The organism is Cupriavidus nantongensis (genome assembly GCF_041726985.1).
Lineage (GTDB): Bacteria > Pseudomonadota > Gammaproteobacteria > Burkholderiales > Burkholderiaceae > Cupriavidus > Cupriavidus nantongensis_A.
In genome coordinates this window covers 2,928,678-2,984,331 of record NZ_CP168303.1, presented here as the reverse complement: position 1 = coordinate 2,984,331, position 55,654 = coordinate 2,928,678, and the positions used below count along the sequence as shown (strand labels likewise).

Annotated in this window: 52 protein-coding genes, 1 tRNA gene and 1 pseudogene (1 of these 54 running past the window's edge); 37 read left to right on the top strand and 17 right to left on the bottom strand. The window is 67.3% G+C overall.

The genetic code is table 11. From position 1 onward, the window contains the following. The first annotated feature begins 16 nt into the window (after nt 1-16). On the top strand, nt 17-667 hold the full coding sequence (locus ACEI37_RS25035; protein WP_373378595.1) for a TetR/AcrR family transcriptional regulator: 651 nt from the start codon (nt 17-19) through the stop codon (nt 665-667). A 188-nt stretch (nt 668-855) separates the two neighbouring features. Beyond that, a complete protein-coding gene (locus tag ACEI37_RS25030; protein WP_373378594.1) occupies nt 856-2,538 on the top strand; it encodes a long-chain fatty acid--CoA ligase in 1,683 nt (560 codons plus the stop codon). A gap of 76 nt (nt 2,539-2,614) precedes the next feature. On the opposite strand, the gene ACEI37_RS25025 is transcribed toward ACEI37_RS25030, so the two are convergent. The 4 genes from ACEI37_RS25025 to ACEI37_RS25010 all read right to left on the bottom strand — a co-directional run bounded on the left by ACEI37_RS25025 (nt 2,615) and on the right by ACEI37_RS25010 (nt 6,039). After that, nucleotides 2,615-3,064 carry a hypothetical protein gene (locus tag ACEI37_RS25025; protein ID WP_373378593.1) on the bottom strand — a complete coding sequence of 150 codons (450 nt, stop codon included), beginning with the start codon at nt 3,062-3,064 and terminating at the stop codon, nt 2,615-2,617. Further along, nucleotides 3,061-3,564 carry a MarR family winged helix-turn-helix transcriptional regulator gene (locus tag ACEI37_RS25020; protein ID WP_062801825.1) on the bottom strand — a complete coding sequence of 168 codons (504 nt, stop codon included), beginning with the start codon at nt 3,562-3,564 and terminating at the stop codon, nt 3,061-3,063. The genes ACEI37_RS25025 and ACEI37_RS25020 overlap by 4 nt, the downstream gene beginning before the upstream one ends. A 163-nt stretch (nt 3,565-3,727) precedes the next feature. Then, a complete protein-coding gene (locus ACEI37_RS25015; RefSeq protein WP_373378592.1) occupies nt 3,728-4,732 on the bottom strand; it encodes a Bug family tripartite tricarboxylate transporter substrate binding protein in 1,005 nt (334 codons plus the stop codon). A gap of 173 nt (nt 4,733-4,905) precedes the next feature. Continuing rightward, nucleotides 4,906-6,039 (bottom strand): porin, encoded by a 1,134-nt coding sequence (locus tag ACEI37_RS25010; RefSeq protein WP_373378591.1) that lies wholly within the window; start codon nt 6,037-6,039, stop codon nt 4,906-4,908. 336 nt (nt 6,040-6,375) lie between these two features. Here ACEI37_RS25010 and coq7 point away from each other — a divergent pair, with 336 nt between their 5' ends. The 18 genes from coq7 to lpxC all read left to right on the top strand — a co-directional run bounded on the left by coq7 (nt 6,376) and on the right by lpxC (nt 27,081). Further along, nucleotides 6,376-6,999, top strand: coding sequence for a 2-polyprenyl-3-methyl-6-methoxy-1,4-benzoquinone monooxygenase (gene coq7 / locus ACEI37_RS25005; RefSeq protein ID WP_111519086.1), 624 nt, complete (start codon nt 6,376-6,378; stop codon nt 6,997-6,999). Nucleotides 7,000-7,435: 436 nt separating this feature from the next. Beyond that, nucleotides 7,436-7,864, top strand: a complete 429-nt coding sequence (gene mraZ / locus ACEI37_RS25000; RefSeq protein WP_018006227.1) for a division/cell wall cluster transcriptional repressor MraZ — start codon at nt 7,436-7,438, stop codon at nt 7,862-7,864. 7 nt (nt 7,865-7,871) lie between these two features. Further along, nucleotides 7,872-8,873, top strand: a complete 1,002-nt coding sequence (gene rsmH, locus ACEI37_RS24995) for a 16S rRNA (cytosine(1402)-N(4))-methyltransferase RsmH (protein ID WP_373378590.1) — start codon at nt 7,872-7,874, stop codon at nt 8,871-8,873. Further along, nucleotides 8,870-9,181, top strand: a complete 312-nt coding sequence (gene ftsL, locus ACEI37_RS24990) for a cell division protein FtsL (RefSeq protein WP_373378589.1) — start codon at nt 8,870-8,872, stop codon at nt 9,179-9,181. Before rsmH ends, ftsL begins: the two co-directional genes overlap by 4 nt. After that, entirely contained in the window at nt 9,181-10,986 is a 1,806-nt protein-coding gene (locus ACEI37_RS24985; protein ID WP_373378588.1) for a peptidoglycan D,D-transpeptidase FtsI family protein, read from the top strand. Before ftsL ends, ACEI37_RS24985 begins: the two co-directional genes overlap by 1 nt. 10 nt (nt 10,987-10,996) lie before the next feature. Next, the gene (locus ACEI37_RS24980; RefSeq protein ID WP_373378587.1) at nt 10,997-12,568 is read left to right on the top strand and encodes a UDP-N-acetylmuramoyl-L-alanyl-D-glutamate--2,6-diaminopimelate ligase; all 1,572 of its coding nucleotides are present in this window, start codon (nt 10,997-10,999) and stop codon (nt 12,566-12,568) included. Continuing rightward, entirely contained in the window at nt 12,565-13,965 is a 1,401-nt protein-coding gene (gene murF, locus ACEI37_RS24975; RefSeq protein ID WP_373378586.1) for a UDP-N-acetylmuramoyl-tripeptide--D-alanyl-D-alanine ligase, read from the top strand. The genes ACEI37_RS24980 and murF overlap by 4 nt, the downstream gene beginning before the upstream one ends. Nucleotides 13,966-13,978: 13 nt before the next feature. Next, nucleotides 13,979-15,148 (top strand): phospho-N-acetylmuramoyl-pentapeptide-transferase, encoded by a 1,170-nt coding sequence (gene mraY / locus ACEI37_RS24970; protein ID WP_012353957.1) that lies wholly within the window; start codon nt 13,979-13,981, stop codon nt 15,146-15,148. A gap of 64 nt (nt 15,149-15,212) precedes the next feature. Next, on the top strand, nt 15,213-16,724 hold the full coding sequence (murD, locus tag ACEI37_RS24965) for a UDP-N-acetylmuramoyl-L-alanine--D-glutamate ligase (RefSeq protein WP_373380312.1): 1,512 nt from the start codon (nt 15,213-15,215) through the stop codon (nt 16,722-16,724). Beyond that, nucleotides 16,721-17,962, top strand: a complete 1,242-nt coding sequence (ftsW, locus tag ACEI37_RS24960) for a putative lipid II flippase FtsW (RefSeq protein ID WP_373378585.1) — start codon at nt 16,721-16,723, stop codon at nt 17,960-17,962. The genes murD and ftsW overlap by 4 nt, the downstream gene beginning before the upstream one ends. After that, the gene (gene murG / locus ACEI37_RS24955) at nt 17,959-19,029 is read left to right on the top strand and encodes an undecaprenyldiphospho-muramoylpentapeptide beta-N-acetylglucosaminyltransferase (protein WP_373378584.1); all 1,071 of its coding nucleotides are present in this window, start codon (nt 17,959-17,961) and stop codon (nt 19,027-19,029) included. The genes ftsW and murG overlap by 4 nt, the downstream gene beginning before the upstream one ends. Before the next feature lie 21 nt (nt 19,030-19,050). Then, nucleotides 19,051-20,478: a UDP-N-acetylmuramate--L-alanine ligase gene (murC, locus tag ACEI37_RS24950; RefSeq protein ID WP_111519093.1), complete on the top strand. Its 1,428-nt coding sequence runs from the start codon at nt 19,051-19,053 to the stop codon at nt 20,476-20,478. Then, complete coding sequence (locus tag ACEI37_RS24945; RefSeq protein WP_373378583.1) at nt 20,475-21,458, top strand: D-alanine--D-alanine ligase; 984 nt, start codon at nt 20,475-20,477, stop codon at nt 21,456-21,458. Before murC ends, ACEI37_RS24945 begins: the two co-directional genes overlap by 4 nt. A gap of 27 nt (nt 21,459-21,485) precedes the next feature. Next, a complete protein-coding gene (locus tag ACEI37_RS24940; RefSeq protein ID WP_062801811.1) occupies nt 21,486-22,424 on the top strand; it encodes a cell division protein FtsQ/DivIB in 939 nt (312 codons plus the stop codon). Further along, the gene (ftsA, locus tag ACEI37_RS24935) at nt 22,421-23,653 is read left to right on the top strand and encodes a cell division protein FtsA (protein WP_010814765.1); all 1,233 of its coding nucleotides are present in this window, start codon (nt 22,421-22,423) and stop codon (nt 23,651-23,653) included. The genes ACEI37_RS24940 and ftsA overlap by 4 nt, the downstream gene beginning before the upstream one ends. Before the next feature lie 180 nt (nt 23,654-23,833). Beyond that, nucleotides 23,834-25,027: a cell division protein FtsZ gene (gene ftsZ / locus ACEI37_RS24930; RefSeq protein ID WP_012353949.1), complete on the top strand. Its 1,194-nt coding sequence runs from the start codon at nt 23,834-23,836 to the stop codon at nt 25,025-25,027. A gap of 476 nt (nt 25,028-25,503) precedes the next feature. Beyond that, nucleotides 25,504-26,010 carry a peroxiredoxin gene (locus ACEI37_RS24925; RefSeq protein WP_373378582.1) on the top strand — a complete coding sequence of 169 codons (507 nt, stop codon included), beginning with the start codon at nt 25,504-25,506 and terminating at the stop codon, nt 26,008-26,010. A 153-nt stretch (nt 26,011-26,163) separates the two neighbouring features. Continuing rightward, nucleotides 26,164-27,081: a UDP-3-O-acyl-N-acetylglucosamine deacetylase gene (gene lpxC, locus ACEI37_RS24920; RefSeq protein ID WP_062801809.1), complete on the top strand. Its 918-nt coding sequence runs from the start codon at nt 26,164-26,166 to the stop codon at nt 27,079-27,081. 69 nt (nt 27,082-27,150) lie between these two features. On the opposite strand, the gene ACEI37_RS24915 is transcribed toward lpxC, so the two are convergent. Next, a complete protein-coding gene (locus ACEI37_RS24915) occupies nt 27,151-27,654 on the bottom strand; it encodes a DciA family protein (protein ID WP_115704887.1) in 504 nt (167 codons plus the stop codon). A gap of 262 nt (nt 27,655-27,916) precedes the next feature. On the opposite strand from ACEI37_RS24915, the gene secA reads away from it, so the two are divergent. The 5 genes from secA (at nt 27,917) to ACEI37_RS24890 (ending at nt 35,621) form a co-directional block, all read left to right on the top strand. Further along, nucleotides 27,917-30,694, top strand: a complete 2,778-nt coding sequence (gene secA / locus ACEI37_RS24910) for a preprotein translocase subunit SecA (RefSeq protein ID WP_373378581.1) — start codon at nt 27,917-27,919, stop codon at nt 30,692-30,694. Between the two features lie 140 nt (nt 30,695-30,834). Then, entirely contained in the window at nt 30,835-32,073 is a 1,239-nt protein-coding gene (gene argJ / locus ACEI37_RS24905; RefSeq protein ID WP_373378580.1) for a bifunctional glutamate N-acetyltransferase/amino-acid acetyltransferase ArgJ, read from the top strand. A gap of 69 nt (nt 32,074-32,142) precedes the next feature. Beyond that, a complete protein-coding gene (locus tag ACEI37_RS24900; protein ID WP_373378579.1) occupies nt 32,143-33,048 on the top strand; it encodes an ATP-binding protein in 906 nt (301 codons plus the stop codon). Next, a complete protein-coding gene (locus ACEI37_RS24895; RefSeq protein ID WP_373378578.1) occupies nt 33,045-33,491 on the top strand; it encodes an NUDIX domain-containing protein in 447 nt (148 codons plus the stop codon). Before ACEI37_RS24900 ends, ACEI37_RS24895 begins: the two co-directional genes overlap by 4 nt. Before the next feature lie 90 nt (nt 33,492-33,581). Continuing rightward, nucleotides 33,582-35,621, top strand: coding sequence for an OPT family oligopeptide transporter (locus ACEI37_RS24890; protein ID WP_373378577.1), 2,040 nt, complete (start codon nt 33,582-33,584; stop codon nt 35,619-35,621). A 25-nt stretch (nt 35,622-35,646) separates the two neighbouring features. On the opposite strand, the gene ACEI37_RS24885 is transcribed toward ACEI37_RS24890, so the two are convergent. The 6 genes from ACEI37_RS24885 to pilB form a co-directional block, all read right to left on the bottom strand. Then, nucleotides 35,647-35,835, bottom strand: coding sequence for a DNA gyrase inhibitor YacG (locus tag ACEI37_RS24885; RefSeq protein ID WP_373378576.1), 189 nt, complete (start codon nt 35,833-35,835; stop codon nt 35,647-35,649). 17 nt (nt 35,836-35,852) lie between these two features. After that, nucleotides 35,853-36,611 (bottom strand): cell division protein ZapD, encoded by a 759-nt coding sequence (gene zapD, locus ACEI37_RS24880; RefSeq protein ID WP_373378575.1) that lies wholly within the window; start codon nt 36,609-36,611, stop codon nt 35,853-35,855. A 219-nt stretch (nt 36,612-36,830) separates the two neighbouring features. Continuing rightward, entirely contained in the window at nt 36,831-37,457 is a 627-nt protein-coding gene (coaE, locus tag ACEI37_RS24875; protein WP_373378574.1) for a dephospho-CoA kinase, read from the bottom strand. Between the two features lie 83 nt (nt 37,458-37,540). Then, nucleotides 37,541-38,440, bottom strand: a complete 900-nt coding sequence (locus tag ACEI37_RS24870) for an A24 family peptidase (protein WP_373378573.1) — start codon at nt 38,438-38,440, stop codon at nt 37,541-37,543. Between the two features lie 3 nt (nt 38,441-38,443). Beyond that, a complete protein-coding gene (locus ACEI37_RS24865; protein ID WP_025583719.1) occupies nt 38,444-39,715 on the bottom strand; it encodes a type II secretion system F family protein in 1,272 nt (423 codons plus the stop codon). A gap of 65 nt (nt 39,716-39,780) precedes the next feature. Next, a complete protein-coding gene (gene pilB, locus ACEI37_RS24860; RefSeq protein WP_373378572.1) occupies nt 39,781-41,505 on the bottom strand; it encodes a type IV-A pilus assembly ATPase PilB in 1,725 nt (574 codons plus the stop codon). Between the two features lie 244 nt (nt 41,506-41,749). Here pilB and ACEI37_RS24855 point away from each other — a divergent pair, with 244 nt between their 5' ends. Next, nucleotides 41,750-42,166: a type II toxin-antitoxin system RelE/ParE family toxin gene (locus ACEI37_RS24855; RefSeq protein WP_373378571.1), complete on the top strand. Its 417-nt coding sequence runs from the start codon at nt 41,750-41,752 to the stop codon at nt 42,164-42,166. Continuing rightward, entirely contained in the window at nt 42,147-42,467 is a 321-nt protein-coding gene (locus ACEI37_RS24850; protein WP_373378570.1) for a helix-turn-helix domain-containing protein, read from the top strand. The genes ACEI37_RS24855 and ACEI37_RS24850 overlap by 20 nt, the downstream gene beginning before the upstream one ends. A 61-nt stretch (nt 42,468-42,528) precedes the next feature. Here ACEI37_RS24850 and ACEI37_RS24845 read toward each other — a convergent pair. Continuing rightward, nucleotides 42,529-42,605: transfer RNA gene (locus tag ACEI37_RS24845), tRNA-Pro, on the bottom strand. A 106-nt stretch (nt 42,606-42,711) separates the two neighbouring features. Further along, entirely contained in the window at nt 42,712-43,641 is a 930-nt protein-coding gene (gene ispB / locus ACEI37_RS24840; protein WP_092306243.1) for an octaprenyl diphosphate synthase, read from the bottom strand. Nucleotides 43,642-44,122: 481 nt separating this feature from the next. On the opposite strand from ispB, the gene rplU reads away from it, so the two are divergent. The 4 genes from rplU to proB all read left to right on the top strand — a co-directional run bounded on the left by rplU (nt 44,123) and on the right by proB (nt 47,111). Next, nucleotides 44,123-44,434 carry a 50S ribosomal protein L21 gene (gene rplU / locus ACEI37_RS24835; RefSeq protein ID WP_006576525.1) on the top strand — a complete coding sequence of 104 codons (312 nt, stop codon included), beginning with the start codon at nt 44,123-44,125 and terminating at the stop codon, nt 44,432-44,434. A 39-nt stretch (nt 44,435-44,473) separates the two neighbouring features. After that, the gene (gene rpmA / locus ACEI37_RS24830; RefSeq protein ID WP_012353931.1) at nt 44,474-44,734 is read left to right on the top strand and encodes a 50S ribosomal protein L27; all 261 of its coding nucleotides are present in this window, start codon (nt 44,474-44,476) and stop codon (nt 44,732-44,734) included. 113 nt (nt 44,735-44,847) lie between these two features. Beyond that, on the top strand, nt 44,848-45,945 hold the full coding sequence (gene obgE / locus ACEI37_RS24825) for a GTPase ObgE (protein WP_062801793.1): 1,098 nt from the start codon (nt 44,848-44,850) through the stop codon (nt 45,943-45,945). Nucleotides 45,946-45,992: 47 nt separating this feature from the next. Next, on the top strand, nt 45,993-47,111 hold the full coding sequence (gene proB / locus ACEI37_RS24820; RefSeq protein ID WP_373378569.1) for a glutamate 5-kinase: 1,119 nt from the start codon (nt 45,993-45,995) through the stop codon (nt 47,109-47,111). A gap of 80 nt (nt 47,112-47,191) precedes the next feature. Here the strand turns inward: proB and ACEI37_RS24815 are convergent, their stop codons facing one another. Continuing rightward, nucleotides 47,192-47,773 carry a CNP1-like family protein gene (locus tag ACEI37_RS24815; RefSeq protein WP_373378568.1) on the bottom strand — a complete coding sequence of 194 codons (582 nt, stop codon included), beginning with the start codon at nt 47,771-47,773 and terminating at the stop codon, nt 47,192-47,194. Further along, nucleotides 47,766-48,449: an RNA pyrophosphohydrolase gene (locus ACEI37_RS24810; protein ID WP_111519110.1), complete on the bottom strand. Its 684-nt coding sequence runs from the start codon at nt 48,447-48,449 to the stop codon at nt 47,766-47,768. The genes ACEI37_RS24815 and ACEI37_RS24810 overlap by 8 nt, the downstream gene beginning before the upstream one ends. A 193-nt stretch (nt 48,450-48,642) precedes the next feature. On the opposite strand from ACEI37_RS24810, the gene ACEI37_RS24805 reads away from it, so the two are divergent. From ACEI37_RS24805 to ACEI37_RS24780, 6 genes and pseudogenes are all read left to right on the top strand, one after another. Then, on the top strand, nt 48,643-50,364 hold the full coding sequence (locus ACEI37_RS24805; protein ID WP_373378567.1) for a proline--tRNA ligase: 1,722 nt from the start codon (nt 48,643-48,645) through the stop codon (nt 50,362-50,364). Nucleotides 50,365-50,369: 5 nt separating this feature from the next. Continuing rightward, nucleotides 50,370-51,131 carry a lytic transglycosylase domain-containing protein gene (locus ACEI37_RS24800; protein WP_062801788.1) on the top strand — a complete coding sequence of 254 codons (762 nt, stop codon included), beginning with the start codon at nt 50,370-50,372 and terminating at the stop codon, nt 51,129-51,131. Beyond that, on the top strand, nt 51,128-52,018 hold the full coding sequence (locus ACEI37_RS24795; RefSeq protein WP_373378566.1) for a 2OG-Fe(II) oxygenase: 891 nt from the start codon (nt 51,128-51,130) through the stop codon (nt 52,016-52,018). Before ACEI37_RS24800 ends, ACEI37_RS24795 begins: the two co-directional genes overlap by 4 nt. Next, nucleotides 51,982-52,846: pseudogene (locus ACEI37_RS24790) on the top strand (AraC family transcriptional regulator). The gene ACEI37_RS24795 and the pseudogene ACEI37_RS24790 overlap by 37 nt, the downstream one beginning before the upstream one ends. 88 nt (nt 52,847-52,934) lie before the next feature. Further along, the gene (locus tag ACEI37_RS24785; RefSeq protein WP_373378565.1) at nt 52,935-53,597 is read left to right on the top strand and encodes a LysE family translocator; all 663 of its coding nucleotides are present in this window, start codon (nt 52,935-52,937) and stop codon (nt 53,595-53,597) included. Between the two features lie 145 nt (nt 53,598-53,742). Then, the gene (locus tag ACEI37_RS24780; protein WP_373378564.1) at nt 53,743-54,366 is read left to right on the top strand and encodes a LysE family translocator; all 624 of its coding nucleotides are present in this window, start codon (nt 53,743-53,745) and stop codon (nt 54,364-54,366) included. Nucleotides 54,367-54,424: 58 nt separating this feature from the next. Here the strand turns inward: ACEI37_RS24780 and ACEI37_RS24775 are convergent, their stop codons facing one another. Beyond that, complete coding sequence (locus ACEI37_RS24775; RefSeq protein ID WP_111519117.1) at nt 54,425-54,967, bottom strand: hypoxanthine-guanine phosphoribosyltransferase; 543 nt, start codon at nt 54,965-54,967, stop codon at nt 54,425-54,427. 55 nt (nt 54,968-55,022) lie between these two features. Then, nucleotides 55,023-55,654, bottom strand: partial view of a signal recognition particle protein gene (gene ffh, locus ACEI37_RS24770; protein WP_018006266.1) — the final stretch only. The gene runs 763 nt beyond the window's last position; the window shows 632 of its 1,395 coding nt (coding positions 764-1,395); the start codon falls outside the window, past its right edge; its stop codon occupies nt 55,023-55,025.

The following is a 55,654-nucleotide window of genomic DNA, read 5'->3' as shown; positions in this document are numbered from 1 at the left end:
ATGCGAGAATGCCGTCATGTCGATTGCTCCAAGATCCGAACCGCTGGCGCCGCCGCCGGAGCCCCAACCGGCCCGCCCGCATATCGCCGAGCGCCAGGAGGCGCGCCGCCGGCAGATCCTGGATACCGCCGCGCAGCTGTTCTACAGCAAGGGCTACCCCGGCATGACCATGAACGACCTGTGCCGCGCGCTGGGCGTGACCAAGCCGGCGGTCTATTACTACTTCACTGACAAGTACGAGATCTTCGACATCCTGTGCCGCGAGTCGGCCCAGACCTGCCTGCCCGTGATCCGCGAGACCGCGGACCCGGCGCAACCGGTCCAGGATCGCCTGCACGCCTGCCTGCTCGAAATGGCGCGGCGCTGCATCGCTTGCCACGTGCCGGCCACCCTGAGCTTCCGCGACCGGCAGTACCTGCGCCCGGACACCGTGTCCTGGCTCGACAGCATGGCGAGGGACTTCTATCGCGACCTCTATGCGCTGCTGGAGGAAGGCAAGCGCAAGGGCGTGTTCGCCTTTGGCGACGCACGCGTGACCGCGCATGCGATCGGCAGCGTGGTCGGCTTCCTGTACACCTGGCACCAACCCGGGCGCACCGACCCCGAAACCCTGGCGCAGGAACTCGCGGCCAGCATGATGAAGCTGGTGCTGCCCAGCGACGGGTGAGTGCGTCGCGGGCACCTAGGGGTAATCCCGCTGCCTATGTCCGATCGGTGGCGCATAATGCTCGCCAGGGCCGGCCATGATTGGCGAACGACCTTGAGGACTTCGTCTAAGTTGTTGTTTTAACCGGGGCGCACGTTTAGCATCTCGGAAAAATCGAACGACCATTCAGAAATTCAGGAGACGGTGCTATGGAAAGAATCTGGCTGAAACACTACCCGGCCGGCGTGCCTGCCGAGATCGATGCCAGCCAGTTCCGCTCGCTCGCTGCGCTGCTCGAGGCGTCTTTCCACAGCTATGCCGACCGCAAGGCCTTTATCTGCATGGACAAGGCCATCACCTACGGTGAACTGGACCAGCTCTCGACCCACTTTGCCGCGTGGCTGCAGTCGCGCGGGCTGCGTCCCGGCGCGCGCGTGGCGATCATGATGCCCAACGTGCTGCAATACCCGGTGGTGCTGGCCGCGGTGCTGCGCGCGGGGTTCGTGGTGGTCAACGTCAACCCGCTCTACACCCCGCGCGAGCTCGAGCACCAGCTCAAGGACAGCGGTGCCGAAGCCATCGTGATCCTCGAGAACTTTGCCGCGACGCTGCAACAGGTGCTGCCCCGGACCCCGGTCAAGCACGTGGTGGTGGCCAGCATGGGCGACATGCTGGGCGGGCTGAAGGGCGCGATCGTCAATTTCGTCGTGCGCAACGTCAAGAAGATGGTGCCGGCGTGGGAGCTGCCCAACTGCGTTCGCTTCAACAGCGTGCTGGCCGAAGGCCGCAAGCTGACGCTGCAGCCGGCTACCACCGGGCCGGACGACATCGCCTTCCTGCAGTACACCGGCGGCACCACGGGGGTATCGAAAGGCGCGGTGCTGCTGCACCGTAACGTGGTCGCCAACGTGCTGCAGTCCGAGGCGTGGATGCAGCCGGCGCTGAACAAGGGCGCCCATATCGACCAGCCCATCACCATCACGGCGCTGCCGCTGTACCACATCTTCGCGCTGACGGTCTGCTGCCTGCTGGGCATGCGCAGCGGCGGCACCAGCGTGCTGATCCCGAATCCGCGCGACATCCCGGGCTTCATCAAGGAACTGCAGAAGTACAAGTTCAACATGTTCCCGGCGGTCAATACGCTGTACAACGCGCTGCTCAACAACCCGGAGATCGGCAAGGTCGACTTCTCCGGCCTGCGCGTGGCCAACGGCGGCGGCATGGCAGTGCAGGAGGCGGTGGCCAAGCAATGGCTGGCCAAGACCGGCTGCCCCATCATCGAGGGCTACGGCCTGTCCGAGACCTCGCCGTCGGCCACCTGCAACCCGACCGACACCGATGCGTTCTCGGGCACCATCGGCATGCCGCTGCCATCGACCGAAGTCGTGATCCGCGACGACGACGGCAACGACGTGCCGCTGGGCCAGCCCGGCGAGATCTGCATCCGCGGCCCGCAGGTGATGGCTGGCTACTGGAACCGCCCGGACGAGACCGCCAAGGTCATGAGCGCGGACGGCTTCTTCAAGACCGGCGATATCGGCGTGATGGACGAGCGCGGCTATACCAAGATCGTCGACCGCAAGAAGGACATGATCCTGGTGTCGGGCTTCAACGTCTATCCGAACGAAGTCGAAGGCGTGGTGGCGGAGTGCCCGGGCGTGCTGGAAGTGGCAGCGGTCGGCGTGCCGGACACGCACTCGGGCGAGGTGGTCAAGCTGTTCGTGGTGAAGAAGGACCCGGCGCTGACCGAGGCCGATGTGATCGAGTTCTGCAAGGAGCGCCTGACCGGCTACAAGCGGCCCAAGTATGTCGAGTTCCGCACCGAGCTGCCGAAGACCAACGTCGGCAAGATCCTGCGCCGCGAACTGCGCGACAGCCGCGCGACAGCCTGAACCCAATCTTCCCGCCACGGCAAACCACAACGGCCTCCTCGGAGGCCGTTGTGCATTCAGGCGGGGCAGTTCTGGCTCAGCACTCGTTCGACGGCGCCAGGCGCGCCTCCTGGCCGCCGTCGGGGTAGATCACGCGCACGCAGGCGCCCGGCTCCAGCCCCGGCGCAGCCGGTGCGTTGGCCGATACCATCGCGCCGTCCAGCGTGCGCACCTTGTACTGGAACAGGTCCACCTGCTGCACCGGCGCCGGCTTGTTGAACAGCCGGCTCAGGTCGAAGGCGAAGCCCACGCCGACCCCGCCGCCGCCGTGTCCGCCGCTAGCGGCACCCACGCCGACGCTGGTGCCGCCGCCGTAGTAGGAAGGCACCTGAGCCACGTCCAGGCGGGTCAGGAACACTCTTTCGGTGACGCGGCCGAGCTTGATGGTGGCGTTCACCGGGGTGACCTGCGGTGGCGGTGGCGTGCTGCTGCAGGCGGCCAGCACCGGCAGCACGCCGCACAGGGTAAGGATGGCAAGCGGTTTCATGGCGAGATCAGGCCGGATTTGAGCCGGCCAAGCAGTCGGAACAAGGCGCGCCGGTCGGTCTCGGCCAGGCCCGAGAACAGTTGCCCGATCCAGTCCTCATGCGCGCGCGCCATGCGCGAGAACGCGGCGCGCCCGGCCGGCGTCAGGCGGATCAGGTAGGCGCGCCGATCGGTGGGCAGGGCCTCGCGCGAGACCAGCCCTTCCTGCTGCAGCTGGTCGGTGATGCCCGTGACGTTGCCGCCGGTCACCATCATGCGGCGCGACAGCTCGCCCATCTTGAGCCCTTCGGGATGGCGGTCGAGCTGCGCCATCAGGTCGAAGCGGGGCAGGGTGCAGGCGAAGTCCTGGCGCAGCCGCGAGCGGATATCGGCCTCGATCAGGTTGGTGCAGGTCAGCAGCCGCAGCCACAGCCGCAGGGCCTCGTGCTCGGTGTGGTCGGCGCGGGTTTCGAGGTCGACCGGCGCGCTCTCGGCGCCGGCCGCAGGAGACAGGTTTGGCATCTTCGGTGCGGCCTGGAGGTGGCAGGTGTGCGGCAAGCGCCGCCAGGGACCGCCCTGCTGCGGCGGCCGACATTTGATGCCTCAAGTATATGCGCGATATCTACCCGATAAGCGCCGGGGCCGTGCCGGCGATCAATTCAGGCCGATCCGGCGCAAATCAGCGTCAGTCCACCTTGGCGCCCGAATCCTTGACCACCTTGGCCCATTTCGCGGTTTCGGCGCGAATGAAGGCGGCGAACTGCTCTGGCGTGTTGCCGATCGGCTCGGCGCCTTGCGCCTGCAGCCTCTCGCGCACCGCCGGGGCGCCCAGGGCCTTGGCCACTTCCTGCTGGATGCGCTGGATCACGTCGGGCGGCGTGCCCGCTGGCGCCAGTATGCCGAACCAGGAACTGGCCTCGTACTGCGGCAGGCCCGCCGCCTGGGCGATGGTGGGCACGCCTGGCAGCGCCGGCGACGGCCTGGCGCTGGTCACCGCCAGCGCCTTGAGCTTGCCGCTCTTGATCAGCGCCATCGACGACGGCAGGTTGTCGAACATCACTTGCATAGTGCCGCCTGCCAGGTCGGTCAGCGCGGGACCGCTGCCCTTGTACGGGAAGTGCACCATGAAGGTCCGGGTTTGCGTCTTGAACAGCTCGCCGGCGAGGTGGATCGAGGTGCCGTTGCCGCTCGAGGCCATGTTGATCTTGCCGGGGTTGGCGCGTGCATAGGCGATCAGGTCCTTGACGCTGTCGATCTTGTTCTGCTGCGCAAACGCCGGATTGAGCACCAGCACGTTGGGCACCGCCGCCACCTCGGTGATCGGCGCGAAGTCCTTGATCGGGTCGAACGGCAGCTTGCCGTACAGCGACTGGTTGATGCCATGGGTGCCGACCGTGCCCATCAGCAGCGTGTAGCCGTCCGGCGCGGCCTTGGCGACGATGTCGGCGCCGATATTGCCGCCGGCGCCGGGCTTGTTGTCCACCACCACGTTCCAGCCGGGCAGCTTGCCCAGTTCGGCCGCCACCGCGCGCGCCAGGATGTCGGTGGTACCGCCGGCGGCGAAGGGCACCACCAGCCGGATCGGCCTGGCCGGATACGGGTCGGCGGCCAGCGCCGGCTGGCTGGCAAGCGCGCCGAGGCTGGCGGACAGCAGCAGCAGCGCAACGACGCGGCGGCGAGTGGGTTGCATGCTTGGTCTCCTGTTGTGGCCCGCTGGATTGCCCGACGGAGCGATGGTCAGTGCATTCTAGTCGGCACCCGGGGCCGCGCCGATGAGGTGATGCCCTATGGCGGGCGCGGCCCGGCTGTCTCATGAAAAAAGGCACCCGAAGGTGCCTTTGCAGGATCTGCCCGGAGGGCGGATCAGAACTTGTGGCGGATGCCCAGCGCGACGCCGACCATGTTGTCCTTGCCGGTGCCCAGGAAGTAGCCGTTGGCGAAGCTAATGGCCGAGGTGTCGAAGTTGACGCCGGCGTTCTTCGCGTAGGCGGTGGTCAGGTACACGTCGGTGCGCTTGGACAGGTTGTAGTCGGCGACGAACGAGATCTGCCAGGGGTTCTTGATGTTGTTGGTGGTGCCAGTGGCGGCCAGGTTCAGGTTCTTGACGTCGTCGTAGAAGTAGGCGAGCGTCAGGCCCAGCGCCGGGGTGACCTGGTAGTTGGCACCGACCCAGTAGTAGTTGTCCTTCAGGATGGTGTTTTCGTTGGGGGCCTTGTTCATGCCCCAGCGGTAGCCGGCCATCAGCTTGGCCGGGCCGAAGGCGTAGCTGGCGGCGACGGCAGCCTTCTTGAATTCGCCGGTGCCGCCGGCGGCGTTCAGGGTCGGGTTGTACTGGTCGTAGGCCGCCGAAATGCCGAACGGACCGGCCGCCCATGCCAGGCCGGCACCGTAGCCGGTGTCGCGGCGGAACTGGCCCGGGACCTCGCCGCCGCCGGCCACGCCGTTGCCGAACGACCAGTGGGCAATTGCCGTCACCGGACCGAACTTGCCGGTGTACTTGGCGGTATTGTCCGAGCGGAAGTTCAGGCCCAGCTGCGCCACCACCGGCTCATACTGCGTGGCGTACCCGGTCGGCGAGAAGTTGGCCATCATGTCGAACAGCGTGGTGTACTGGCGACCGAAGGTGAAGCGGCCGACCTGGGCGCTCTCCAGGCCGACGTAAGCCTGACGACCGAACAGTCGGCCGCCTTGCTGCGACCGGCCGTCATCGAGACCGAAACCGCTTTCGAGCACGAACAGCGCCTTCATGCCGCTGCCGAGGTCTTCCACGCCGCGCAGACCCCAACGCGAACCGGACAGGCCGCCCGAGGTCAGCCGGAAGGCGTTTTCAGCCGGACCGACTGCCAGGCCGTTGGCGGCCGACGGCGTGACGCTGGACATGTTGCTCACGTACTCGATGTTGGCATCCACCACACCGTAGAGCGTGACGCTCGATTGGGCCTGCGCCGCCCCAGCAAATGCGCCAAGCGCTGCCAGCGCCAGAAGCGATTTCTTCATGCTCGTTGATCTCCACTGTAAGAATTATTGGTGACTGCCCGGGAGAACCTCCTGATGGTCTCCATCCCCCGTGCGTCAAACTTCCTTGGAAGTTGCGAAGTACTGTAACAAACAACTTTTCGTTCACCATTGGGGCCCAACCCCTTGTCTTGTTTTAACAACTCAGGGTTTCTGAGTAGCCGGGCGTATCAACGCAAGGCGGGATGCGGGCTGGCGGCGATTAGAGGCAAGCTACAATACGGGTAATCCCGATGGCGCCCCGCCGTGCCGCGCCGCGGCCGCGCACCCACCCTGGCAGGGGCTGGCCCGGGCACCGATTCCAACCGCCTCTGCGACATGGACACACTGATCAAAGAATTCGACGTGGCCCTGCGCGCCATTGCCGGCGCCACGCGCTCGGCGCGCGCCAACCCGGCTGACCGCCTGGCGCCGGACACCGAACAGATGAGCGCCGACGAGCGCCGCCATGTGGCCGGCCTGATGCGCATCAACCATGTCGGCGAGGTCTGCGCCCAGGCCCTGTACCAGGCGCAGAAACTGACTGCGCGCAACGGCGCGGTGCGCGCGCAGATGGACGCCGCCGCGCGCGAAGAGGAAGACCACCTGGCCTGGTGCGCCGAGCGCCTGCGCGAGCTGGGTTCGCGTCCGAGCCTGCTCAATCCGCTCTGGTACGCCGGCGCCTTCGCCATCGGCTGGGTCGCCGGCCGCGCGGGCGACCGCGTCAGCCTGGGCTTCGTTGCCGAGACCGAGCGCCAGGTCGAGCACCACCTCGGCGGACACCTGGACCGCCTGCCCGAGTCCGACGGGCGCTCGCGCGCCATCCTCGAGCAGATGCGCGACGACGAGATCCGCCACGGCGACGCCGCGCGCGAGGCCGGCGGCATGCCCTTGCCCGCGCCGGTGCGGGCGCTGATGCGCGGCGCCTCGCGCGTGATGACCACCGCCGCCTACCGTATCTGAGATCCGTCGCCCGGGATCGGGCGTCTCCCGCCAGCCCTGAATTCAGCAGGGCTGGCGGGCAATTGTTGTATCCTCGGGGCGCGCGCCGGGACAGGTCTTTCCCGCGCGGTCGGCAGTTCCTCCGCAAGTGGTTCTCAGGTGGTTTCTCTGCTTTCTTCCCTAAGATCTTCATTTCATTAAGGATTCACTTTTCCGGTGCGTGAGGTGTGCGCGCTAAGTCATTGTTCTGATTAAAAAAATCTCGTTTGCTGCCCCGCCTGCAGCCTTGACCGCCTATATCGCTTCCTCTAAAGTGGGAAATAGTGTGAGGAAGTGTATTTTTGTGTGAAATTGGGCCCCGGCCATGGGATGATTCTCACCATAGTCGGAACGGAAGGATTCACGCGCAGGCCGGCCGGCGAACCGTTCGCAGGGCCGGCGTGGACCGGGAGCAAGCTTGTTTCAGGGAGCATCGGCGCTGTCGCTGGATGCCAAGGGGCGGATGTCGATTCCGTCGCGGCATCGCGAAGCGCTGCAACAGCAGGCCGAGGGCCGGGTGACGCTGACCAAGCACCCGGATGGCTGCCTGCTGCTGTTTCCCCGGCCCGAGTGGGAAAACTTCCGCACGCGCATTGCAGCGCTGCCGATGGATGCGCACTGGTGGAAGCGCATCTTCCTGGGCAACGCCGCCGACGTGGAAATGGACGGCGCAGGCCGGGTGCTGATAGCACCGGAGCTGCGCAGTGCCGCCATGCTCGACAAGGAAGTCATGCTGCTCGGCATGGGCAGCCATTTCGAAGTGTGGGATGCCGCAACCTACGCCGCCAAGGAACAGCAGGCGATGGCGCAGGGCATGCCCGAAGCATTGAAGAATTTCTCTTTCTGAAGAGGTCATGAGTCCTACCGGAACCCCGGCAACCCCCGCCTTGCAGCATCGCACCGTGCTGCTGGACGAGGCCGTCGACGCGCTGGTCTGGCGGCCCGACGGGGTGTATGTCGACGGCACCTTCGGCAGGGGAGGGCACAGCCGGGCGGTACTGGCCCGGCTGGGGCCAGACGGGGCCCTGGTTGCGTTCGACAAGGACCCAGCAGCAATCGCAGAAGCGGGCACCATCAAGGATGCCCGCTTCTCCATTGAGCACGCGAGCTTTGCGGCCATGGCCGAACGCCTGGCGGGGCGCGGCCATGTCGCCGGCGTGCTGCTCGACCTGGGGATCAGCTCGCCCCAGATCGATGAGGCGGCGAGGGGGTTTTCCTTTCGTTTCGAGGGCCCGCTGGACATGCGCATGGACACCACGCGCGGCATCACTGCCGCCCAGTGGCTGGCGCAGGCGGATGAGCAGGACATTGCCAGGGTGATACGAGACTATGGGGAAGAACGGTTTGCTGTACAGATTGCAAAGGCGATTGTTGCTCGCCGGCGCGAACCCGGCGATGGCGGACCCATCGCCACTACTGCCGACCTTGCCGCGCTCGTGGCGAAAGCCGTCAAAACACGCGAGAAGGGTCAGGACCCTGCGACCCGCACCTTTCAGGCTCTACGGATTCACGTCAATCAAGAGCTTGAGGACCTCGAAAGAGGGCTGAAGGCGGCTTATGACCTGCTGCAGGTAGGGGGACGCCTGGTGGTGATCAGCTTCCATTCGCTGGAGGACCGCATCGTCAAGCGGTTCATGGCGGCGCACGCCCGTCCCCAGCAGGATGCCGACCCGGCGCTGCGCCGCGCGCCGCTGCGCGCGGCCGACCTGCCGCAACCGACGCTGCGCCTGCTCGGCCGCTACAAGCCGGGCCCCGAAGAGGTAGCCGCCAACCCGCGCGCGCGCTCGGCAGTGATGCGCGTGGCCGAGAAGCTGGCTCCTGCCGGGTCAACCGCGGGCGGAGGCGCGCGCGCATGAACCGCCTGACCTTCTTCCTGCTGGCCGCGCTGATCCTGTGCGCGCTGTCGCTGGTGAGCGCGCAGCACCAGGCGCGCACGCTGTTCGTCGCGCTGGAGCGGGCGCAGGCGGAAGAGCGGCAGCTCGATATCGATTGGTCGCGGCTGCAATACCAGCAGAGCGCGCTGGGCAAGAGCGCGCGTATTGCCGATGCGGCGCGCGCGCAGCTGAAGATGGCGCCGGTCAACCCCGGCAAGACCCAGTACCTGTCCGGCATCGTGCTGCCGCCGGCAGCGTCCGCGCCGGCCAGCGCAGCGGAGGCGCGCTGATGAGCATGGCCCGCCCCAACCCGCCTCGCCGTGACCGCAACGGCACCGCCTCGCGCCCGCGCAGCGGACAGTTCGCCGCCAGCCCGGTGCTGGGCCTGCGCCTGCCGATGTGGCGCTCCAAGCTGGTGGTATTCCTGATGTTCGCCGCGTTCGTCGCGCTGGCCGTGCGTGCGGCGTGGATCCAGGGACCCGGCAACCAGTTCTACGAGGCCGAGGGCAAGAAGCGCTTCCAGCGCACGCTCGAACTGCCGGCGACGCGCGGCAAGATTCTCGACCGCAACGGCCTGGTGCTGGCCACCAGCCTGCCGGTCAAGGCGATCTGGGCCGTGCCCGAGGACGTGCCCAACCAGGTCGAGGCCGGCAAGATCCGCCAGCTGGCGCGGCTGCTCGGCATGTCAGAGAAGGAGCTGAGCAAGAAGCTGTCCGAGGACAAGGGCTTTGTCTACCTGAAGCGCCAGGTGCTGCCCGACGTCGCCGACAAGATCGCCGCGCTGAAGATCGACGGCATCCACCAGACCCGCGAATACAAGCGCTTCTACCCGGAAGGGGAGGCGATGGCGCATATCGTCGGCTTCACCAATGTCGAGGACCGCGGCCAGGAAGGCGTCGAGCTGGCGCGCGAGAGCGGCCTGGCCGGCCGTGCCGGCGCGCGCCAGGTGATCAAGGACCGGCTCGGCCGCGTGGTCGAGGACATCGGCGTGCTGAAGACCCCGCGCGACGGCGAGGACATCCAGCTGTCGATCGACGCCAAGATCCAGTACCTGGCCTACAACGAGCTCAAGGCCGTGGTCGAGAAGCACAAGGCCAAGGCCGCCAGCGCGGTGGTGCTCGACGCCCAGACCGGCGAGGTGCTGGCGCTGGCCAACTGGCCCACCTACAACCCCAACGACCGCACCCGGCTGTCGGGCGAACAGCTGCGCAACCGCGTGCTGACCGACACCTTCGAGCCCGGCTCGATGATGAAGCCGATCACGGTGGGGCTGGCGCTGCAGCTCAAGCGCGTGTCGCCGTCGACGGTGATCGCCACCACCGGCAAGTACAACTTCGAAGGCGCCACCATCACCGATACCCACAACTACGGCGCGCTCACCGTCACCGGCGTGATCCAGAAGTCGTCCAACATCGGCACGACCAAGATCGCGATGATGATGAAGCCGCAGGAAATGTGGGACATGTACACCAGCATCGGCCTGGGGCAGGCGCCCAAGATCGGCTTCCCGGGCGCGGTGGCCGGGCGCGTGCGCCCGTACAAGAGCTGGCGCCCGATCGAGCAGGCCACCATGTCGTACGGCTACGGCCTGTCGGTGTCGCTGTTCCAGATGGCACATGCCTACACCATCTTTGCCCATGACGGCGAGCTGATCCCGGTGACGATGTTCCGCACCAACGGCCCCGCCACCGGCGAGCGCATTCTGTCGCCGCAGGTGGCGCGCGATGTGCGCGCGATGATGGAAACCGTGACCGCGCCCGGCGGCACCGCGCCCGAGGCGCAGGTGATGGGCTACCGCGTCGGCGGCAAGACCGGCACCGCCTACAAGCACGAAGGGCGCGGCTACAACCGCAGCAAGTACCGCGCCTCGTTCATCGGCCTGGCGCCGATGTCGAACCCGCGCATCATCGTCGCCGTCAGCGTGGACGAGCCCACCGCCGGCAGCCACTACGGCGGCCTGGTGGCCGGCCCGGCGTTCGCGGCCATCACCGGCGGCACGCTGCGCGCACTGAACGTCCAGCCCGATTCGCCGATCCGCCAGCTGGTGGTCAGCGACAAGGTGCAGGAAAGCGAACCGTGGAGTTCGACCCAATGAGATCGACCCGATGACGGCCAAGCCCCTGCTCCCCCTCGAGGTCACCGCCCAGGCCAGCAACGCGCTGGCCTGGCTGCGTACCAACGTGGCCGCCGCGGCACAGCTGAGCGGCGACACCCGGCGCCTGGCGCGCGGCGATGTGTTCTTCGCCTACGTGCTGGGCAACGACCGCCTCGCCACCGACGGCCGGCCGTATATCCCGCAGGCGATCGCCGCCGGCGCCGGCGCCGTGGTCTACGAGGCCGACGGCTTCGACTGGCCCTTCGGCGACGCCGTGCCGCACCTGGCCGTGAGCTGCTTGCACCAGCTGGCCGGCCCGATCGCCGCCGGCTGGCACGGCAACCCGGCGCGCGGCCTGGCGGTGACCGGCATCACCGGCACCAACGGCAAGACCTCGTGCAGCCAGTGGCTGGCGCGCGTGCTGCAGGCCGCCGGCACGCCGTGCGCAGCGATCGGCACGCTCGGCACCGGCTTCCCGGACGCGCTGCAGGCCACCGGCTTCACCACGCCCGACGCGGTGCAGCTGCAGGCCAGCCTGGCCACGCTGCACGACGCCGGCGCGCGCGCCGTGGCGATGGAAGTGTCCTCGCACGGCCTCGAGCAGGAGCGCGTGGCCGGCACGCATTTCTCGGTGGCGGTGCTGACCAACCTGACCCAGGACCACCTCGACTACCACGGCACGATGGCCGAGTACGAGGCCGCCAAGGCGCGCCTGTTCCGCTGGGACGGCCTGCGCACCGCGGTGATCAACCGCGACGACGGCATGGGCCAGCGCCTGCTGGCGGCCCACGCCGCCGCCGTGGCCGCGCCGCACGTGATCGAATACGGCATCGACGGCCCCGCCGCCGCCACGGTGCGCGGCCCGCGCGGCGCATGGCTGCGCGCCACCAACGTACGCGCCACGGCCACCGGCACCGCCTTCCATATCGACGGCAGCTTCGGCCACGCCGAGATGGCGACGCCGATGATCGGCGCCTTCAACGTCAGCAACCTGCTGGCGGTGCTGGGCGCGGCGCTCGCCAACGGCGTGGCGTGGGACGCGGCGATTGCCGCGCTGCGCGCGCTCGCACCGGTGGAAGGACGCATGGAGCTGTTCGGCGCCGGCGCCGGCCACGACGCCGCGCAGGCGCCGCTGGCCGTGGTTGACTATGCTCACACCCCCGACGCGCTCGAGCAGACCCTGGCCGCGCTGCGCCCGGTGGCGCAGGCGCGCAATGGCCGCCTGTGGTGCGTGTTCGGCTGCGGCGGCGACCGCGACCCGATCAAGCGCCCGCTGATGGGCGCCGTGGCCGAGCGCCTGGCCGACGAAATCGTGCTGACCAGCGACAACCCGCGCAGCGAAGACCCGCAGGACATCCTCGACGCGATCGCCGACGGCATGGCCGAACGCGCGCGCGGTCGCCAGATCGAAGACCGCGCCGCCGCCATCCTCTATGCGGTCCGGCACGCGGCCCCGGCCGACGTGGTGCTGGTGGCCGGCAAGGGCCATGAGGCCACCCAGGAGATCCAGGGCCGCAAGCGCCCGTTCTCGGATCGCGAACACGTACGTCTGGCACTGGCCACGCGCGGAGTATCGGCATGAGCCAGACCACCATGACCACCTTGCAACAGGCCGCCGGCTGGATCGCCGGCGCGCGCATTTGCGGCGACGGCGCCGTGCCGTTCGCGCGCGTGCATACCGACAGCCGCAGCGTCGAGCCCGGCGACCTGTTCGTGGCGCTGCGGGGCGAGCGCTTCGACGCGCACGACTTCATTGCCGACGTGGTCGCGCGCGGCGCCGCCGCAGTGCTGGTGAGCCGCGAGGTCGATGCCGGGGTGCCGGCCATTGTCGCGCCGGACACGCGCATTGCGCTGGGCGAGCTGGGTGCCGGCTGGCGCCGCCAGTTCACGCTGCCGGCGGTAGCGGTGACCGGCAGCAATGGCAAGACCACGGTCAAGGAAATGATCGCGGCGATCTTCGCCGCGGCCGTCGGCGAGGACCAGCGCCTGGCCACCGGCGGCAACCTGAACAACGATATCGGCCTGCCGCTGACGGTGCTGCGCCTGCGCGACACGCACAAGCTGGCGGTGCTGGAACTCGGCATGAACCATCCGGGCGAGACCGTCTACCTGGCCGGCATCGCCCAGCCCACCGTGGCGGTGATCACCAACGCGCAGCGCGAGCACCAGGAGTTCATGGTCAGCGTGGAAGCCGTGGCGCACGAGCACGCCGCCGCGATCGCGGCGCTGCCGGCCGACGGCGTCGCGGTGTTCCCGCTCGACGCGCAAAGCGGCGGCGCCTACGCGCCGGTGTGGCGCGCGGCGGCGGGTGCGCGCCGCGCGCTGTCGTTCGGCACCTCGCAGCAGGCCGACGTGCATGCCGCCGTGGAACTGGTCGACGGCGTGCAGGTGATGCAGGTGCGCGCGCCGGGCCATGCCTTCGAGGTGCGGCTGGCGCTGCTGGGCGAGCACAACGTGCGCAACGCGCTGGCGGCGATCGCCTGCGCGCTTGCCGCGGGCGTGCACGTGCCGGCAATCCAGGCGGGCCTGGCGGAGTTCAAGCCCGTGAAGGGGCGCCTGCAGGTCAAGTACACGCCGGCCGGCACGGTGGTGATCGACGACACCTATAACGCCAACCCCGACTCGATGCGCGCCGCCATCGACGTGCTGGCCGGCTTTTCCGCGCCGCGCGTGCTGGTGCTGGGCGACATGGGCGAGGTGGGCGACCAGGGGCCGGCGTTCCACGAAGAGATCGGGGCCTACGCCCAGGCGCGCGGCATCGACGCGCTGTGGGCCACCGGCGCGCTGGCGGTGCATGCGATACAGGCGTTCGGCGCCAACGGCCGCCATTTCGGCAGCGCGGAAGACCTGGCCAGGGCCTTGGAGGAAGACAGCGGGGGCATGGTGGCGCAAGCGGGCGCCGTGCTGGTGAAGGGATCGCGCTTCATGCGCATGGAACGGATGGTCGCGGCGCTGGTCGCAGACACTTCCGCACACTAAATAAGACAACACGATGTTATTGGCTCTGGCCCAGTGGCTGCAAAACGACTACAGCTTCCTCCGGGTCGTCAACTACCTGACCTTCCGCGCGGTGATGGCCAACGTCACCGCGCTGGTGATCGGCCTGGCGTTCGGGCCGTGGGTGATCCGCAAGCTGACCGAGCTGAAGGTCGGCCAGGCGGTGCGCACCATCGGCCCGCAGACGCACCTGGTCAAGTCCGGCACGCCCACCATGGGCGGCGTGCTGGTGCTGGTGTCGATCGCGGTGTCGACGCTGCTGTGGTGCGACTGGGGCAACCGCTTTATCTGGGTGGTGATGCTGGTCACCTTCGGCTATGGCGCGATCGGCTGGGTCGACGACTACCGCAAGGTGGTGTATCGCGACCCGCGCGGCATGTCGAGCCGCGAGAAGTTTTTCTGGCAGACGCTGATCGGCCTGGTGGCCGCGGTCTACCTGGCGTTTTCGGTGTCCGAGAGCAGCAACGTGCGGGTCTGGGAGCTGTTCCTGAACTGGGTCGAGGGCGGGCTGTCGCTGGACATGCCGTACAAGTCCAACCTGATCGTGCCCTTCTTCAAGGAGATCAGCTATCCGTTGGGCGTGGCCGGCTTCATCGTGCTGACCTACCTGGTGATCGTGGGCTCGAGCAACGCCGTCAACCTGACCGACGGCCTGGACGGCCTGGTGATCATGCCGGTGGTGCTGGTCGGTGGCGGCCTGGGCGTGTTTGCCTACGTGATGGGCAACGCGGTCTACAGCAAGTACCTGCTGTTTCCGCATATCCCGGGTGCGGGCGAACTGCTGATCTTCTGCTCGGCGCTGGGCGGGGCGGGGCTGGCCTTCCTCTGGTTCAACGCGCACCCGGCGCAGGTGTTCATGGGCGACGTGGGCGCGCTGGCGCTGGGCGGTGCGCTCGGAACGGTGGCGGTGATCGTGCGCCAGGAGATCGTGCTGTTCGTGATGGGCGGCATCTTCGTGGTGGAAACGCTGTCGGTGATGGCGCAGGTCACGTGGTTCAAGATCACCAAGCGCCGCTATGGCGAGGGCAGGCGGCTGTTCCGGATGGCGCCGCTGCATCACCATTTCGAGCTGGGCGGCTGGAAGGAAACGCAGGTCACGGTGCGCTTCTGGATCATCACCATGCTGCTGGTGCTGATCGGGTTGTCGACGCTGAAGCTGCGTTAAGAAGGACGCCGCGCTGGCAAGGCGCGGCTTGATCGATACAGGAAACCAAGGGCAGGAAATCGAAGTGTTTGGCGAGCTGCAAAAACCTCATGTGCTGATACTGGGCCTCGGCGAGTCGGGGCTGGCCATGGCGCGCTGGTGTGGCCTGAACGGCTGCGCGGTGCGCGTGGCCGACACGCGCGAGGCGCCTGCCAACCTTGTGTTCCTGCAGGCCGAACTGACTTCGGCCGAATTCGTCGGCGGCCCCTTCGCCGAAAGCCTGCTCGACGGCATCAGCCTGGTGGCGATCAGCCCCGGCCTGTCGCCGCTGGAGGCTGCCACCGGCGCGCTGCTGGCAGCGGCGCAGGCGCGCGGCATCCCGGTGTGGGGCGAGATCGAGCTGTTCGCGCGCGCGCTGCGCCACCTCGAAGCCGAGTCCGGCTATGCGCCGAAGCTGCTGGCGATCACCGGCACCAACGGCAAGACCACCACTACCGCGCTGGCCGGCCGCCTGGTCGAGCGCGCCGGCAAGAGCGTGGCGGTGGCGGGCAATATCAGCCCGTCGGCGCTGGACAAGCTGTCGGCCTGCATCGCCTCGGCGTCGCTGCCGGACGTGTGGGTGCTGGAGCTGTCGAGCTTCCAGCTGGAAACCACCCATACGCTGGCGCCGCATGCCGCCACGGTGCTAAACGTGACGCAGGACCACCTCGACTGGCATGGCTCGATGGAAGCCTACGCCGCATCCAAGGCGCGCATCTTCGGCCCGGCTGGCCATGCGTGCGTGCAGGTGCTGAACCGCAACGACCGCCTGACGCTGGACATGGCACGCCCGGGCTCGACCCCGGTGACCTTCGGCATCGACCTGCCCGAAGTGCCGGGCAGCTTCGGCATCCTGCGCGAGGGCGGCATGCCCTGGCTGGTGCTGGCCGAACCCGATCCCGACGCGGAAGGGGAGGGCAAGCCCCGTCGCCGCAAGGCCGCAGAGGCCGCGCCGGAAGCGGTGCCGGTGCGCCACAAGCGCCTGATGCCGGCCGACGCGCTGCATATCCGCGGCATGCACAACGCCACCAACGCAATGGCCGCGCTGGCGCTGTGCCGCGCCATCGACCTGCCGCTGAACGGGCTGCTGCACGGCCTGCGCGAATACCGCGGCGAGCCGCACCGCGTGGAATGGGTCGCCACCATCGACGACGTCGAGTATTTCGACGACAGCAAGGGCACCAACGTGGGCGCCACCGTAGCCGCGCTCTCCGGTCTGGACAAGCGCGTGGTGCTGATCGCCGGAGGCGAGGGCAAGGGGCAGGATTTCTCTCCGCTGGCCGCGCCGGTGGCGCAGTACGCGCGCGCGGTGGTGCTGATCGGCCGCGCCGCGGCTGAGCTGCGCGATGCGCTGCAGGGCAGCGGCGCCAGCCTGGTCGACGCCGCCACGCTGGAAGAAGCCGTGACGCAGGCCGCCGCGCTGGCCCAGGCCGGGGACGCGGTGCTGCTGTCGCCGGCGTGCGCCAGCCTGGACATGTTCCGCAACTACGTGCATCGCGCCGAGGTGTTCCGCGGCGCGGTGGAAGAACTGGCCCTGTCCCGGGGGATCCTGCCATGAGCGACGCACAGGTCAAGCGCAGCGGTTTTATCGGTGCCACCATCGGCAATGCCTGGGGTGGCCTGCGCGACGCGGTGTCGGGCGTCAAGCCGACCCGCTCGCGCATGATGGAGTACGACCAGCCCATGCTGTGGGTCTCGATCGTGCTGCTCGCGCTCGGCCTGGTGATGGTCTACTCGGCGTCGATCGCGCTGCCGGACTCGCCGCGCTACGCCAACTACCGCGAAAGCCACTTCCTGTTGCGCCATGCGTTCGCGCTGGGGATCGGCCTCTCGGTCGGGCTGGCCGCGTTCCAGGTGCCGGTCAAGGTATGGGACCGCTACGCGCCCAAGCTCTTTATCTTTGCGCTGATTTTGCTGGTGATCGTGCTGGTGCCGTTCGTCGGCAAGGGCGTGAACGGCGCGCGGCGCTGGATTCCGCTGGGCGTGATGAACTTCCAGCCGTCCGAGCTGATGAAGCTGGCGGTGGTGCTGTATGCCGCCAACTACACCGTGCGCAAGCAGGAGTGGATGCAGACCGTGTCCAAGGGCTTCCTGCCGATGGGCGTGGCGGTGGTGGTGGTGGGCCTGCTGCTGCTGCTCGAGCCCGACATGGGCGCGTTCCTGGTGATCGCCGCGGTGGCGATGGGCATCCTGTTCCTGGGCGGCATCAACGGCAAGCTCTTCGCCGGGCTGGTCGGGGTGGCGGTGGGCGCGTTCGCGCTGCTGATCACTGCGTCGCCCTGGCGGCGCGAGCGGATCTTTGCCTACCTGAATCCGTGGGAAGAGAGCAACGCGCTCGGCAAGGCCTACCAGCTGACGCATTCCTTGATCGCCTTCGGCCGCGGCGAGTGGACCGGCGTGGGGCTGGGCGGCAGCATCGAAAAGCTGCACTACCTGCCCGAGGCGCATACCGACTTCATCCTCGCCGTGATCGGCGAGGAATTCGGCTTTATCGGCGTGCTGGTGGTGATCGTGCTGTTCTACTGGCTGGTGCGGCGCGCCTTCAATATCGGCCGCACCGCGCTGCAGCTGGACCGCACCTTTGCCGGCCTGGTGGCCAAGGGCATCGGCGTCTGGATCGGCTGGCAGACCTTTATCAATATGGGCGTGAACCTGGGCCTGCTGCCGACCAAGGGGCTGACGCTGCCGCTGGTCAGCTATGGCGGCTCGGGCATCCTGATGAATTGCGTGGCGCTGGCGATCCTTCTTCGCATCGACTACGAGAACCGTGTGCTGATGCGTGGAGGGAAGGTATGACCCAGCCGCGCACCCTGCTCGTGATGGCCGGCGGCACCGGGGGACATGTGTTCCCCGGGCTGGCGGTCGCGCAGGCGCTGCGCGCGCAGGGCTGGAACGTGGTCTGGCTGGGTAACCGCACCGGCATGGAAGCCACGCTGGTGCCGAAGCACGACATCCCGATGGAGTTCATCCAGTTCGGCGGGCTGCGCGGCAAGGGGCTGGTGACCAAGTTCCTGCTGCCGCTGAACCTGCTGCGCGCGTTCTGGCAAAGCATCGCGGCGCTGCGGCGGGTGCGTCCGAGCGTGGTGCTGGGCATGGGCGGCTATATCACCTTCCCGGCCGGCATGATGGCCTCGCTGCTGGGCCGGCCGCTGGTGCTGCACGAGCAGAACTCGATCGCCGGGCTGGCCAACAAGGTGCTGGCCCGGGTGGCCGACCGCGTGCTGTGCGCGTTCCCCGATGCGCTGCCCGGCAGCGAATGGACCGGCAACCCAGTGCGCGAGGAGCTGGCGCAGCTGGACGCCCCCGAGGCGCGCTACGACCGGCGCGACGGCCCGTTGCGCATCCTGGTGGTGGGCGGCAGCCTGGGCGCCGCCGCGCTCAACGAGGTGGTGCCCAAGGCCGTTGCGCTGCTGCCGCAGGACCAGCGCCCGGTAGTGACGCACCAGGCGGGCGCGAAGCAGATCGACACGCTGCGCGCCAACTACGCCGCGGCGCAGGTGCCGGCGCAGACCTTGCCGTTCATCGACGACATGGCGCGCGCCTATGCCGACGCCGACCTGGTGATCTGCCGTGCCGGCGCGATGACGGTGTCGGAAGTGGCCGCCGCGGGCGTGGCGGCGCTGTTCGTGCCGTTCCCGCATGCGGTGGACGACCACCAGACCACCAACGCACAGTTTTTGTCGAGCCAGGGCGCGGCCCTGCTCGTGCAGCAGAAAGACCTGACGGCCGAGGGCCTGGCGCAGACCATTGCCAGCCTGACCCGGCCGCAGCTGAAAGATATGGCGCGCCTGGCGCGCGGACTGGCCCGGCCCGAGGCAACCCGGCGCGTCGCCGAGGTATGCAGCGAGCTGGCCAGGGACTGAAGTGAGCGAAGCAGCAATCCAATGAAGCATATCGTCAAGAACATCCACTTCGTGGGCATCGGCGGCGCCGGCATGAGCGGCATCGCCGAGGTCCTGCTGAACCTGGGATACAAGGTCTCGGGCTCCGACGTGGGCAACAACGCCGCCACGCGGCGCCTGGCGTCGCTGGGCGCCACCGTCATGCACGGCCACGACGCCGCCAACGTGAGCGGCGCCAACGCCGTGGTAGTGTCGACCGCGGTCAGCGGCGACAACCCCGAAGTGCTGGCCGCGCGCAGCCAGCGCATCCCGGTGGTGCCGCGCGCGGTGATGCTGGCCGAGCTGATGCGGCTGAAGCAGGGCGTGGCCATTGCCGGCACGCACGGCAAGACCACCACCACCAGCCTGGTGGCATCGGTACTGGCCGAAGGCGGCCTCGATCCGACCTTCGTCATCGGCGGCCGGCTGAACTCGGCCGGCGCCAACGCACGCCTGGGCACCGGCGATTTCATCGTGGCCGAGGCCGACGAATCCGATGCCTCGTTCCTGAACCTGTTCCCGGTCATCGAGGTCATCACCAATATCGATGCCGACCACATGGACACCTACGGGCACGACTTTGCCCGGCTCAAGCAGGCGTTCATCGAATTCACCCAGCGGCTGCCGTTCTACGGCATCGCGGTGCTGTGCGTGGACGACCCCAACGTGCGCGAGATTTTGCCGTTCGTGTCCAAGCCGGTGGTGCGCTACGGCTTTGCCGAGGATGCGCAGATCCGCGCCGTGGATGCGCGCGCGGTCGACGGCCAGATGCACTTCACCGTGCTGCGCCAGCTGAACCAGCACGCCGAGCCGCCGCTGGAAATCGTGCTGAACCTGCCCGGCATGCACAACGTGCAGAACGCGCTGGCGGCGATCGCCATCGCCACCGAGCTGGAAGTGCCCGACGCCGCCATCGTCAAGGCGCTGCGTGAGTTCCACGGCGTCGGCCGCCGCTTCCAGCGTTACGGCGAAGTGGCCACGCCCGACGGCGCCGGCACCTTCACGCTGGTGGACGACTACGGCCACCACCCGGTGGAAATGGCCGCCACGCTGGCCGCCGCACGCGGCGCCTTCCCCGGGCGCCGCCTGGTGCTGGCGTTCCAGCCGCATCGCTTTACCCGTACGCGCGATTGCTTTGAAGACTTCGTCAAGGTGCTGGGCACGGTCGATGCCCTGCTGCTGTCCGAGGTTTACGCTGCCGGCGAGACCCCGATCGTCGCTGCCGACGGCCGTGCGCTGACCCGCGCGCTGCGCGTGGCGGGCAAGGTCGAACCTGTTTTCGTGGAGCAGATGGAAGAGATGCCGCAGGCCATCCTGAATGCCGTACGGCCCGGCGACGTGGTCGTGACAATGGGTGCGGGCTCGATCGGCGGTGTGCCCGGCCAACTGGTGTCGCACCAGCAACCGCTGCAGCAAGGGAGCCAGGCATGAGTTTCGTCGCCCATCCCAATATCGATCCCAAGTCGCTGGGCAAGGTCGGCGTGCTGCTCGGCGGCCGCTCGGCCGAGCGGGAAATCTCGCTGATGTCCGGCAACGGCGTGCTGGCCGCGCTGCAGTCGCGCGGCGTCGACGCGCACGGCTTCGACCCCGGCCTGCAAGGCGTGGCCGAACTGGCGGCGGCCGGCTTTGATCGCGTCTTCATCGCGCTGCACGGCCGCTACGGCGAGGACGGCACCATCCAGGGCCTGCTCGAGCAGCTGGGCGTGCCGTACACCGGCAGCGGCGTGCTGGCGTCGGCGCTGGCCATGGACAAGCAGGCCACCAAGCGCCTGTGGATGACGCACGGCCTGGCCACGCCGCGCTTCGCCATGCTGCAGGCAAGCACCGACTTTGACGCGGTGGTGGCCGACCTGGGCCTGCCGCTGATCGTCAAGCCGGCGCGCGAGGGCTCGTCGATCGGCCTGACCAAGGTCACTGCGGCGGACCAGATGCGCGCGGCCTTCGACAAGGCCGCGGCGCTGGATAACGACGTCATCGCCGAGACCTTTGTCGACGGCGCCGAGCTGACCTGCCCGGTGGTGGGCGAGGGCGACAGCGCCGAAGCCCTGCCGGTGATCCGCATCGTCGCGCCCGAGGCCAACTACGACTATCAAAATAAGTACTTTACTGACGATACCCAGTACTTGTGTCCGTCGGGCCTGGATGCCGAAATCGAACGGCAGGTGCAGGCGCTGGCGGTGCAGGCCTACCGCGTGCTGGGCTGCCGCGGCTGGGCGCGCGCCGACGTGATGCTGCGCGCCGACGGCACGCCTTTCCTGCTCGAGATGAATACCTCGCCCGGCATGACCGGCCATTCGCTGGTGCCGATGGCGGCGCGCGCGGTCGGCATCAGCTACGAGGACTTCGTGCTGCAGGTGGTGGCCGCCGCGACGCTGGACCTGCATCCCAACGAGCATTGGAAACCCGAATAACTTCACCCGATAGGACCGCACCGGACCATGTGGCATAACGCACGCCTGCTCAACCTGATCGCCTCCACGCTGTATGCGGTGGTGGCGCTGATGGCGCTCGCGGCGGGCCTGCTGTGGCTGGCGCAGCGGCCGGTGTTTGCCATCACGCACGTGGAGATCGGCCCGATGGACGGCGGCGCGCTGCGCCACGTGAACGCGCCCAGCGTGCGCGCCAGCGCGCTCGGCAAGCTGACCGGCAACTTCTTCACGCTCGACCTCAACGCGGCGCGCCAGGCGTTCGAGTCGGTGCCGTGGGTGCGGCGCGCCAGCGTGCGGCGCGAATGGCCCAACGGCCTGGCGGTCGAGGTCGAGGAGCACGAGGCGCTGGGCACCTGGGGCGCGCCCGACAGCGGCCGGCTGATCAATACCTATGGCGAGATCTTTGTCGCCAACACGGCCGAGGCGGAAGAAGACGCGCAGCTGCTGGCACTGGACGGCCCGCCGGACAGCGAGGCCGACGTGATCGAGAAGCTCGAAGTCATGCGCCAGTGGTTCAAGCCGCTCAAGGCAGAGCCGCTGGCGGTGGCGCTGTCCGGCCGCTACGCCTGGCGCGCGCGCCTGTCCAACGGCATGGAGGTCGAGCTGGGCCGCGAGCAGAACGACGAGGATCGCACCGCGATGGACCAGCGCGTGCGCCGCTTCGTCGCGGCCTGGCCGCAGGTCACGCAGCAATGGGGCAGCCAGATCGAATATGCCGACCTGCGCTATCCCAACGGCTTCGCCATCCGCGCCGCCAACGCGCGCTTCCTGACCGAGGCGCAGATCGCGGCGGCGGTGCGGGCCGAAAAGGCAGAGAGAGCGGCCAAGGCGAAGGCGGCGAGCGCGGCGACGAGCGCCGCCCGGCCGGGGGCGGCCGCAACGGTTTCAGGTACATCCAACAACAATCCGACGCGACTGAAGAGCAAGAACGCGGAGAAAACCCGATGAGCAAGGAATACAAGGACCTGTTGGTCGGTCTCGATATCGGCACCTCGAAGGTGGCGGCCGTGGTGGCGGAACTGCGCCCCGACGGCAGCTACGAGGTGATCGGGATGGGCCAGTCTGAGTCCAAGGGTCTGAAGAAAGGGGTCGTGGTCAACATCGAGGCCACCGTGCAGTCGATCCAGAAGGCGCTGGAAGAGGCCGAGCTGATGGCCGACTGCAAGATTTCGGAGGTCTTCACCGGCATTGCCGGCAGCCATATCCGCAGCTTCAACTCCAGCGGCATGGTGGCGATCAAGGACAAGGAGGTCACGCAGACCGACGTCGCGCGCGTGATCGAGACCGCCAAGGCGGTCAATATCCCGACCGACCAGCAGATCCTGCACATCCTGACGCAGGAATTCATCATCGACGGCCAGGAAGACGTGCGCGAGCCCATCGGCATGAGCGGCATCCGCCTGGAAGTGAAGGTGCATATCGTCACCGGCGCGGTCAGCGCCGCGCAGAACATCGTCAAGTGCGTGCGCCGCTGCGGGCTTGAGGTGCACGACCTGATCCTGCAGCCGCTGGCGTCTAGCCTGGCGGTGCTGACCGAGGACGAGAAAGAACTGGGCGTGGTGCTGGTCGACATCGGCGGCGGCACCACCGACATCGCCATCTTCAGCGAAGGCGCGATCCGCCATACGGCCGTGATTCCCATCGCCGGCGACCAGATCACCAACGATATCGCGATGGCGCTGCGCACGCCGACGCCGGACGCCGAGGACATCAAGATCCAGTACGGCATCGCCAAGCAGGCGATCGCCGACCCGGACGACATGATCGAGGTGCCGGGCGTGGGCGACCGCGGCACGCGCACGCTCAGCCGCCAGGCGCTGGCCGCAGTGATCGAGCCGCGCATCGAAGAGCTGTACTCGCTGGTGCACCAGGTGGTGCGCGAGTCGGGATATGAAGAACTGTTGTCGTCGGGCGTGGTCATCACCGGTGGGACCGCGATGATGCCGGGCATGGTCGAGCTGGGCGAGGACATCTTCCTCAAGCCCGTGCGCGTCGGCGTGCCCGAGTATCGGGGCAACCTGCACGAGGTGGTGAAGAGCCCGCGCTACGCGACGGTGATGGGCCTGCTGCTGGAAGGCCGCGTGCAACGCATGCGCGGGCGCAAGGTGGCGGTGCAGAGCGGGTCGGTCAAGCAGGTGTGGACCCGCATGAAGGAATGGTTCGTTGGTAATTTCTGAGCGACGCGCGAATTGACGCGCCGGCTCTGCAACGGTGCGCGGCCAGGACGGTCTACCGGACAGGCTTGCGTGCCAGGTAACGGTTTTCAGGTTTTCTTTTTTTTGGTTTCTTGTTCAGAAACCAGGGGTTGCGGCGGGGAGGCCGCATCGTCTGGGGACTGATTTTTCTCGGAGGCAGTGATGGACTTTGACATGATCGAAACGGAAGTGCAGGACGGCACCATCATCAAGGTGGTCGGCGTGGGCGGCGCGGGCGGCAACGCCGTGCAGCACATGATCAGCCGCGGCGTGCAAGGCGTCGAATTCATCTGCATGAACACCGACGCCCAGGCGCTCAAGCGTTCGACCGCTTCGCGCGTGCTGCAGCTCGGCAATACGGGCCTGGGCGCCGGCGCCAAGCCGGAAGTGGGCCGCAACTGCGCCGAATCGGCGCGCGATCAGATCGCCGACGCGCTGCGCGGCGCGCACATGGTCTTCATCACTGCCGGCATGGGCGGCGGCACCGGCACGGGCGCCGCGCCGATCGTCGCGCAGGTGGCCAAGGAGATGGGCATCCTGACCGTGGGCGTGGTCAGCAAGCCGTTCGACTTCGAAGGCGCGCGCCGCGCCAAGGTCGCCGAGCACGGTTCCAGCGAGCTGGAATCGAGCGTCGACTCGCTGATCGTGGTGCTCAACGAGAAGCTGTTCGAAGTGATGGGCGACGACGCCGAGATGGACAAGTGCTTCCAGTGCGCCGACGACGTGCTGCACAACGCGGTGGCCGGCATTGCCGAGATCATCAACGTTGACGGCCTGGTCAACGTCGACTTCGAAGACGTCAAGACGGTGATGGGCGAGCAGGGCAAGGCCATGATGGGGACGGCCACCGTGTCGGGCGTCGACCGCGCCCGCCTGGCGGCCGAGCAGGCCGTGGCCAGCCCGCTGCTGGAAGGCGTGGACCTGTCCGGCGCGCGCGGCGTGCTGGTCAACATCACCGCCAGCCGCTCGCTCAAGCTGTCGGAAACCAAGGAAGTCATGAACACCATCCGCAGCTACGCCGCGGAAGATGCGACCGTGATCTTCGGTACGGTGTACGACGACTCGATGAGCGATGCGCTGCGCGTGACCGTGGTCGCGACCGGCCTGGGCCGCTCGGCCAAGAAGCAACAGCCGATGACGCTGCTGAAGACTGGCACCGACAACATGCCGGTGCAGATGATGGCCAACATGGCCGCCACCGCCGCGCAGCACAGCTCGCCGGACTACAGCAACCTGGATACGCCGGCAGTGTGGCGCAGCTCGCGTGAGTCGGCATCGGCCCACGTGGCGGCGCTGCAGGAAAAGGGTGTGGATACGTACGATATCCCGGCCTTCCTGCGCAAGCAGGCAGACTGAAGCCTGCCTGGCGCGGCATCGGTGCCTCCACCGGCCGCCTGACGGAACGCGTCGCCTGGTCGCGATGCACGTGCGCTCCCCATCCGCGCGTGCCTTGCATGGCTGACATGAACCGCCGGGCTGCCGGCAGCGCCGCGCCTGCGCCGGACTGACTTCACCCGCATCCCGTTGCCGGGTTCGGGCGTGCCGCTGGCCGCCTCCCCGGACTGGTTTCCCGCCTTCCCGGTCGGGATGTATCGCCGTCCGCGCGGCGCACCCAAAAGGTGCGCCGCGCGGACGTCTTTGTAGTGTCTTCAGGCGTATCGGAATTCGTCCGAATATGGATCCGTACGTAAGCGGATGTGATCCGGCTTTGGCAGCGCCGGCCGGGCGCCTATGATCGTTAGGTTGCCCAGCGGCAACGCGCCGCCATGCGGCCCCGCATCCGTCCTATCCTTCATAGACCCGTTCAGACACCCAAGGAAAACCAGAGAGCCATGATCACTGTCGGTTCCCGCGTCCCCGACGCCACGCTGCAGGAATTCTTCGAGACCGAAAGCAACGGCTGCGCGCTCGGCCCCAATGCGTTCAAGGTGGCGGACCTGGTCCGCGGGCGCAAGATCGTCGTGTTCGGCCTGCCCGGCGCCTTCACGCCGACGTGTTCGGCCAAACATGTGCCGGGCTTCGTGCAGCATGCCGACGCCTTGCGCGCCGCCGGCGTGGACGAGGTCTGGTGCGTCTCGGTCAACGATGCCTTCGTGATGGGCGCGTGGGGCCGCGAGCAGCAGGTGGCCGGCAAGGTCCGGATGATGGCCGACGGCAGCGCCGAGTGGACGCGCGCACTGGGCCTGGACCAGGACCTGAGCGCTCGCGGCATGGGCGTGCGCGCCAAGCGCTTTGCCATGGTGATCGACGATGGCGTGGTGACCCGGCTCGATGTCGAGGCGCCCGGTGAATTTCGCGTCAGCAGCGCCGAAGCAGTGCTGGCGGCGTTGCGTAGCTGACACAGTCATCCGGGTAAACGTGGATAATACGTAACTTGTGACGGGGGTGTTAACAGCCGGAAACAAAAGCCGGCTGCAGCGCCCCGGATGTGGTGGTAAAATCCCTTAATCAAAAAGATAACACGATAGATTTTAATAATTGTTGAGGCTGTCATGCTCAAACAGCGCACGATCAAATCCCTGGTGAAGACCGTTGGCATCGGCCTGCACTCCGGCCGCAAGGTCACGCTGACGCTGCGTCCGGCGCCGGCCGGTACCGGCATCGTCTTCACCCGCGTCGACCTGCCCGAGGCCGTCGAGATTCCCGTGGCCGCGTCGGCCATCGGCGACACGCGCCTGGCGTCGGTGCTGCAGAAGGATGGCGCGCGCGTTTCCACCGTCGAGCACCTGATGTCCGCCTGCGCCGGCCTGGGCATCGACAACCTCTATGTCGACGTCGACGCCGAGGAAATCCCGATCATGGACGGCAGCGCGGCGTCGTTCGTGTTCCTGCTGCAGTCCGCCGGCATCGAAGAACAGAATGCAGCCAAGACCTTCATCCGCGTGAAGAAGCCGGTGGAAGTGCGCGAAGGCGACAAGCTGGCGCGGCTGGAGCCGTTCTTCGGCTTCAAGCTGTCGTTCACCATCGACTTCCGCCATCCGGCGGTCGACAAGACCGGCCAGACCTTCTCGATCGATTTCGCCGACACCAGCTATGTGCGCGAAATTGCCCGCGCCCGCACCTTCGGCTTTGCGCACGAGGTCGAGGCCCTGCGCGAGATGGGCCTGGCGCGCGGCGGCAGCCTGGACAACGCGATCGTGCTGGACGAGCACCGCATGCTCAACAACGAGGAACTGCGCTACGGCGACGAGTTCGTGCGCCACAAGATCCTGGATGCGATCGGCGACCTGTACGTGGTCGGCCATCCGCTGATCGGCGCCTATGTGGCGAACAAGTCTGGCCACGGCCTGAACAACCAGCTGCTGCGCGCGCTGCTGGCGGACCAGGAAGCGTACGAACTGGTCACCTTCGACCGCGTCGAGGAAGCCCCGGCGGCGTTCCTGCCGCAGGCGCAGCCGGCCTTCGCCTGAGCGGCCTCGCATAGAAAAAGAGCCGACCTGCACAGGTCGGCTCTTTTGCTTTGGACGCGGCGCGTTCGCTCAGCGGTGGTGGGACAGCAGCGTATTGAGCGCGTCGCGCAGCGGCGAATCCGGCAGGCTGCGCGCGAGCTGGTCGAGATTGGCCAGCCCGGTCGGCGTCATGCGGCCGCCGGTGCGCGGACGTGCCACCGGCTCCACCTCCCAGTCGGAATGGCGCTGCACCTCGGGCTGCACCCGCACGCGGATCGAGGTGACCGGCGAGCCGCGCTGCTGAAGGCGACCGAGCAGCGTCGGCACGACCTGGCGCACCCGCGCCGCGGCCGCGCCATGGGCCGCCAGCAACAGCAGCACCTGGCCGTTGGGGTCGGACGGGTCGCGCTTGATGCCGGCCACGGCCAGGCCAGCGCGCATGCCGGCCGGCAGCAGCGCCAGCACCTCGGCCTCGAGCACCGACAGCTGGCGCGCGGTCTGGAGCAGCGTCGACACCGGGCCGGCCTTGTCCAGCCAGTCGTTGAGCGGCTTGGCGGCGGGGGTCTGCAGGGCGGGATGGGTGAAGCGGCGCATGGGTCCATTCTAGCAAGGGGCGGCGCGTGCACGCAGGCAGCGCGGGCCGAACCGAAAGCGAGGGCGGCCGGATTGAAGCCGGCGCAACCATCCCAAACTGCTTGCGGCAGGTCCCGCGCCAGCGCCCCGCGCCGCCGGGCGTGACCCCGGCACATGATAAACTCGGCGTTTTGCGCCAATCTATCCATTACCGCGCCCGGCCGCCGGGGCAGCCCGCCTTCCCTGGGGATGCCACCCGGTTCCGCGCAGGTGAAAGCAATCGATGATCACGGGCCTTCTCAAGAAAGTCTTCGGCAGCCGCAACGAGCGGCTGATCAAGCAATACCGCCGCACGGTGGCGCAGATCAATGCGCTGGAGCCGAAGTTCGAGCAGCTCTCCGACGACGAGCTGCGCGGCATGACCGAGGCCTTCCGGCAGCGCCACGCCGGTGGCGAATCGCTCGAGGCGCTGCTGCCCGAAGCCTTCGCCGTGTGCCGCGAGGCCAGCAAGCGCGTCATGAAGATGCGCCACTTCGACGTGCAGCTGATCGGCGGCATGGTGCTGAACGACAACAAGATCGCCGAAATGCGCACCGGCGAAGGCAAGACCCTGACCGCGACGCTGGCCGTGTACCTGAATGCCATCACCGGCAAGGGCGTGCACGTGGTCACCGTCAACGACTACCTGGCGCAGCGCGATGCCGAGTGGATGGGCCGGCTGTACAACTTCCTGGGCCTGTCGGTGGGCGTGAACCTGTCGCAGATGGCGCACGACCAGAAGCAGGCGGCGTACAACGCCGACATCACCTACGGCACCAACAACGAATTCGGCTTCGACTACCTGCGCGACAACATGGTCTACGACCCGTCGCAGCGCGTGCAGCGGCCGTTGCACTACGCCATCGTCGACGAGGTTGACTCGATCCTGATCGACGAGGCCCGTACCCCGCTGATCATCTCCGGCCAGGCCGAGAACCAGACCGACCTGTACCAGCGCATGAACGGCATCCCCAAGCTGCTCGAGCGCCAGATCGGCGAGGAAAAGGCCGACGGCACCGGGGTCGAAAAGCCGGGCGACTACTACGTCGACGAGAAGGGCCACCAGGTCTACCTGACCGAGTCCGGCCATGAAAAGGCCGAAGAGATCCTGTCGCAGTTGGGCCTGATCGGCGAGGGCGAATCGCTCTACGCGCCGCAGAACATCACGCTGATGCACCACCTGTACGCGGCCCTGCGCGCGCACAGCCTGTTCCACCGCGACCAGCACTACGTGGTGCAGAACGACGAAGTCGTGATCGTCGATGAATTCACCGGCCGCCTGATGACCGGGCGCCGCTGGTCCGATGGCCTGCACCAGGCCGTGGAAGCCAAGGAAGGCGTCACCGTCCAGCAGGAAAACCAGACGCTGGCGACCGTCACGTTCCAGAACTACTTCCGCATGTACGAGAAGCTGGCCGGCATGACCGGCACGGCCGACACCGAAGCGTACGAGTTCCAGGAGATCTACGGCCTGGAAGTGGTGGTGATCCCGACCAACCGCCCGACCCAGCGCAAGGACCTGCAGGACCAGATCTACAAGACCGGCAAGGAGCGCTACGACGCCGTGGTGCGCGATATCCGCGACTGCTACGAGCGCGGCCAGCCGGTGCTGGTCGGTACCACGTCGATCGAGACCTCGGAATACCTGTCGGGCCTGCTTGACCGCGAGCAGCTGCCGCACCAGGTGCTCAACGCCAAGCAGCATGCGCGCGAAGCCGAGATCGTGGCGCAGGCCGGCCGCCCCAAGATGATCACCATCGCCACCAACATGGCGGGCCGCGGCACCGACATCGTGCTGGGCGGCAACGTCGAGAAGCAGGCCGGCTTCATCGAGGCCGACGCCAGCCTGTCCGACGCCGACAAGGCGTCGCGCATCCAGCAGCTCAAGGATGAATGGCAGTCGCTGCACGAGCAGGTCAAGGCCGCCGGCGGCCTGCATATCGTCGGCACCGAGCGCCATGAGTCGCGCCGCATCGACAACCAGCTGCGTGGCCGTGCCGGCCGCCAGGGCGACCCGGGTTCGTCGCGCTTCTACCTGTCGCTGGACGACCAGTTGCTGCGCATCTTCGCCGGCGACCGCGTGCGCGCCATCATGGAGCGCCTGAAGATGCCCGAGGGCGAGCCGATCGAAGCCGGCATTGTCACGCGCTCGATCGAATCGGCGCAGCGCAAGGTGGAAGGCCGCAACTTCGACATCCGCAAGCAGCTGCTGCAGTACGACGACGTCGCCAACGACCAGCGCAAGGAAATCTACAAGCTGCGCAATGACGTGCTCGAGGCCAATGATGTCGGCGAGATGGTTACCAACCTGCGCGAGAGCGTGCTGATCGAGCTGTTCCGCGACCACGTGCCGGCCGACACCATGGAAGAGCAGTGGAACATCGCCGGCCTGGAAACGCGCCTGCGCGAGGACTGGGGCCTGGAAGTGCCGCTGGCGCAGACCATCGAGGGCGCGCAGAGCATCGAGGATGAAGAGCTGCTCAACCTGATCATGAAGGCGGCGGCGGAGCGCTACGACAGCAAGGTGGCGATGGTCGGCCGCGAGTCGTTCGCCGGCTTCGAGCGCTCGGTCATGCTGCAGAGCATCGACACGCACTGGCGCGAGCACCTGGCCGCGCTGGACCACCTGCGCCAGGGCATCCACCTGCGCGGCTATGCGCAGAAGGACCCCAAGCAGGAGTACAAGCGCGAGTCGTTCGAGCTGTTCGCGCGCCTGCTCGACGTGATCAAGAACGAAGTCACGCGCGTGACCTTCAACGTGCAGATCCAGTCGCCGGAAGAACTGGAACAGGCTTCCGAGCAGATCGAGGAAGGCCTGTCGCACCTGGAGAACGTGCAGTACAAGCACGACGAGTTCGCCGAAGGCCGCGAGCCGGTCGAGGAAGCGCCGTCGCCGCGCACCGGCACGGCCATGGCCGCCGCCGAGCTGGCGCTGGCGGGCATGCCCAAGGTCGGTCGCAACGATCCATGCCCGTGCGGCTCGGGCAAGAAGTTCAAGCAGTGCCACGGCAAGCTCAGCTGAACTGAGCCAGGCCGGGCATCCGGTATGACGTCGCTCCCCGCAGCACGGGAGTGGCGCAAGAGGAATCGAACATGCCCGCCCTTCGCGGGCATGTTCGTCTGAGACAGCAAGTCGCTAGCAGCAACATCGAGGAGTCCTGCATGCCCGTCAATCTTCCGCTGCCCCAGGCAGAGAACCTGAAATCCGTCGCCGGCGTGGAGCTCGGCTGGGCCGAGGCGGGCATCCGCAAGGCCAACCGCAAGGACGTGCTGGTGGTGCGCGTGGCCGAAGGCAGCACCGTGGCCGGTGTATTCACCAGCAACCGCTTCTGCGCCGCGCCGGTGCAGGTTTGCCGCGAGCATTTGGCGGCTGCGGAGAAGTCGGGCAAGGGCATCCGCGCGCTGGTGGTCAACACCGGCAATGCCAACGCCGGCACCGGCGAGCAGGGCCTGACCAACGCCCGCGCCACTTGCGACGCGCTGGCCGCGCAGCTGGGCATCGATGCCGCGCAGGTGCTGCCGTTCTCGACCGGCGTGATCCTCGAACAACTGCCGATGGACCGCCTGCTGGCCGGGCTGCCCGCCGCCATCGCCAACGCCGGCGCCGACAACTGGCTGGCCGCGGCGGAAGCGATCATGACCACCGACACCCAGCCCAAGGTCGCATCGCGCACGGTGCAGATCGACGGCAAGACCGTGACGCTGTCGGGCATCAGCAAGGGCGCCGGCATGATCCGCCCCAACATGGCGACCATGCTGGGCTTCATCGCCATGGATGCCGCCGTGGCGCAGCCGGTGCTGCAGGGTCTGGTGACGCACGCCGCCGACCACTCGTTCAACAGCATCACCATCGACGGCGACACCTCGACCAACGACTCCTTCGTGCTGATCGCCTCGGGCAAGTCCGGTGCCGTGGTCGACCGCGCCGAAGGGCCGGCCTTCGAAGCGCTGCGCGAGGCGGTGACGAGCCTGGCGCAGGAGCTGGCGCAGATGATCGTGCGCGACGGCGAAGGCGCGACCAAGCTGATCACCATCCGCGTCGAAGGCGGCAAGGACGTGGCGGAATGCCGCCAGATCGCCTACGCGGTGGCGCATTCGCCGCTGGTCAAGACCGCGTTCTATGCCTCGGACCCCAACCTTGGCCGCATCCTGGCCGCGGTGGGCTACGCCGGCGTCAACGATCTCGACGTCGGCCGCGTCAACCTGTGGCTGGACGACGTCTGGGTCGCGCGCGACGGCGGCCGCAATCCCGACTACCGCGAGGAAGACGGCCAGCGCGTGATGAAGCAGGCCGAGATCACCGTGCGCATCGCGCTCGGCCGCGGCAATGCCGAAGCCACCGTGTGGACCTGCGACCTGTCGCACGACTACGTGTCGATCAACGCCGACTACCGTTCCTGAGTCTGTCCAGTTTTTCCCGCGCACGCGGGAAGGACATCGATTTTCCCTGCCTGTCACCGCCCCGCCGCCATGTCTGACCTCGCCGCCCGCCTCGACAACTTCCTCGCCCGACTCGAACAATGGCTGCCGCCGCAACTGAGCGATGCGGACTGGCAGGAGGCGGTCGCGTTCCGCTGGCGCAAGCGCCAGAGCCTGTTCGGCAATATCGGCTACCTGCAGCCGGTCCGCCAGCTGCCGCCGATCCACCTGGACGACCTGAAGAACATCGAGCGCCAGAAGGATGCCATCGTCGGCAATACGCGCCAGTTCGTAAACCGCCTGCCGGCCAACAACGTGCTGCTGACCGGCGCGCGCGGCACCGGCAAGTCGTCGCTGATCAAGGCCTGCCTCAATGCCTTCGTCAATGACGGGCTGCGGCTGGTCGAGGTCGACAAGGACGACCTGGGGGACCTCGGCGATATCGTCGAGCTGGTCTCGCAGCGGCCCGAGCGCTTCGTGATCTTCTGCGACGACCTGTCGTTCGAGGAAGGCGAGTCGGGCTACAAGTCGCTCAAGTCGGCGCTGGATGGCTCGGTCGCAGCGCAGTCGGACAACGTGCTGATCTACGCCACGTCCAATCGCCGGCACCTGCTGCCGGAATACATGAAGGACAACGAGACCTACCGCCACACCGACGATGGCGAGATCCACCCCGGCGAAGTGGTGGAAGAAAAGATCTCGCTGTCCGAGCGCTTCGGGCTGTGGCTGTCGTTCTACCCGCCCAAGCAGGACGAGTACCTGGCCATCGTCGGCCACTGGCTGCGGCACTTCGGCTGCACCGACGAGGACATCGCCGCCGCGCGCGGCGACGCGCTGGTGTGGGCGCTGGAGCGCGGCTCGCGCTCGGGCCGCGTGGCCTGGCAGTTCGCGCGCGACTGGGGCGGCAAGCACGGCAAGCCGTATATCGCCGATGTCGCGGGGGACGCCAAGGCATGAGCGCGGCGACGCAAAACCCCGCAATCACGGGCGGCAACCCGCCGCGCAAGGTGACCGAGGTGGCGGTCGGCGTGCTGGTGCAGCCCGACGGCCGCTTCCTGCTGGCGCAGCGCCCGGCCGGCAAGCCCTATGAGGGCTACTGGGAATTCCCCGGCGGCAAGCTGGAGCCGGGCGAGTCGGTGGAGGCAGCGCTGGCGCGCGAGCTGCACGAAGAGCTTGGGCTTGATGTCACGCAATGCGAGCGCTGGCACATCCTGGAACATGACTACCCGCACGCCTATGTGCGGCTGCATTTCTGCAAGGTCACGGCCTGGCAGGGCGAACCCGTCGGCCGCGAAGGCCAGGCCTTCTCGTGGCAGCGCACGCCGGTGACGGTGGGACCGCTGCTGCCCGCCACCATCCCCGTGGTGGCGTGGCTGGACGAGGAAGCGCGCAACGGCTGACCCTGCCGTCCGCGTTACTGACAAGCGGCCGCGGCGCCCGCTTGTGCGCCGCCCGGGCCGGCCGGCCCGGTCCACAGGAAAGGAACCTGCATGCTACGTGTCGATCGTATCGCCGACGACGTTTCCCTGCCTGAACTGACCCTGCGCGGCATCATCCTCGGTGCGCTGATCACGGTCGTGTTCACCGCCTCCAATATCTACCTGGGCCTGAAGGTCGGCCTGACCTTCTCGTCGGCGATCCCCGCGGCGGTGATCTCGATGGCCGTGCTGCGGCTCTTCCCCGGCGCCAACATCCTGGAAAACAACATGGTGCAGACGCAGGCCTCGGCCGCGGGCACCCTGTCGTCGATCATCTTCATCCTGCCCGGGCTGGTGATGCTGGGCCACTGGCAGGGATTCCCGTTCTGGCAGACGCTGGCGATCTGCGCGGCCGGCGGCATGCTGGGCGTGGTGTTCAGCATCCCGCTGCGCCATGCCATGGTGGTGCAGAGCGAGCTGCCTTATCCCGAGGGCGTGGCGGCGGCGGAAATCCTGCGCGTGGGCAGCGCCGCTCCGGCCGAAGCTGCGCCGGGCCAGAAGCCGCAGGCGACCGGCCTGGCCGACCTGATGGCCGGGGGCCTGGTCGCGGGGCTGTTCAGCTTCGCTGCCGGCGGGCTGCGCGTGCTGGCCGAGGGCGCCAATTTCTGGCTGTCGGCGGGCGCCTCGGTGATGCGGCTGTCGATGGGCTTTTCGCTGGCGCTGGTGGGCGCGGGATACCTGGTCGGCATCGTCGGCGGGCTCGCCATGCTGCTCGGGCTGGTGCTGACCTGGGGCGTCGCGGTGCCGTGGCTGACCGCGGTCACGCCGCGCCCGGATGGCGCCACGCTGTCGGCCTTCGGCACCATGGTGTGGAGCCAGCAGGCACGCTTTATCGGCGCCGGCACCATCGGCATCGCCGCGATCTGGACGCTGCTGTCATTGGCCAAGCCCATGCTGTATGGCATCCGCGCCTCGTTCGGCGCGCTGCAGGCCGGCCCGGCGGGGCAGGGCAACGTGCCGCGCACGCAGCAGGACATGCCGGCGAAGTGGATCGGGCTGGTGATGCTTGGGCTGCTTGCGGTGCTGGTGACAGTGTTCGCCTGGTTCCTCGCGCCGGCGCCGCTCGGTGGCGGGGCGCGCTGGCGCCTGGTGGTTTACGCGGTGGTGTTCGCGTTTATCTTCGGCTTCCTGGTGGCGGCGGCATGCGGCTACATGGCCGGACTGGTGGGCTCGTCGGCCAGCCCGATTTCGGGCATCGGCATCATCGCGGTGATCCTGGTGTCGCTGCTGATCCTGCTGGCGGGCCAGGCAGACGGCCTGCTGGCCACGCCCGAGGGCGGCAAGTTCGCGATCTCGCTGGCGATCTTCACCACCTCCGCGGTGGTGGCGGTGGCGTCCATCGCCAATGACAACCTGCAGGACCTGAAGACCGGCTGGCTGGTGGGCGCGACGCCGTGGCGCCAGCAGGTGGCGCTGCTGATCGGCTGCGTGGTCGGCGCCGCGGTAATCCCGCCGGTGCTCGAGCTGCTCTACAGCGCGTATGGCTTCGCCGGCGCGCTGCCGCGTGCGGGCATGGACCCGAACCAGGCACTGGCCGCTCCGCAGGCGACGCTGATGACCGCGATCGCCACCGGCATCTTCACCCACCAGCTCAACTGGAACATGATCCTGATCGGCATCGGGCTGGGCGTGGTGCTGATCGCCATCGACGAGATCCTGCGCCGCCGCGGCGGTGCGGGGCGGCTGCCGGTGCTGGCGGTGGGCATCGGCATCTACCTGCCGCCGACGATCAGCTCGGCGCTGGTGGTGGGTGCGGTGCTGTCGTGGCTGCTGCTGCGCGCCGAGCGCCGCCGCGCCACCGCGCGCGGCGACGACGTGCAGCTTGCGCTGGAGCACGCTGAACGGCGCGGCACACTGCTGGCATCCGGCCTGATCGTCGGCGAAAGCCTGGTCGGCGTGATGCTGGCCGCGGTGATCGGCCTGTCAGGCAGCGATGCGCCGCTGGCAGTGGTCGGGGGCGGGTTTGAAGCGACCGCGCAGTGGCTGGGCCTGGCGGTGTTCGTGCTGGTGTGCGTGGGCTTCTATCGCCGCGTGCTGGCGGCAGCGCACTGAGGAAGGGGGCGCTGGTGTTGCGCCCTCAGTCGTCCTTGTCTTCGGACTTGTCGGGGGAGGTCTCGCCCGGCTTGCCGCCGATCACGTACTTCTCCGACGCCCAGGCGCCGAGATCGATCTGCTTGCAGCGCTCGGAACAGAACGGGCGGAACTTGTTTTCGGTCACCCAGGCCACCTCGGTGCCGCAGGTGGGGCATTTGACGACAGCAGGCATGGCGTTCAGCGCAGGCTTCAGAAATTGCAGAGTTTCAGCAGGAACGGGATATCGGCATCGACCGAGCGCGGGCGCAGGTCGCCGTCCTGCTGCGTGAAGCGCACCCACAGCATGTACTTGTTGGCGCTCATCTCGGGGATGAAGGCCAGCAGCGAATCGTCCAGGTAGACCTGCATCAGCTGGTAGCTGCGGCCCGACAGCATCTGCTGGTAGCTGCCGCCGGTGGCGATCACCTTGCCGCTCTGGCCCGCTTCGCGCAGCAGCCGCAGCACGATGCTGGTGCCCATGCGCAGCGACACCAGCGGACGCGCCCATTTCAGGATGTCGGCGCGGCGGTCTTCGGCGGGACGATGCTGCCATGCATAGTACGCAGGCAGGTCGAACTCGCAGGTGCCGCCGGGGATGATGGCGCGGCTGCGGATGCTGGTCAGCCACTCGTTGTCGGTCAGCAGCTGCCCGGCCTTGCCCACGGTCTGGTTGAGCAGGCTGATGCCCTGCTCGATCTCGCCGATGACCGAGTCGAGCGCGTCCTGGTCGATCTGCGGATTGGCGCGCAGCGGCGCCAGCGCCTGGCGCTGGCGCTCCAGTTCCTTGATGAGGTCGGTCTTCAGGTCGGCGCGGCCGGCGACGTCGATGATCTCGAACAGCGTGGTCAGCGCGACATGGTGCTGCTGGGCATGATCCTGGCCGAGGAAGTATTCCAGCCGATCGAACAGGTCCTCCAGCCGCAGGAGAGTCCTGATGCGTTCGTTGAAAGGGTATTCGTACAGAATCAAGTGCTGTGTCCGTGCAGGGCGTCGGGCGCTTCAGGGGCGGCCCGGTGCAGAATGAGGCCCGGGAAATACCGGAAAGGGCGATCTATGCGGGCGGGAATACCGGCACTATGCGGCACTATGCGGCGATTTCCCGGCATGTTCCAGCGCATTCTATGCGAGACCAGGTCCGACGACAATGTCGCGCGCATGATGCAATGCGCCACGGCATGGGCCGGTGCGTTATGGATGGACCGTGCCCGCGGCCGACAGTTCACGGTAGTAGCGGTCGAGCCGGTCGACCTGTGCCACCAGCGCCTCCACCGGCCCGTCGTTGTCGATGACGTCGTCGGCACTTGCCAGTCGCGCCGCGCGCGTGGCCTGCCTGGCCATGATTGCCAGCACCTGTTCGCGGCTGAAGCCGTTGCGCGACATCACGCGGGCCACCTGCGTGGCTTCGGTGCAGTCGACCACCAGCACGCGTCCCACGCGCTCGCGCCACGAGCCCGATTCCACCAGCAGCGGCACCACATAGATCAGGTAGGGATGCGCGCCGGCATCGCGGATGGACTGCGCGCGTTCGGTGGTCAGCGCGCGGATCAGCGGGTGCGTGATGGCTTCGAGCCGCGCCTTGGCGTCAGGGTTGGCAAACACCAGCGCGCGCATCGCGTCGCGATCCATGGCGCCGTCCGGGCGCAGGCAGGCGGGGCCGAAGGCTTCTACCAGCGCCGGCATGGCGCGGCCGCCCGGGGCGGTGATCTCGTGCGCGAGCAGGTCGGTATCGATGATCGCGGCGCCGCGCGCGGCGAACATGTCGGCCACGCGGGTCTTGCCGCTGCCGATGCCGCCGGTCAGTCCGATTTCCAGCATGTGAGGTTTCTGTCAGACGTCGTTGCCGCAACGATACCAGCTTCGGCCGCTTCGCCTGTGTCCTGTTCCCGGCCGCGCGGCCATCACCAGGCAAACAGCGGCAGCACCCCGGGGCCGAACAGCAGCACCACCACGCCGGCCAGCGCGATGAAGGGCCCGAACGGGAACGGCGTGTCGCGCTCCTGCCGGCGCAGTGCGATATTGGCCAGCCCGAACAGCACGCCGGCCACCGACGACAGCAGCACCAGCGCCGGCAGCGCCTGCCAGCCGAACCAGGCGCCGAGCGCAGCCATCAGCTTGAAGTCGCCGAAGCCCATGCCTTCCTTGCCGCGCAGCAGCCGGAACAGCCAGTAGGCGATCCACAGCACCAGGTAGCCGGCGGCGGCGCCGATTACCGCGTCGGGCAGCGCCACGTACAGGCCGGCCAGGTTCAGCAGCAGGCCGATCCACAGCAGCGGCAGCGTGATCTGGTCCGGCAGCAATTGCGTATCGGCATCGATCATGGTCAGCGCCAGCAGTCCCCACACCAGCACCAGCGCGGCCAGCGCCTGCGCGTTCGGGCCGAAGCGCCATGCCACCAGCGCGCTCAGCACGCCGCAGGCCAGCTCCACCAGCGGATAGCGCACGCTGATCGGCGCCTTGCATGCCGAGCAGCGCCCGCGCAGGAACAGGTAGCTCAGCACCGGCACGTTTTCCCACGGGGCGATTTGGTGGCCGCAATGCGGGCAGGCCGAGCGCGGCACCATCAGGTTGTAGCGGCCGGGGTAGGGCAGCGGGTCGCCGCGCAGCTCGGCAATGTAGTTGGCCTCTTCGCGCTCCATCATGCGCGGCACGCGGTGGATCACCACATTGAGGAAGCTGCCGACCACCAGCCCCAGCAGCGCAGCTGCCGCCACCAAAAACACCGGCGGCAGCGCCGCCAGCGCTTGCAGCAGCGGGGCGGTGCCGGTGGGATAAGGGGAAGCGGACCACACAGCCTGCATCGCTTACACCACCTGTCCCAGCTTGAAGATCGGCAGGTACATCGCCACCACCATGCCGCCGATCAGCACGCCCAGCACCACGATGATCAGCGGCTCGATCAGGCTGGAGATGGCGGCGACGGCATCGTCGACCTCGCGCTCGTAGAACTCCGCGACCTTCAGCAGCATGTTGTCCAGCGCGCCGGATTCCTCGCCGATCTGCGTCATCTGCAGCACCATGTTGTCGAACACATGGGTCGCCTGCATCGCGTTGGTCAGGCTGGTGCCGATGCGCACCGACTGCTCGATCTCGCGCGTGGCGTCGTAGTAGACCCAGTTGCCGGCGGCGCCAGCCACGGATTCCATCGACTCCACCAGCGGCGTGCCGGCCGCGAACATCGTCGCCAGGGTCCGGGTCCAGCGCGCGATCACGGCCTTGCGGAACAGGCTGCCGAAGATCGGCAGCTTCAGCAGCGCGCGGTCGGTGGCCCGCTGCACCTTCTCGGATTTCTTCAGCGCGCGCAGATAGAAGCTGATGCCGGCCACCGGCGCGCCGATTACCAGGTACCAGTACTGCACGAAGAAGTCCGAGATCGCGATCACCAGCAGCGTCGGCGCGGGCAGATTGGCGCCGAAGCTGGAGAACACGCCCTTGAACGCCGGGATCACGAACAGCATCAAAATCACCGTGACGGCAAAGGCCACAGTCAGCACCGCGATCGGGTAGATCATCGCGGACTTGATCTGCCCCTTCAGCGCGATGGTCTTTTCCATGTAGAGCGACAGGCGCTCCAGCAGCGAGTCCAGGATGCCGCCCTGTTCGCCGGCATCGATCAGGTTGCAGTACAGCGTGTCGAAGTATTTCGGATGGCGGCGGAACGCGGCGGCCATGCTGCTGCCGGCCTCGATGTCGAAGCGGATGTCGGACAGCAGCTGGGTGAAGTTGGGGTTCACGTGCCCGCGCGCGATGATGTCGATCGACTGCAGCAGCGGGATGCCGGCCTTGAGCATGGTCGACAGCTGCCGGGTGAAGTAGGCGATGTCCTTCTCGGTGATCTTGCGGCCGCGCGCGGCCTTGCGCTTCTTCAGCCTGACGATGGTCAGGCCTTGCTTGCGCAGCGTGGCGGTGACCTCGGCCTGGTTTTCGGCACGCAGTTCGCCGGTGAAGGTCTTGCCCTTGCGGTCCTTGCCTTCCCACTCGAAGATGTACTGGGTGGGGGCCTTGCGTCCCTTCCCCGATTTGGCCCGTGACGGTGCCCCCGTCCGGGCGCCCGCTGCTGGTGCGCGCGTCGCCATGTTATTGACCCCCGATGACAATGACGCTTGTTGTGCGTCTTGTATTTACGTTGTGTCTTGCTTGCCTACGTGTTCGTGGTCGCCAGCACTTCTTCGAGTGACGTGACGCCCTGCCTGACCTTCAGCAACCCCGCTTCGCGCAACGATAGCACGCCGTCCTTGCGCGCCTGCTCGGCAATCTGTAGCGCGGTGCCGTGCGCCAGGATGATCTCCTGCATGGCCTCGGTGATCGGCATCACCTGGTAGATGCCGCAGCGGCCCTTGTAGCCGCTGCCGTTGCAGCGCTCGCAGCCGACCGGGTGGTAGGGCTGCCAGCTGCCGTCCAGGTCATGCTCGCGGAAGCCCGCTTCCAGCAAGGCCTCGCGCGGGATCTCGCCCTCGCGCTTGCAGCTGCACAGGCGCCGCGCCAGCCGCTGCGCCGTGATCATCAGCACGCTCGACGCAATATTGAAGGCGGCCACGCCCATGTTCATCAGGCGTGTCAGCGTGGTCGGCGCGTCGTTGGTGTGCAGCGTCGACAACACCAGGTGGCCGGTCTGTGCGGCCTTGATGGAGATGTCGGCGGTTTCCAGGTCGCGGATCTCGCCGACCATGATGATGTCCGGATCCTGGCGCAGGAACGAGCGCAGCGCGGTGGCGAAGGTCAGCCCGGCCTTGTCGTTGACGTTGACCTGGTTGATGCCCGGCAGCTGGATTTCGGCAGGATCCTCGGCCGTCGAGATATTGATGTCGCCCTGGTTCAGCAGGTTCAGGAAGGTGTACAGCGACACGGTCTTGCCGCTGCCGGTGGGGCCGGTCACCAGCACCATGCCGTAGGGGCGCTTGATCACGTCCAGCAGCAGCGCCTTCTGCTCGGGCTCATAGCCGAGCTGGTCGATGTCGAGCTTGTCGGACGACGATTCCAGGATCCGCATCACGATCTTCTCGCCGAACAGCGTCGGCAGCGTCGACACGCGGAAGTCCACCGCCTTCTCGACGGTTTCCTTGGCATCCTTGTCCTTGGGCAGCGCGATCAGCAGCTTCATGCGGCCGTCCTGCGGCACGCGCTTTTCAGAGATATCCAGCCGCGACAGCACCTTGATCCGGGTAGCGATCTTGTCGCGGATATCCAGCGGCGGGCGCGCGACCTCCTGCAGCACGCCATCGACACGAAAGCGGATGCGGTAGAAGGTTTCGAACGGTTCGAAGTGCAGGTCCGAGGCGCCGCGGTGGAAGGCCTCGGTCAGCAGCTTCTGCAGGAAGCGCACCACCGGGGCATCGTCGATGTTGTCGGCCGTGGTGCGGTTGCGCGGGTTGGCGGCGGCGGCGACCGGATCGTATTCGATCATCTTGCGCTCGGCCTGCACCGGCGAGATGTTCTTCAGCGTGCCCAGCGCCTCGCCGGCGGCGCGCACATGCTTCATCAGCTTGTCGTGCTCGACCACCACCGCTTCGACCGGCAGCTTGTACTTGTCGCGGATCGCGTCCAGGCCGGCCTGGTTGGACGGATCGGACAGCGCCAGCACCAGGCGGTTGTCGCGCCGGCCCAGCGGCAGCAGCCGGTGGGCATGGAATTCACGGTTGCCGGCCAGCGCCGGCGGCACCTTGGAAAGGTTGTACTGGGCCAGGTCCAGCAGCGGCAGCTGGTACTTGTCGGCGGCAAACAGCGCCAGGTCGTGCGCGCTCATGGTGCCGCTGCCGACGATCTCGTCGATCAGCTGCGATTGCTTTTCACGCGCGGCCTGCTCCAGCTGAGCAAGCAGGGCGGGCGCGATACGCCGGCTCTGGGCCAGGGCAAGTCCGAGTGTCATGGCAGGTGCGCAGTGATTGGAGCAGTGTCCGCGGACAGGGCAGGACGAGACGAGCCCGCTTCTAGGGATCGGGGCAGTTTGCCGATGGGGTCACTTTTTGTAAAGGCGACGGCGGGACGTATTGGCGTTTGCGCGACACCGGCGCAACCCTAATGCGCAGGGCCAAGTCCCACGGGGCCGCGAACACAGCGTCACGGCAATTTGAGAATTGCCCCAATCCCCATGGGTCGCAGGCCAGCCATGCTTGTCGGCATGGTGGCTCGTCGACGTCCGGCGTAGTCTGATCTGTTATAGAATCAAAATTGAATGCATAACATCGCATGAGGCGGAACTACAAGAAGCCTTTCGCACAGTTCGTCAAGAAGGCACAAACAAGCCGCTGCAACTGGCGATCGAAGACGAGGTTGAGGAGCTCTGTGCGGCGCGCGAGCTGGGGGAAGCGAAGATCGGGGACTTGGGTGGCATCCGGGTGCACAAATTCCGGTTCAACCGGCAGCAATACCTGATCGCCTACCGGGCACTGCCGCACGAGTTCAACGCGAAAGGCGGGGCACTTGAAGTCCTATGGATCGATTTCTACAAGGTGGGCTCGCATGAGAACTTCTATGACGAGCTCAAGAAATACCTGAAAGCAGAAAGGAATGGACACGATGACGGCTGAAGATCTGCTGCATGCCCTCGGCGAGTTGCCCCCGCGGGAGCGCGTCAGGTTCTTCACACTGATCGGGCAGCAGGCCTTTGGTGACGAGAATTTCTCGCACGAGGAAGTCTTCGGCCATCTGGCTGAAGAGGATTTCACCGCGGCAGAGGCTGCCCAATACCTCGAAATCTCGATGGCTACCTTTCGCCGGCTGGTGCGCGATGGCAAGCTGGCTCCACGGGCGGAAGTCGGGCGCAGCCAGCTTTTCTCCGTGGCGGAGCTGAAAGCATTCAAACGACGGCGCAAAGCCATCAAGAGCTGAGGAGGGAGGGGTAGAAAGACAAAAAGCCGAACCAACTTTCGTTGATTCGGCTTTCTAAATCTGGTCGGGGTGAGAGGATTCGAACCTCCGGCCTCTACGTCCCGAACGTAGCGCTCTACCAGGCTAAGCTACACCCCGATTTGGTTTGCCGGCAGACATTTTGGCGTCAGCAGCAAAGAACGTAAGTTTAGCAGCGTTTTTTTGGGAATGGAAGAGGGCGGAGGAAAACGCCACTCGTTCGGCCTCAGGACTGCCGCTGCAGCGAGAACGCGCAGAGCTGGATCAGCGTTTCTTTCAGCTCGGACGGCGGGAACTGCCGTGCCGCCTGCTCGGCGGCTTCCGCCTCGCGCCGTGCGGCTTCGAAGGTAACCTCGAGCGCGCCGCTCGCATGAATAGCGGCAAAGACCGCGTCGAAATGCTCGGTGCCGCCCTGCACGATCGCGTCGCGGGCCAGCTGGCGCTGCTCGGCGGTGCCGTGTTCCAGCAGGTGCAGCAGCGGCAGGGTGGGCTTGCCTTCGCGCAGGTCGTCGCCGGCGTTTTTGCCCATCTGCTCGGCGCTGGCGGTGTAGTCGAGCATGTCGTCGATCAGCTGGAACGCGGTGCCGATGCGGCGGCCGTATTCGGCGGCGGCTTCTTCCATCTGCGCGTCGGCGCCGGACAGCACCGCACCCAGTTGCGCGGCGGCCTCGAACAGCTTGGCGGTCTTGTAGCGGATCACCTGGAGGTAGCGCTCGACGGTGACGTCGGGATCGTGCATGTTCAGCAGCTGCAGCACTTCGCCCTCGGCGATCACGTTGGTCGCGTTCGACAGGATTTCCATGATGCGCATGCTGCCGGCATCGACCATCATCTGGAACGCGCGCGAATAGAGGAAGTCGCCCACCAGCACGCTGGCGGCATTGCCGAACACGGCGTTGGCGGTATCGCGCCCGCGCCGCAGCTCGGACTCGTCGACCACATCGTCGTGCAGCAGGGTGGCGGTGTGGATAAATTCCACGACGGCGGCCAGCTCATGGTGACGGTTGCCGTCGTAGCCCAGCGCGCGCGCCGTCAGCAGCAGGATCACCGGGCGCAGGCGCTTGCCGCCGGCACCGATGATGTATTCGCCGATCTGTTCGATTAGCGGGACTTCTGAGGACAGCCGCTGGCGAATAACAGCATCGACCGCGCGCATGTCTGCAGCGACCGGGGCAAGCAAGGCAGTGGCGGAAGGCTGGGACAAGATGTTCACCGTTACGCAAAACCGGTCGATTATATGCGATGCACGCGGCGTTCTACGCATGCCCCGCATAGATTGCCGGGCGATGGGCTCAGGGGTATGCGCGCCGCGGCGCCGATCAGAGGCGCCACTATAATTGCAGCCATGGACAAGCCCCTACCTCGCCGCCAACTGCGCCGCACCGCCTTGTGGGTGGCGTTTGCCGCACTGGCGGGGTTCCTGCTCGCCGACCTGACCTGATCCGCAGCGGCCGCCGATTGTGCCGGCCGCGCCGCTCACAGGCTATGTGTCTGTTTTCTTTGCGGTTTTACCCGATCTCGTTTACAATTCCCGGTTTCCTCCGGTAGTAGCTCGCCTTGCGGGTCCTTGCCGGTGGGAGATAACCGGGCCGCATCGCGCGGTTTCGGCGTTTTATTCACATCCGAGAGGTTCGACAATGTACGCGGTCGTAAAAACCGGCGGCAAGCAATACAAGGTTGCTGCTGGCGAAAAACTGAAAGTAGAACAGATACCGGCAGACATTGGCGCAGAAATCACGCTCGACCAGGTGCTCGCAGTGGGCGCCGGCGACCAAATCAAGTTTGGTACGCCGCTGGTGAGCGGGGCTTCCGTCAAGGCTACCGTTATCTCCCAGGGTCGTCACGACAAGGTGAAGATCTTCAAGATGCGCCGTCGCAAGCACTACCAGAAGCGTCAGGGCCATCGTCAGAATTACACCGAACTGCGCATCGAAGCGATCGTTGCCTGATCGATCGAGCGTAATCCGGTAAAGCGACAGGAGTAAGACATGGCACAGAAAAAAGGCGGCGGTTCCACGCGGAACGGCCGTGATTCCGAATCGAAGCGTCTGGGCGTGAAGGTGTTTGGTGGCCAGGCCATCAACGCCGGCGGCATCATCGTGCGCCAGCGCGGTACCCGCGTGCATGCCGGCGACAACGTCGGCGTGGGCAAGGACCACACGCTGTTCGCCCTGATCGACGGCCACGTGCAGTTCGCCGTCAAGGGCCCTGCCAAGAAGCAGCAAGTCAGCGTCGTTCCGGCGGCCTGATAACAGCCTTTGCAGGACGAAAGGCCCCGCAACGCTTGCGGGGCTTTTTCTTTTCTGGCGAAGTAAACTACGCCGGTCCCCCGGATCTGCCGATCCCTCACGGAAAACCCATCATGAAGTTCATCGACGAAGCCCGAATCGAAGCCATCGCCGGCAACGGCGGCAATGGCAGCGCCTCGTTCCGGCGCGAAAAGTTTGTGCCCTTCGGCGGCCCGGATGGTGGCGACGGCGGCCGGGGCGGCAGCGTGTTCGCCGTGGCGGACCGCAATATCAATACGCTGATCGATTTCCGCTACGCCAAGAAGCATGTGGCGAAGAACGGCGAGAACGGCCGCGGCTCCGATTGCTATGGCGCCGCCGGCGAAGACATCACGCTGCGCATGCCGGTGGGCACGCTGATCACCGACATGGACACCGGCGAGGTCATCGCCGACCTGACCGAGCACGGCCAGCGCGTGTGCCTGGCCGAAGGCGGCATGGGCGGCTGGGGCAACCTGCACTTCAAGTCCAGTACCAACCGCGCGCCGCGCCAGCAGGTCGACGGCAAGCCGGGCGAGCGCCGCATGCTCAAGCTCGAGCTGAAGGTGCTGGCCGACGTCGGCCTGCTGGGCATGCCCAACGCCGGCAAGTCGACCTTTATCTCGCATATCTCCAACGCGCGCCCCAAGGTGGCGGACTATCCGTTCACCACGCTGCATCCCAACCTGGGCGTGGTGCGCGTGGACCATGAGCAATCGTTCGTGGTTGCCGACATTCCCGGCCTGATCGAAGGCGCGGCCGAGGGCGCGGGGCTGGGACACCAGTTCCTGCGCCACCTGCAGCGCACCGGGCTGCTGCTGCATATCGTCGACCTGGCGCCGTTCGACGAGGCGGTGGACCCGGTCGCCGAGGCCAAGGCCATCGTCAACGAGCTGAAGAAGTACGACGAGACCCTGTATGAAAAGCCGCGCTGGCTGGTGCTGAACAAGCTCGACATGGTGCCCGAGGACGAACGCGCGGCGAAGGTGAAGGACTTCCTCAAGCGCTACAAATGGAAGGGTCCGGTGTTCCAGATCTCGGCGCTCACCGGCGAAGGCTGCCGCGAGCTGATCTACGCGATCAAGGACCACCTGCAGGCGATCAAGGCCGAAGAGGCCGCGGCGCTGGCAGAGCCGGACATCCGCCTGGACGACCGCCTGCATAACGTCGACCAGGACCAGCGCGAGGCATAAACAAGAACCAGCGGTTCCGAACGAACTCCGGAGACAGGATTTCCACCATGCAATCGGTCATCGCGCAGGCAAAGCGCATCGTCGTCAAAGTGGGCTCCAGCCTGGTTACCAACGACGGCAAGGGGCTGGACCACGACGCCATCGCCCGCTGGGCGGCCCAGATCGCCAAGCTGCGCGTGGCCGGCAAGGAAGTGGTGCTGGTCAGTTCCGGCGCCATTGCCGAAGGCATGCAGCGGCTGGGCTGGGTGCGCCGCCCGAAGGAAATCCATGAACTGCAGGCCGCCGCGGCGGTCGGCCAGATGGGGCTGGCGCAGGTCTATGAGAGCCAGTTCACCCGCTATGGCATCCGCACCGCGCAGGTGCTGCTGACCCACGCCGACCTGGCCGACCGCGAGCGCTACCTGAACGCCCGCTCCACGCTGCTGACGCTGTTGTCGCTGGGCGTGGTGCCGATCATCAACGAGAACGACACCGTGGTCACCGACGAAATCAAGTTCGGCGACAACGATACGCTGGGTGCGCTGGTCACCAACCTGATCGAAGGCGACGCGCTGGTGATCCTGACCGACCAGCGCGGCCTGTACACCGCCGATCCGCGCAAGGACCCGGCCGCGCAGTTCGTCGACGAGGCGCTGGCCGGCACGCCCGAGCTGGAAGCCATGGCCGGCGGCGCCGGCACCTCGATCGGCCGCGGCGGCATGCTGACCAAGATCCTGGCGGCCAAGCGCGCGGCCAAGTCGGGCGCGCATACCGCCATCGCCTCGGGCCGCGAGGCCAATGTGCTGGAGCGCCTGGCGGCCGGCGAGGCGATCGGCACCCAGTTGCTGGCGCCGACCGGCCGGCTGACGGCACGCAAGCAATGGATGGCCGACCACCTGCAACTGCGCGGGCGCGTGGTGATCGACAACGGCGCGGTCGAGAAGCTGACCAGCGGCGGCAAGTCGCTGCTGCCGATCGGCGTGGTCGAGGTGCAGGGCGAATTCGCCCGCGGCGAGGTGATCGCCTGCGTCGATGCGCAGGGCAAGGAGGTGGCGCGCGGCATCACCAACTATTCCAGCGCGGAGGCGCGGCTGATCGCGCGCAAGCCGTCGTCCGAGATCGAATCCGTGCTCGGCCACCTGAACGAGCCCGAACTGATCCATCGCGACAACCTGGTGCTGGTCTGAGCGACGCAAGCAAAAACGGCGGGACTGCCTGGCAGTCCCGCCGTTTTTTTATGCCTGCACCGCTTGCGTCAGCGGTTGCGTCAGCGCTTTTGCGGCGCGCGCGATTGCAGCTCGCGCACCATGTCCGCGGGCTTGCCGGCCACGGTGCGGCCCTCGCAGAAGAAATCGATCGCCAGTGTGGCAGCGTAGGCGTTGCGGACCCCGGTCTGCATGCGGTGCCAGGTCTCGCCGTAGTCGCTGGTGTTGGGCACCCACTCGGTGGCGCCGGGGGGCAGGGTCGCGTACAGCTTGCGCTCGAACACGTCGCAGCGCATGCCTTCGAAGGTCACGTTGCGGGCGCCGCTCTGGCTGGTGGTGACGGCGGTATAGCGCACCACGTTGTCCTTGCCCACCGAGATCGACTTGCTGTCCACCGCGAACGACAACGTGCCGGTGCCGGCCACCGAGAACGGAATCAGGTTGGCCTCCTGCGGTAACGGCGGCAGCATGGCCTTGGCTTCCTCGAAGGTCTTGGGCGCGAACGGATTGTTCCAGGTGCTTTCTTCCTCGGCCATCTCCTTGCCGGTGGTCTTGCAGCCGGCCAGCGCCAGGCTGGCCGCGGCAAGCAGCAATCCGGCAGCGCTCAGGCCGCCGCGGCGGCCCACGCCGGTCAAACTAGTCATCAGTGCTCCGTGAAGTGGATACCGGCGTCGCCGGCGAAACGTAGTCGGCCGTGGCCGGGGCTTCGGCATTGCCGTCGGCATCGGCCTGCTGCGCGGCCTGCGCCCGGCTCAACGCCTGGCCGCGCGGTCCGCCGTGGCGCCCGTGCACGCCGTGGGCGCCATGGTTGCCATGTGTTCCATACGGGCTGAGCGGCACGCGCGGGTGCCGGTTCAGGAAGCGCGACAATTCCGTCAGCGCCATCTGGTAGACATCGCGCTTGAACTCGATCACGGCCTCGAGCGGCACCCAGTAATGGCTCCAGCGCCAGGCATCGAACTCCGGGTGCTCGGTGGCGCGCAGGTGGATGTCGCAGTCCCTGCCGGCCATGCGCAGCAGGAACCAGATTTGTTTCTGGCCCTTGTAGTGGCCGCGGATCTCGCGGCGGATGAACTTGTCCGGCACCTCGTAACGCAGCCAGTCGCGCGTGCGACCGACGATCCTGACGTGCTCCGGAAGCAGGCCGATTTCCTCATGCAGTTCGCGGTACATGGCCTGTTCCGGCGTTTCGCCGTACTTGATGCCGCCCTGCGGAAACTGCCAGGAGTGTTCGCCGATTCGCTTGCCCCAGAAAACCTCGTTTCTTGCGTTGAGGAGGATGATGCCGACGTTCGGGCGAAAGCCTTCACGATCGAGCATGACTGCACCTCGAATCCTTTAGAATTACGCTGATTATAAAGGAAGCGCGCAGCCGGGCCCGGACCGGGGGATGGTGGTTTTCCCCGAGCAGAAGGGCAGTTTCAGGCGCGTGCGCATAATTCAGCGCCGCCAGCCCCCCGGATTGTGCCGGGACGGATTTTTCCGGCCTCGGCGGCCCAGAGAGAAATTACGGATGAAAGCCTCGCAATTCTTCATTTCCACCCTCAAGGAAGCGCCCGCCGACGCGGAAATCGTTTCGCACAAGCTGATGATGCGCGCCGGCATGATCAAGAAGCTGGGCGCCGGCATCTACACCTACATGCCGGTCGGGCTGCGCGTGATCCGCAAGGTGGAGAACATCGTGCGCGAGGAAATGAACCGCGCCGGCGCGGTGGAGCTGTCCATGCCGGTGATCCAGCCGGCCGAACTGTGGCAGGAGACCGGCCGCTGGGACAAGATGGGCCCCGAACTGCTGCGCCTGAAGGACCGCCATGAGCGCGACTTCGCGGTCCAGCCCACCTCCGAGGAGGTGGTGACCGACATCGCACGCAGCGATATCCGCAGCTACAAGCAGCTGCCGCTCAATTTCTACCAGATCCAGACCAAGTTCCGCGACGAGCGCCGGCCGCGCTTCGGCATCATGCGCGGGCGCGAGTTCACCATGAAGGACGCCTATTCCTTCGACCGCGACACCGACGGCCTGCGCAAGTCGTACGAGAACATGTACGACGCCTACGTGCGCATCTTCCGCCGCTTCGGGCTGGAATTCCGCGCCGTGGCGGCCGACAACGGCGCCATCGGCGGCTCGGGCTCGCATGAGTTCCACGTGATCGCCGAAACCGGCGAAGACGCCATCGTCTACTGCCCGACCTCGGCCTACGCCGCCAACATGGAGGCCGCCGAGGCGCTGCCGCTGCTGGCCGAGCGCGCCGCGCCCACGCAGGACCTGGTCAAGACCTTCACCCCGGAGAAGGTCAAGTGCGAGCAAGTGGCCGAATTCCTGAACATCCCGCTCGAGACCAACGTCAAGTCGATCGTGCTGGCCACCGAGGGCGAGGCCGGCGTCCAGATCTGGCTGCTGCTGATCCGCGCCGACCACGAGCTGAACGAGATCAAGGCCTCCAAGGTGCCGGGGCTGGCCGAGTTCCGCTTCGCCACCGAGAACGAGATCGTCGAAGCCTTCGGCTCGCCGCCTGGCTACCTGGGCCCGATCGACATGAAGAAGCCGGTCAAGGTGGTGGCCGACCGCACCGTCGCCAACATGAGCGACTTCGTCTGCGGCGCCAACTACCGCGACTACCACTACACCGGCGTCAACTGGGGCCGCGACCTGCCCGAGCCGATCGTGGCCGACCTGCGCAACGTGGTGGCGGGCGACGCCTCGCCGGACGGCCAGGGCACGCTGGAGATCTGCCGCGGCATCGAGGTGGGCCACGTGTTCATGCTGGGCACGCGCTACTCGGAATCGATGAACGCCACCTTCCTCGACGAGAACGGCAAGACCCAGCCGATGCAGATGGGCTGCTACGGCATCGGCATCACCCGCATCCTGGGCGCGGCAATCGAGCAGAACTTCGACGAGCGCGGCATCATCTGGCCGGCCGCGATCGCCCCGTTCGCGGTGGTGATCTGCCCGGTGGGCTATGACCGCTCCGAGGCCGTCAAGGCCGAGGCCGACCGCATCCATGCCGAGCTGCTGGCCGCCGGCGTCGACGTGATCCTCGACGACCGCGGCGAGCGCCCGGGCGTGATGTTTGCCGACTGGGAGCTGATCGGCGTGCCGCACCGCGTGGTGGTCGGTGACCGCGGCCTGAAGGAAGGCAAGGTCGAGTACCAGGGCCGGCGCGACGCGCAGGCCACCGCCGTCGGCGTGGCCGAGGTGGTCGCCCACGTGCGCAACCTGCTGGCGAACTGAGACCCATGCGCGCCGTCCGCGGCCTGACCGCCGCAACTGCCGCCGCCCGCCGCCTGGCGGGCGCGCTGCTGGTAGCGCTGCTGGCCGTGGCGGCCACGGCGGCGCACGCCGGCGCGCAGAAGGAAGAAGACCTGGCCGATTCCGTGCGCGGCGCGCTGGCAGCGGCCATCGCCGACGACCGGCCGCTGCGGCCGGTGTTCGCGTCCGGCGGCGAGCGCCTGGCCTACCTGAAGTGGCTGGGCGAGATGTCGGCGCGGCTGGCCTCGCGCATCCCCGAGCCGCAGGTGCGGGTCGAGCTGATCGAGGTGGCCTACTATGAGGCCAAGCGTGCCGGCCTGGAGCCGGCGCTGGTGCTGGGCCTGATCCAGGTCGAAAGCAACTTCCGCAAGTATGCGATCAGTTCGGCCGGCGCACGCGGGCTGATGCAGGTGATGCCGTTCTGGGTGCGCACCATCGGCGACAGCGACGCGCGCAAGCTGTTCCACCTGCAGAGCAATCTGCGCTACGGCTGCACCATCCTGCGCTATTACCTGGACCGCGAGCAGGGCGACCTGTACCTGGCGCTGGGCCGCTACAACGGCAGCCGCGGCCGCCCGGAATATCCCAACGCGGTGCTGGCGGCGTGGAAGCGCTGGCAGTATTCCGAAGCCACCGTCACCGTGGCCGGCGATCCGGAGATCGCGCCGTCGCGCCCGCGCGCGCCGGTGGCGGAGCCGCCGGCCCGCAACCCGTTCTCGTCGCAGCGCGTCGCAGCCAATCCGTCATGATCCGCGAAGCATCCGTTGCCGGCGGCAAGGCCGGCTACACAGAATCCTCGCCCGAACTCGAACAATGGCTGGCCCGGCATATCGCCCAGGGCTTTGCCGCCGATGCGCTGGTGCTGTCGATGCTGCGCTCGGGTTACGACGACGCCTTCGCGCGCCGGTCGGTGGCCGCGGCGTTTGCGCAGGACAGCGCGGCGGCGGTGCCGGCACGGCCAGCGGAGGTTGACGCCGCGGCGGCCGGCACGCCCGCGGTCTACGCCGCCGATGGCGGCGACCGCCGGGTGCCGGTGCTGTTCCGGCTGGCGTCGCCGCAGGTGCAGCTGTTCCAGCAACTGCTGAGCGACGACGAGTGCGATGCGCTGGTGGCGCTGTCGCGCGGCCGGCTGGCGCGCTCGCCGGTGGTCAATCCCGACACCGGCGACGAAAACCTGATCGATGCCCGCACCAGCATGGGCGCGATGTTCCAGGTGGCTGAACACGCGCTGATCGCGCGCATCGAGGCGCGCATCGCCGCGGTCACCGGGGTGCCCGCCGAGCACGGCGAAGGGCTGCAGATCCTCAACTACAAGCCGGGCGGCGAATACCAGCCGCACTTCGACTACTTCAACCCGCAACGCCCCGGCGAAGCGCGGCAGCTGTCCGTCGGCGGCCAGCGCATCGCCACGCTGGTGATCTACCTGAACACGCCCGAGGCCGGTGGCGCCACCGCGTTCCCGCGCGTGGGGCTGGAGGTAGCGCCGGTCAAGGGCAACGCGGTCTACTTCAGCTACCTGCTGCCCGACGGCACGCTCGATGACCGCACCCTGCACGCGGGCCTGCCGGTGGCCGCCGGCGAGAAATGGATCGCCACGAAATGGCTGCGCGAACGCCCGTACCGCAGCGCGGCCTGAGCCATCCAGTGACCGCAACGGCCGCCAGCCGCTGGTGGGCCGATTCTGGGCTGCCGTTTGCCGAAAGCCGGCGCGCCAGCCACAGCAGTGCTAGCTACCTGCCGCATAGCCATCCCACCCTGTCGGTCGGCGCCGTCGACGGCGGCGCCAGCCGCTTCGCCTGCGGCGATGACAGCGCCGTGCTCGCGCCGGGCGCGGTGGTGGTGATCCCGGCGCAGCAGGTCCATGCCTGCAATCCAGTGCCGGACGGGCGCTGGAGCTAATCAGATGCTGCATTTCGACCCGGCGTGGGTAGCGGCCGTACTGGACGAGGATAGCGCGGCGCGGGCCTGGCTGCCGGCACGCGTAATGACGTCGCCGGCGGTCTACGGGCTGGTCTGTGGGTTGAATCGCACGCTGTTCTCGCCCGCCGACAGCGTCGAGAAAGAGGCCGCGCTGGTGGCCTTCATCGGCGACCTGCATGCCGCCATCGACACCGGCGCAACCACCCTGACACTGCCGGAACCGGCCGCCGTCTCGGCCCGCGTGGCGCAGTTGTGCGAGCTGCTGCGCGAGCGCCATGCCGAGCGGCTGCCGCTGGCCGAACTGGCACGCGCCTGCGGCCTCAGCCGCTACCACCTGGTGCGCGCCTTCCGCGCCGAAACCGGCATGACGCCGCACGCCTACCAGCTCGACCTGCGCATCCAGCACGGGCGCCGACTGCTGCGGCAGGGCGCGGCGCTGGCCGAGGTCGCGCTGGCGCTGGGGTTTGCCGACCAGAGCCACTTCCAGCGCGCCTTCAAGCAGCGCGTGGCCATGACCCCGCGCGGGTACCAGCGCGCCGCCTGAGGCGCCGGCCTGGCGCCACACCGCAACTTTCTTCAAGACCGGCCACCGCCGTGCGCACCACACTGCGGACTCTTCACGGAGGGTCGGCATGGACATGGTTTTCGATCTCGCCCCGGGGGCATTGCCGTGGCAGCAATTCGCCATGGTGGCCGGCGCGCATGCGCTGGCACTGCTGAGCCCGGGGCCGGATTTCTTCCTGGTGGTGCGCAGCGCGCTGCTGCACGGGCCGCGGCGCGCCGGCGCCGTATGCCTGGGCATTGCGTTGGGCAATGGCGTCTTTATCGGCCTGGCGCTGGCCGGCGTGGCCGCGATGCGTGATTCGCCGCCACTGTTCGCGGCGTTGCAGTGGGCCGGCTGTGCGTACCTGGTGTGGCTGGGCTGGCGCCTGCTGAACGCCTCCGGCGAACTGTCGATCCCGGCGGCCGATGCTGCCGCGAGGCCCGCGCCCGGGGCCTGGCTGGCCCAGCTTGCCGGCGGCTTCCTGTCCGCCGTGCTGAACCCGAAGAACGGGCTGTTCTACGCCAGCCTGTTTTCGGTGCTGGCTGCCAGCCGCACGCCGCCGGCGGTGCAACTGGCCTATGGGGTCTGGATGTTCGCGGTCGTGCTCTGCTGGGACCTGCTGGTGGCCTACGGCATCGGGCATCCGGCGACCGCCGCGCGCTTCGGGCGTTCGGTCCGCTGGGTCGAGCGCGCGACGGGAGCCGTGCTGTGGCTGCTGGCGCTGGGCGTCGCCTGGCACACGCTGCGATGAGCAAGTTGCCTGCGAAGCGGGGCAGGTGGGGGCAGATGGGGCGGCCCTGTATCGGTGTATTTCCCTCAAAGTGTACCGGTACTGTACCGTTAAGTGACCGTAGACTGATTTCCCGAAAGCAGATGAATGCCCCCTGGAGTCAGTCATGGAAGTGTCCCAACTCGCCGCCGGCACTGGTGTCTTCGCCGCCTTTGCCGGCTTTGCCCTGGTGTCGTCGATCACCCCCGGCCCCAACAACACGATGCTGCTCGCCTCCGGCGTGAACTTCGGCTTCGTGCGCACGGTGCCGCATCTGCTCGGTGTCAGCATCGGCTTCGCGCTGATGGTGGGGCTGGTGGGCCTGGGGCTGGGGTCGTTGTTCCACGCGTTCCCGTGGACCTGGCACGTGCTGCGCGTGGTGGCGACGGTCTACCTGGTCTGGCTGGCTTGGAAGCTGGCGACGGCCGGCGGCGTGCAGGACCAGCAGGTGGCGCGGCCAATGGGCTTCTGGGCCGCCGCGGCCTTCCAGTGGGTCAATCCCAAGGCGTGGGTGATGGCGGTAGGCGCGTGCAGCACCTACGTGCTGCACGGCAACCTGTGGCTCAATGTGCTGCTGCTGTCAGGGATATTCGGGGTGGTGAACCTGCCCAGCGTGGCGATGTGGGCATTGTGCGGCTCGGCACTGCGACGCTGGCTGGCGCGGCCGAAGGTGCTGCGGGCGTTCAATATCGGGATGGCGGTGCTGCTGCTGGCGTCGCTGTGGCCGATTCTGGGGACACACCAGGCTTGACCTGTTTGCTTCCCTTCCCGCCTGCGGGAGAGGGAAGCAAACCATCGGTCCAGCTAAATCAAACCAGCGCCCGGATCGAATCCAGGTTCCGCCAATATCCCTTCGCATCCATCCCGCAGCCGAACACATAGCGGTCCGGCACCGCAAAGCCGCAGAAATCCGGATGCATGGGCTTGGCCTTGCTCAGCGTCTTCTCGCACAGCACCGCGGCGTGGAATTCCCTGGCGCCCATGTCCATGATGCGCTGGCGGATGGCGGCCATGGTCTCGCCTTCATCGAGGATGTCGTCCAGCACCAGCACCACGCGGTCCTTGACCGATTCGCGCGGGGCCACGCGCCATTGCATCTCGCCGCCGACGGTCTTGTTGTTGTAGCGTGAGAGGTGGATGTAGTCGAACTCCAGCGGGAACGCCAGCTTGGGCAGCAGCATGCCGGTGAAGACCACCGCGCCGCCCATCACCGACAGCACCAGCGGGAAGTCATTGCCCATCCGGGCGGTGATATCGGCGGCCATGCGGTCCAGCGATGCCTGGACTTCCGCGGCGGAGACGATTTCTTCGGAATTGGCCCACAGCTCGCGGGCCTGTTCGGCGCTCATCATGATGTCTTTCCTGTTCTTTTGCGGGGGAGGCAGGTCGGCTTGCGGCGCGCCGGCTTCAGCGGTTGAAGAGGCCCTTCATGCCGCCCTTCATCGCGCCCATCTGGCGCATCATCTTCATCATGCCGCCGCCCTTGAGCTTCTTCATCATGGACTGCATCTGGTCGAACTGGTTGAGCAGGCGGTTGACCTCCTGCACCGGCACGCCGGCGCCCGCGGCGATGCGGCGCTTGCGGCTGGCCTTGATCAGGTCCGGCTTGGCACGCTCGGCCGGCGTCATGCTGTTGATGATGCCTTCCATGCGCGCCACCTGCTTCTCGGCCTGGTCCATGTTGGCGCCCTGCGCCTGCTGCGCGAACTGCGCCGGCAGCTTGTCGACCAGGCTGCCCAGGCCGCCCATCTTCTTCATCTGGCCGATCTGCGCCTTGAAGTCTTCCAGGTCGAAGTCGCCGGTCTTCTTGATCTTCTTGGCCAGCTTCTCGGCCGCTTCCATGTCGACGCCGCGCTGGGCTTCCTCGACCAGCGCGAGGATGTCGCCCATGCCCAGGATGCGCTGGGCCATGCGGTCGGGGTAAAAGGGCTCCAGGCCATCCAGTTTCTCGCCGACGCCGACAAACTTGATCGGACGGCCGGTGATATGGCGCACCGACAGCGCCGCGCCGCCGCGCGCATCGCCGTCCAGCTTGGTCA

Bases quoted from the DNA above. Each gene is read 5' to 3' on its own strand.
- ACEI37_RS25030 (WP_373378594.1), top strand. From the start codon at position 856: ATGGAAAGAATCTGGCTGAAACACTACCCGGCCGGCGTGCCTGCCGAG.
- ACEI37_RS25015 (WP_373378592.1), bottom strand. From the start codon at position 4,732: ATGCAACCCACTCGCCGCCGCGTCGTTGCGCTGCTGCTGCTGTCCGCC.
- ftsA (WP_010814765.1), top strand. From the start codon at position 22,421: ATGAGCAAGGAATACAAGGACCTGTTGGTCGGTCTCGATATCGGCACC.
- murC (WP_111519093.1), top strand. From the start codon at position 19,051: ATGAAGCATATCGTCAAGAACATCCACTTCGTGGGCATCGGCGGCGCC.
- obgE (WP_062801793.1), top strand. From the start codon at position 44,848: ATGAAGTTCATCGACGAAGCCCGAATCGAAGCCATCGCCGGCAACGGC.
- ACEI37_RS24895 (WP_373378578.1), top strand. From the start codon at position 33,045: ATGAGCGCGGCGACGCAAAACCCCGCAATCACGGGCGGCAACCCGCCG.
- ACEI37_RS24810 (WP_111519110.1), bottom strand. From the start codon at position 48,449: ATGCTCGATCGTGAAGGCTTTCGCCCGAACGTCGGCATCATCCTCCTC.
- ACEI37_RS24775 (WP_111519117.1), bottom strand. From the start codon at position 54,967: ATGATGAGCGCCGAACAGGCCCGCGAGCTGTGGGCCAATTCCGAAGAA.
- ACEI37_RS24985 (WP_373378588.1), top strand. From the start codon at position 9,181: ATGAGCATGGCCCGCCCCAACCCGCCTCGCCGTGACCGCAACGGCACC.
- ACEI37_RS24940 (WP_062801811.1), top strand. From the start codon at position 21,486: ATGTGGCATAACGCACGCCTGCTCAACCTGATCGCCTCCACGCTGTAT.
- murF (WP_373378586.1), top strand. From the start codon at position 12,565: ATGAGCCAGACCACCATGACCACCTTGCAACAGGCCGCCGGCTGGATC.
- ACEI37_RS25020 (WP_062801825.1), bottom strand. From the start codon at position 3,564: ATGCCAAACCTGTCTCCTGCGGCCGGCGCCGAGAGCGCGCCGGTCGAC.
- ACEI37_RS24780 (WP_373378564.1), top strand. From the start codon at position 53,743: ATGGAAGTGTCCCAACTCGCCGCCGGCACTGGTGTCTTCGCCGCCTTT.
- coaE (WP_373378574.1), bottom strand. From the start codon at position 37,457: ATGCTGGAAATCGGACTGACCGGCGGCATCGGCAGCGGCAAGACCCGC.
- ACEI37_RS24885 (WP_373378576.1), bottom strand. From the start codon at position 35,835: ATGCCTGCTGTCGTCAAATGCCCCACCTGCGGCACCGAGGTGGCCTGG.
- coq7 (WP_111519086.1), top strand. From the start codon at position 6,376: ATGGACACACTGATCAAAGAATTCGACGTGGCCCTGCGCGCCATTGCC.
- ACEI37_RS24915 (WP_115704887.1), bottom strand. From the start codon at position 27,654: ATGCGCCGCTTCACCCATCCCGCCCTGCAGACCCCCGCCGCCAAGCCG.
- ACEI37_RS25010 (WP_373378591.1), bottom strand. From the start codon at position 6,039: ATGAAGAAATCGCTTCTGGCGCTGGCAGCGCTTGGCGCATTTGCTGGG.
- rsmH (WP_373378590.1), top strand. From the start codon at position 7,872: ATGAGTCCTACCGGAACCCCGGCAACCCCCGCCTTGCAGCATCGCACC.
- secA (WP_373378581.1), top strand. From the start codon at position 27,917: ATGATCACGGGCCTTCTCAAGAAAGTCTTCGGCAGCCGCAACGAGCGG.
- ispB (WP_092306243.1), bottom strand. From the start codon at position 43,641: ATGCGCGCGGTCGATGCTGTTATTCGCCAGCGGCTGTCCTCAGAAGTC.
- ACEI37_RS24805 (WP_373378567.1), top strand. From the start codon at position 48,643: ATGAAAGCCTCGCAATTCTTCATTTCCACCCTCAAGGAAGCGCCCGCC.
- ACEI37_RS25025 (WP_373378593.1), bottom strand. From the start codon at position 3,064: ATGAAACCGCTTGCCATCCTTACCCTGTGCGGCGTGCTGCCGGTGCTG.
- ftsW (WP_373378585.1), top strand. From the start codon at position 16,721: ATGAGCGACGCACAGGTCAAGCGCAGCGGTTTTATCGGTGCCACCATC.
- ACEI37_RS25035 (WP_373378595.1), top strand. From the start codon at position 17: ATGTCGATTGCTCCAAGATCCGAACCGCTGGCGCCGCCGCCGGAGCCC.
- rpmA (WP_012353931.1), top strand. From the start codon at position 44,474: ATGGCACAGAAAAAAGGCGGCGGTTCCACGCGGAACGGCCGTGATTCC.
- mraY (WP_012353957.1), top strand. From the start codon at position 13,979: ATGTTATTGGCTCTGGCCCAGTGGCTGCAAAACGACTACAGCTTCCTC.
- ACEI37_RS24795 (WP_373378566.1), top strand. From the start codon at position 51,128: ATGATCCGCGAAGCATCCGTTGCCGGCGGCAAGGCCGGCTACACAGAA.
- argJ (WP_373378580.1), top strand. From the start codon at position 30,835: ATGCCCGTCAATCTTCCGCTGCCCCAGGCAGAGAACCTGAAATCCGTC.
- proB (WP_373378569.1), top strand. From the start codon at position 45,993: ATGCAATCGGTCATCGCGCAGGCAAAGCGCATCGTCGTCAAAGTGGGC.
- ACEI37_RS24980 (WP_373378587.1), top strand. From the start codon at position 10,997: ATGACGGCCAAGCCCCTGCTCCCCCTCGAGGTCACCGCCCAGGCCAGC.
- ACEI37_RS24925 (WP_373378582.1), top strand. From the start codon at position 25,504: ATGATCACTGTCGGTTCCCGCGTCCCCGACGCCACGCTGCAGGAATTC.
- ftsZ (WP_012353949.1), top strand. From the start codon at position 23,834: ATGGACTTTGACATGATCGAAACGGAAGTGCAGGACGGCACCATCATC.
- murG (WP_373378584.1), top strand. From the start codon at position 17,959: ATGACCCAGCCGCGCACCCTGCTCGTGATGGCCGGCGGCACCGGGGGA.
- rplU (WP_006576525.1), top strand. From the start codon at position 44,123: ATGTACGCGGTCGTAAAAACCGGCGGCAAGCAATACAAGGTTGCTGCT.
- lpxC (WP_062801809.1), top strand. From the start codon at position 26,164: ATGCTCAAACAGCGCACGATCAAATCCCTGGTGAAGACCGTTGGCATC.
- ACEI37_RS24890 (WP_373378577.1), top strand. From the start codon at position 33,582: ATGCTACGTGTCGATCGTATCGCCGACGACGTTTCCCTGCCTGAACTG.
- ACEI37_RS24945 (WP_373378583.1), top strand. From the start codon at position 20,475: ATGAGTTTCGTCGCCCATCCCAATATCGATCCCAAGTCGCTGGGCAAG.
- ACEI37_RS24785 (WP_373378565.1), top strand. From the start codon at position 52,935: ATGGACATGGTTTTCGATCTCGCCCCGGGGGCATTGCCGTGGCAGCAA.
- ACEI37_RS24850 (WP_373378570.1), top strand. From the start codon at position 42,147: ATGGACACGATGACGGCTGAAGATCTGCTGCATGCCCTCGGCGAGTTG.
- ACEI37_RS24870 (WP_373378573.1), bottom strand. From the start codon at position 38,440: ATGCAGGCTGTGTGGTCCGCTTCCCCTTATCCCACCGGCACCGCCCCG.
- pilB (WP_373378572.1), bottom strand. From the start codon at position 41,505: ATGACACTCGGACTTGCCCTGGCCCAGAGCCGGCGTATCGCGCCCGCC.
- ftsL (WP_373378589.1), top strand. From the start codon at position 8,870: ATGAACCGCCTGACCTTCTTCCTGCTGGCCGCGCTGATCCTGTGCGCG.
- ACEI37_RS24815 (WP_373378568.1), bottom strand. From the start codon at position 47,773: ATGACTAGTTTGACCGGCGTGGGCCGCCGCGGCGGCCTGAGCGCTGCC.
- ACEI37_RS24900 (WP_373378579.1), top strand. From the start codon at position 32,143: ATGTCTGACCTCGCCGCCCGCCTCGACAACTTCCTCGCCCGACTCGAA.
- ACEI37_RS24865 (WP_025583719.1), bottom strand. From the start codon at position 39,715: ATGGCGACGCGCGCACCAGCAGCGGGCGCCCGGACGGGGGCACCGTCA.
- ACEI37_RS24800 (WP_062801788.1), top strand. From the start codon at position 50,370: ATGCGCGCCGTCCGCGGCCTGACCGCCGCAACTGCCGCCGCCCGCCGC.